The sequence below is a fragment of the Peribacillus sedimenti genome (assembly GCF_046237635.1).
GTDB classification, from domain to species: domain Bacteria; phylum Bacillota; class Bacilli; order Bacillales; family DSM-1321; genus Peribacillus; species Peribacillus sedimenti.
The window spans coordinates 1,392,059-1,449,729 of record NZ_CP143547.1; the positions used below are offsets into that span (position 1 = coordinate 1,392,059).

A 57,671-nucleotide genomic window follows, 5' to 3' on the forward strand; every position below is an offset into this window, starting at 1 on the left:
TGCTGACGGACCACAATGAATTTAAAGAAATGGATTTGGACAGCTTGACGAAGAGCATGAAACACAAGCTGCTGCTAGATACAAGAAACTGCATCAATCAGGAGCGGTATGAACAAGTCAATGTCATTAATATGGGAAATCTCTATCAATATAAATCGAACCAAGTCGCATCGTTTAAATCCAGCAGGGCAATTTAGAGCCGGTGTAATTACCAGTTCTCTGCCACAAAAAAAAGTCTACTATACTCTGACAGTCTGCTTACAGTTCAATAGTGTATAAGATGGGTCTCCTTCTTGATAATTATATGACAAGGCTGACATAGCAAGGTCCTGATCGTCTTGCAAAAACAGAAGGCTCCAATTCAGGAGCCTGTTTCTTGATGCTGCCAACATGGTGAGCGAGGAGCAGAACGAGGCTGCTAAACAGGTCAGACACTGTACAACGCTTTATCGTTCGCAACGGGGTCAGACCCTCTGTGGTTCTTTAACATCCTAAATGGGTCAGACCTCTGTGATTCTTTAACATACTAAACGGGGCAGATACTCTGTGATTTTTTAACATAGTAAACGGGGGCTGACCCCTTGCAATTCTTTTATGTATTAAATGAGATGGGGTGAGGGTTATGGGCGGCATTATTGATATAAATGAGCTGGTTTTTGAAGGTCGGGATAGGATCTTGATCATTACCAATGCGTATCCGCATCCTGACCAGCTGTACCGGAATGGTTTTATTCATCGGCGGGTGCTTTCTTACATGGAGTCTGATATTGCCATCGATGTATTTGTGCTGCATCCGGCTTATAAAAATCCAGGAGGTTATGTGTACGAGGAAGTACAAGTTTATAGGGGAACGGAAGCCCATTTAAGGACATTGCTTAGTTATAAAGCACATAAAAAAGCACTCATCCACTTTGTTAACCCTCAAATGGTCCATGCAATAAAAGAAACATGCCCAGATATGCCGATCATCACCTGGGTCCATGGATTTGAAACAGAAGCCTGGCATAGGCGCTGGTTCAATTTCCTGGATAATGCTGCCAGTTTGCGCCGTGTTCTGAACATGGCCGACACTTATTATGTGGATCAGCTTTCTTTTATGAATTGGTTTTATCGAACGACAGACCTCGACGTAACCTTTGTCCATATTTCCGAATGGTTCAAAACACATATTGCGGAGTGCGATGCAAGGGCAGTATCAAGAAAATCGGTGATTATTCCAAATGTCATTGATGAAACACTGTTTAGCTATCAGGAAAAACCGGCGGAATACCGTAAGAAAATATTAACCATCCGTCCGTACGCTTCAAGGAAATATGCCAACGATTTATCGGTTAATGCAGTATTGGAGCTTTCAAAGAGGCCAATTTTTCAGGAGCTGGATTTTTCGTTTTACGGAGACGGAGTGTTATTTGATGAGATAACCGGGCCTCTGCTTGAATTTAAGAATGTAACAGTTCACAAAGGCTTCCTTCCTCAAAATGAAATTGCCGATTTGCATAAACAGTTTGGAGTTTTTCTATGTCCTACGCGGCTGGACTCACAGGGAGTTTCTATGTGTGAGGCTATGTCCAGCGGACTGGTCCCCATTTCAACAGATACGACAGCAATTCCTGAATTTGTCGAGCATGATGTTTCGGGCCTTCTGACAAAGAAGGACAATCCTGTGGATATTGCAGATGCTATTGAACGCCTATATTTTAATCCAGAGGTGTTCTCCAGGATTTCAAGTGCTGCATCCCGTTCTATTCAGGAGAAATGCGCAACAAATGTAGTAATTAACAAGGAGCTGGAACTTATTAATGGCTAATAGGGAGTCCTTATACGAGGAACTCGAGGCCCAGATGAAGGATATGATGCAAATGACACTGGAATTGGCGGAACGCTATGAGGCAGAAGCAAACGGATATAAAGAGGAACTGGAAGCATGTAAAAAACAAATCGAGGATCTGTTGCCTAAGGCTAAGGAAGCGGAAAGACTGAACAAAAAGGAAGCTTATGTTAAGCGGTCAGGAACCATTACAAACAAATGGCTTGCAGTAAAAGCATTCATAAAAATGCGATAAGAAATTAGGTAATCCAAATTGGAGTGAACAAATTGAAACAAATTGGCAACACATCCGAGACAAAGCTAAGAATACTAGTGTTCGGCTTTATTGATATGAATACGATGGATGGTTCTGCGGTTTTCCTGTCATCCGTTGCTACGGCCCTGGCATTGGACAAAAATATACATGTTGATTTGCTGCTGGCAAGGCCTATCAAACGGGATATCCTCCTTGAACCGCTTGAGGCAGCTGATAACATTACTGTAATCAATCCATATGAAGACGAGGTATTTAAGCAGTCTGGGGAAGAATGGCTAAGGAAGGGATTTTTGTCTTATACCGATGCGGAAAGCTTAATATGCCATTATTGGAGCAGAAATCGGTATGACTGGCTTTTGGTGAGAAGCATGGACACGGTTGAGAGGATCCTTCCACATAGCAGCATCATCGAACAAACGCTGGTTTATGTAACAGGCCTAACACATGCAGATCAAAACCTTAATGACAGCAGCCATGATTCCTTAAAGAACATTTATGAAAAATGTGCATATTTTTTATGCCAGACAAAAGAGATGTGCCAATTTGTCATCGATTTACTGGAACTGCCCGCAGATCATAAAGTTGCTTTGCTTTCACCCATGATACCTGACGTGGAAGTGGAAGAAAATCAGGAATTGACCAGACAGCTGGTATACACTGGGAAATTTGATCCAGACTGGCGGACAATCGAAATTATCACTGCTTTTAAAGAGTTAAAACGGGAGATGGAAGATTTAACCCTTCATATAGCAGGTGATAAATTCAATAGGCGAGAGCAGCAGCCTAATTTCAGGGAAGAGGCGATGTATCTTCTGAGGAATACAGATGGCCTGAATTGGTATGGTGCACTGACCAGGAAAGATGCCCAGCAGCTAATCGTAAATAGCGACATTGGTATAACATGGAGAAGCCCGGAGATGGACAGCAGCCTTGAGTTATCCACTAAACTATTGGAATACGGCATTCTGAAAAAGCCTGTTATCATGAATCCTACTAAGATGCACAAACAGCTTTTTGGAGAGGACTATCCGCTGTTTGCAAATACAGAAAAGGAGTTCCGCGACGCTGTAAAAAACGCGCTGAATGACAGACAAATATATGACAGTGCTGCAGCAAGGATGTACCAGGTGAGCAGCAATTTTGTATTTTCCAAAGCGTTAAAGCGCCTGCAGCCAATGCTTTGGGGAAAGCGAATCAAGCAGTATATGACGGATATGGCTAGGCAGGGAATTTCCATAAAAGCAGATGCAGAAAGCCTGCCATTCCTGACAGCAATCCCGCATTTCAATATAAAAGAAGCATTGCTGAAAAATGAACCCGAAGGACAGACCTGTTTTATAATAGAAAGTCCAGGTAACGAAATGAAAAAGATGGAGCAATTCATCAGATTTTCTAAATCAGGGGTGATACAAGACATTGAAAAAATGGGTCCCCTTGATTTTGTGAAAATTAAGTCTGTTGCTGCTGATTTGGAGACGATCTTAATTGCCAATAAGGCATTCTTTCCGTATATAGGCACCGAGGTTCAGCGTTCTCCTGGAAGGATTAAGAGAAGGAAAGCAGATTCAAAAGAACAAATGGGTGTAGGCACAAATACCAGAGCAATTCAGAGAGAGAACAAGGAGTTGTCCAGGCTGCTGCAAAAGCTGACCAGGCAACAGGCGAATCTTGAACATAAGTATAAGGCGCTATCAAGCTCCAAGATGGGCAGGCTTACGATGAAATATTGGGAAATCAGGAGAAGGTACCAACAGCCCTGAAGATCATGATAGGAAATGTAAAAAACCAGTTCCATATAGGGAGCTGGTTTTTTTATTGATTAGTAAATAACCTTCCGACAGGCTATTATTGTTTCGTTCTTTCCCTTTTTGGTATGTAAAATATAATGAATAAGTAACAGAATATTTCAATAACGATTGTAAAATGTTTTATCTTACCATAACATTCTATTTAAGCACACCGATATTATTGATAATGAAGTGACTTGTGTAAGAGTTTACCATCATACTCTTTGTGTATTTGAGTGGTAGACCCTGCCGTTTCATTTTACAGTTGGACACTAATTGAAATTCGACAAAAAATATACATTAAAAGAGGGGAATGCATGTTAAAGGGGTTAAAGGAACGGAAAAACCTAAAACTGACTTATCAAATCATTATTCTTATAGTGATTATTCTTGTTTTGCCGCTCTTCGCCATAGTGTATTACTTTTATTCATCAACCATGAATAGCATGGAACAGATTGGCGAAGAACAGGCTATTACATCTATCCATATCGCTGAAAGGCTAATAGAAAATCTTGGGGAGGACCTTCTGGCAGTTGTCAGTTCCAATTCACATTGGGAGGATTACCGAACGGCAATCAAGGATAAGGATTTATCCTGGATCGAACAGAATGTGGATGAAAACCTTAAATCCGTACCGATACTGGATTTTGTCGTTACTACTGACAATGAGGGGAAGATTCTTTCTGCTGCAGAGAAGGATGGCCGCATTGTGAAAGATTTGGATTACGCATCTATTCTTCAGCGTTTAACGAAAGAAGAAAAATATTCAGGATTAATAAAGACGACTAAAGGATTAGCGATTATTTCAGCGTCTAAAGTAACGAATGAGGAAGGTAATGCCCCTCCAACGGGCAACCTGATTTTTGGCAGGCTGTTAAATTCGCAGGATATTAGCGATATTCAGGAAACATTACAGGCAAACCTTGTGCTCGCCACGAAGCATGGGCAGGCAATATCTGCTGAAGGAGGGATCACAAAACTGCCAAAGGATATTCCGAACAAACCAGACTATTCTATTTCGTACGAGACTACGTCTCACAATGATACCATCACCGTGCATGTTTACAAACCGATATCTGATATTTCCAATGAGGAAATGGCCACAGTGTACATACAATATCCTTTGAGCACCAGTACGAAAGTGCTTAAAAACATGAATCAAATGAGCTTGTTTAATGGTATCATGATTATCCTTCTCCTGGTGATCCTGACTGCTGTCCTGCAGCGCCGTATCCTGATGCCTCTCAAGCATTTTAAAACCGCGCTCGAGCAAGTAGCGACGGGATCATCCATTAAGGAAATACCCGCAAAGGTGATGGCCCATGCAGAGGACAATATCATAAAATTATTCGAGCAGTTACATAGATTGTCTAATTATGATTATTTAACAGAACTGCCAAATCGCCGTTATTCTTCTAGACATTTAGAACAAACATTGAAAAATGCACGGGACCACAATCAGAAAGTGGCTGTGATGTATTTTGACCTCGACCGTTTTAAATATATTAACGATAGCCTGGGACACAGAACAGGGGATAATTTGCTTAAGCTGGTGGCAGAGAGGGTTGCTAAAGTTGTTCCACAGAACGGGATGGCAGCCAGATTGGGCGGTGACGAATTTATCATTATATTGCCGGAAGTTACGAATCTAAAAGAAGTCGAATCCATAGCAGAAAACATTAAGGATATACACTCCGCACCGTTTCTGGTAGATAGCTATGACCTGTTTGTCACTTCGAGCATTGGAATCAGTATCTTTCCCGATGATGGGGACACTGCAGAAGCATTATTGATGAATGCGGATGTCGCTATGTATCGTGCGAAAGAGCAGGGCAGGAACAAGTTTCAATTTTACAGTTCAAACATGAATTCCCGTCTGATCGATAAAATAAAAATGGAATCGATGCTCAGTAAGGCAGTAGAGGATAATGAGCTATTCTTGGTGTATCAGCCAAAGTACAGGGTTCAGACTAACGAAATTATCGGAATGGAAGCTTTAATTCGGTGGTTACATCCTGAACTTGGCATCATTCCGCCCAATGATTTTATTCCTCTAGCAGAGGAGACAGGGTTAATCGTATCAATTGGCAAATGGGTTCTTAAAACTGCCTGTGCACAGAATAAACAATGGCAAGATGAAGGTCTGCCGCCCCTAAGGGTTGCTGTCAATATTTCCGCAAGGCAATTCCAGCATGAGGACATCGTAAAAACTGTGAAAGAGATATTGAAAGAAACACAGCTGAAGGCGGAATGGCTGGAACTGGAAATCACTGAAAGCACCATTATGAAATATGGAAACGAGACGGTAAAGATCCTGAAAAAATTAAAGTCAATGGGCATATCCGTTTCCATTGATGATTTTGGCACCGGCTATTCCTCCTTAAGCTATCTTAAGCTATTTCCGGTAAATGGCTTAAAGATTGACCAGTCTTTCATAAAAGACATCCACACGGATAGAGGGGATCTGGCCATTGTTAAATCAGCCATTACTCTGGGGCATGCGATGAATTTTGAGGTAGTGGCAGAAGGGGTGGAAACGGAGCAGCATGTGGAGATTTTGAAGAAAGAGAAGTGCGATGTAGCTCAGGGTTACTTTTATAGCCGTCCGGTAACAGCAGAAGCGTTTGAGAAAATGCTCAGAGAAAATTTTAAGGACCAATCGTCCGTAATATAAGTGGTCAAAACTATAAACAGTACCCCGGCTGTAGAACAAAGTACATCAGCAAACCGGTACATAGGGCACTGCTTTACCAGTCTGAGAAAACGAATTGCTTCGTGCAAGTAAAACGATATTTTCGATGAAGGTTTTAATTTCATGTAAGCTTAAGACAGTTTTGTTTTTATTTGTCCTTGATCACGCTGGTTCGCAGCTATTGTAAGGATTTCGTGCTGATCGTTCTTCTGAAGATCACATTTCTTACTATCGACTGGTACTGGAACTTCCTTTCCCCCATGGAGGTCTAATTGTCACCTCTGTCACTGATTTTAGACCTTCATCGCCCTTATGAAGGTCTAATTTTTTTCTCTGTCACTGGTTTAGGTCTTCATTGCCATTATGAAGGTATAATTCTCAGCCAGGTACTGATTTTAACCCTTAAGGTGCTTTTTTATACTTGCTCAACAACCACGTAAACCAGTTACCAAACGGAGCTGTTTTAAGTGTTTAAATCATACCTTCTGCCTTTAACAAGATAATATACGTTCTCCGCTATGTTGGTACAGTGGTCGGCAGCCCGCTCCAGATACCTGCATACAAACGACAGCTGGCTAATTTCTGGCAGCATTTCCACATTTCCCTTATTCAAACCGAGCAGCTCTTTGATTGACTCACCGTAGAGCTCATCTACCTTATCGTCCATATCAGCCACCTTGACTGCTTTATCAATATCATCTTCCATAAAAGCATCCAGGGATTGATTTAACATATCCAGGGTAAATTTATGCATCGACCTGATACTATCAAGAAGTTCGACTTGAGGGTCTTTGCCGATTCTGATGGTGGATTTTGCGATATTTACTGCAAAATCCGCAATTCGCTCCACCTCGTTAGCAATTTTTATGGCAGCAACTATTCTCCGGAGGTCAATGGCCACCGGCTGCTGTTTAGCTATAAGCCAAATCGCAATATCATTTATTTCTTCTTCTAATAAATTCGCTTTTGTATCATCTTCCATTATTTCCAAAGCTAATTCAATATTTTGGGATTCGAGCGCTTCGAGGGAGCGAATCAAGGCTTCATTCGTAAAACTCCCAAGCTCGATCAGTTTGTCCTGAAGCTTTTTTAGATCCTGCTCAAATTTTTCACGGATCGGCATATCGCAGGTGACCTCCTTCTTTCAATGGGAACTCCATTTTTAACCGAATCGGCCGGTAATATATTCTTCTGTCCTTTTATCATCAGGATTGGAAAACATCTTTGTTGTTTTGGCGAATTCAACAACCTCCCCGTTAAGAAAGAAAGCCGTCTTATCGGAAATTCGTGCTGCTTGCTGCATGTTATGGGTGACGATTATGATACTGTAGTCTTTTTTCAGAACCTGGAGCAATTCCTCTACTTTCAGAGTGGAGATGGGGTCCAGTGCAGAGGTTGGTTCATCCATCAAAATGACGTCTGGCTCAATTGCCATGCAGCGGGCTATGCAAAGCCTTTGCTGCTGGCCGCCTGAGAGGCCAAATGCATTTTGGTTCAAGCGGTCCTTTACTTCATCCCAGAGAGCCGCGCCGCGTAAACTCTTTTCTGCAATTTGGTCCAATATTTTTCGATCCCTGATCCCGTGAATTCGGGGTCCATAGACGACATTTTCAAATATTGATTTTGGAAAAGGGTTCGGTTTCTGAAAAACCATTCCAACCTTTGTTCTCAATTCTTCCACTCTATATGATTTATCAAGGATATTCCTGCCGCGGTACAGAATCTCGCCCGAGGTTCGAACCCCGGGAACCAGTTCGATCATTCTGTTCAAAGTTTTAATATATGTAGACTTGCCGCATCCTGAAGGGCCTATGATTGCGGTTACTTCATTTTCTTTTATATCCAGGTTGATTTCTTTTAGTGCCTGGTTGTTTCCATACCATAGATTCAAATTTTTTGTTGAATAAACGATATTTTTCCCATCAGAATTGGCAGTGCCAGACTTTGGTCGATTCTCCTGGTTCGTTGGAGCGGATGTACTCATGGATTACCTCCTAATTTGAGGGTGATCATTCATCAATATCTTTTCTGATATTTGTTTCTTATGATAATTGCGATTGTATTCAATAAAATCAACAGGATCAGCAATACAATGATTCCCGCTGCGGCCAGTGCGTGAAATGCTTCCTGCGGGCGGCTGGTCCAGTTGTAAATCTGCATGGGCAGGACTGTGAAAGTATCGAGCACACCCCTCGGCAAAAATGCAACGAATAATGGAATGCCAAGCACCACCAATGGGGCGGTTTCACCAATGGCCCTCGAAAATGCCAGAATGCCCCCGGTCAATATCCCCGGAATGGCGGCAGGCAGTACAATCCGGACAATGGTGCCCCATTTTGTAGCACCCAATCCATAGGACGCTTCCCTCATCTCTTTTGGAACAGCACGGATCGCTTCCTGTGACGCAACTATGATGACCGGCAGCACAAGAAGGCTCATGGTCAGGCCTGCAGCCAGTACACTTGTACCCAGGCTCAGGGCGCGGACAAAGACAGTTAAGCCCAATAATCCAAAAACAATGGAGGGCACACCTGCCAGGTTTGAGATATTAATCTGGATGAATGTAGTAATCGCATTTTTGGGTGCATACTCTTCCAGATAGACAGCTGTCCCGACTCCAAGAAATAAAGATACCGGCGCCACCACTGCAACCAGCCATATTGAACCGATTAAGGCTGTGTAAACACCCGCCGCTTCAGGCCTCCTGGAGGGTAAGCTTTGCAGGAACTGCAGGTCAAAGTATGGCAATCCCTGAGAAAGGATCCGGTACAGCAAGATCGCTAACACCAGTAAACCAAATAGGGTTGCAATCAGGAAAAGCGTACGAAAAAAGATGTTTGCAGAAAGTCTGGGCCGCATATGGCTGATTACCTTACTATCGTCTACAAATTTCATTAATATTCCTCCCTAAAGCGGCGGGAGACATATTGGGCAATGAAATTCATGATTAATGTAAACACGAAGAGTGTCATCCCGACTGCGTAAATGCTGTAGTAAATGGTGGTTCCATAGCCGACATCTCCCTGGCTTACCTGGACGATGTATGCCGTCATCGTTTGTATGGATTCGGTGACATTCCAGCCAAGATTAGGAGAGGAACCGCCAGCTACAGATACAATCATTGTCTCGCCAATCGCACGGGAAATGGCAAGAACGATGGAGGCTACAACGCCTGATATGGCAGCAGGAAGAACAACCTTGAATGCCACTTCGATTTTTGTGGAGCCGAGTGCAAGTGCACCTTCTCTCATGGCGTTGGGAACTGAGGACATGGCGTCCTCAGACAGGGATGCGATCATCGGGGTAATCATGATCCCAATCACAATACCAGGACTTAAAGCATTAAAAACAGCCAGGCCTGGTATGATCTCCCTTAAAACAGGTGTAACAAAAGTTAAAGCGAAATATCCATACACAATCGTCGGGATGCCGGCCAAAACTTCGAAGATGGGTTTAATGATTCTGCGTGCACGATCGGAGGCATACTCGCTTAGATAAATAGCGGCTGCCAGCCCGATTGGCACCGCTACAATCACTGCGATTGCAGTTACCCTTAAAGTTCCGGATATCAATGGCAATATTCCGTATGATGCGTGCGTTTCCGAAAAGGGGTACCATTTCTCCGCGGTCAGAAATTCCTTGAAGGATACAGACTGGAAAAATAAGATCGTTTCGAAAATGAGTGTAAGGACAATTCCGATTGTGGTCAGTACAGATACAGCGGCAATGATAAATAAAAGGAAGGGAACAGCCTTTTGAAGCGATCCTCCTTTTTTATCCTTAGTCATTTTCTCATCAATCATTTCCCGGACAGAGAGCGTGTTTGCGATCTTTTCCGAAGCCATATTCAACCCCCGTTAAATGCAATAGTTCTCCTTTGGAAATATAGTTTTCCGAAGGCGGCCAGTATGGAAACTTTCTGGCGTTTTGTGCAAAAGATTGCGGTCTGAAAGTTGTCACCGCAGTTTTTATTTGATAGCATCCAGCTTTTGCATGTCTTTTGTATATTCTTCCTTAGGGAGTTTTACATAGCCGACATCCTCTGCAAATTCACCTGCATTCTCAATCGTAAACCTGACAAAGTCCCGGACTTCTTTTTGGTCCGTCACAGCCTTATTGCTGACATAGGTAAACAGCGGCCGTGAAAGTGGGCTGTATTCGCCATTTTGGATCGTTTCATGCGTCGGTTTGACAGGGCCTTTTCCGTTATCGATCGGAACGACTTTCAAGTCATCCTTGTTTTCGTAATAATAGGCAAAGCCGAAATACCCGATGGCATTCTTGTCTCCTCTGACTCCTTGAACCAGAACATTGTCATCCTCTGACAGGGTAGCCGCTTCCACCATTGGCTTGTCCTGTAAAATTATTTCATTAAAATAGTCGAATGTACCGGAGTCTGTTCCCGGAGAGTAAAATTTGATTTCTTCGTTCGGCCATCCCTTTCGGATATCCGACCATTTTTTTGGCTTTCCTGTTTCTAGCCACATATTCCGCAATTCTTCCACTGTCAAATGATCGACCCAGTCATTGTCCTTATTCACCGCTATTGAAAGTCCATCAAAAGCAAGCCGGAGCTCCGTATATGAAATTCCATTCTGCTTCAGTTTTGCTGCTTCCTCTTTCTTTACAGGGCGAGAGGCGTTCGTTATATCGGTTTCTCCGGCTGCAAACGACTTAAAGCCCCCGCCTGTCCCTGATGATCCAACTGATACCTTTACATCAGGCTGTTCCGCACCGTATTCTTCGACTATTGCCTCCATAATTGGATACACGGTTGATGAACCATCAACCCTGATGCTTCCTGAGAGCTGTTGGCCTCCGCCGTCGCCGCCCCCTTGATTGTTATTATCATTATTTCCATTGCCGCCGCATGCTGATAGGAATAAGAGCGGCAATATCAGAGCAATGTTTCTTATGAATTTTGTTATTGTGCCCATCTTGATCCTCCTTGAATTTGAATAAATAAATTACTTCATGTTGAATTTAAGGTTATTATTTACAAAAAAGAATAAGTTTTATGAAAAAAATTTGGCAGATGAAAGAGATTAGCCTCTTTATGAAATCGTGGTTTCAAGTTAAATAAGCCCACCGAAGGCTATTTTGCATAAAGCAGTCTTTAGAACGAGTTAAATGTGAGGGTAAGAATTAGAGGATTTGTAAAAACATGAATTTGTATTACTATATCTGATCTATTTTGAATTTTCTTAAAACTTTGCCGAAATTTAACAAATTTTATTCTGATTCATTTATAATTGTATGGTCGGAGCCGGATTATTTATTAAAAAGTGTATGGGGAAAGCGGTTCTTGGAGGGGAAGGTGTTCCCGGGCACTATTTTGTGCTTCCTATCATGGACAGCCGTACTTAGCAGCAACAAATCAAGATATTCCAAAAGTTATGATCGGGGAGGTCGATGACAAATGAAATTGCTTTCATTCTATGATTCTAATGAGATTAAATTGGGCGTAAAAACAGAAGGCGGTATCGTTGATGTTCAGTCTGCAGCTGAGAAAGCAGGAATTCCTGCACCCAACACCATTCTTGAGGTGATTACCCAGGGACCGGAAGCGCTGGCATCATTAAAAGAAATCGTGGCGGCTTCCAAAGATCCAGTTCCAGAAGAACAGGTCAAGTATGCACCTCCTATACATAATCCCGGCAAGATTATATGTGTGGGAGCGAATTACCGCAAACACGCCGAAGAATCCGGACTGCCGATACCAGAATATCCTGTCTACTTTTCGAAGTTTATTAATAGTCTCGCAGGAAATCGGCAGAATGTGGAAGTACCGTCTTTTGCACAGCAAGTCGATTACGAGGTCGAGCTGGTCGTTGTAATCGGAAAACCGGCCAAAAGAGTATCTCCTGAACAAGCTCTGGATTTTGTGTTTGGTTATGCTGCCGGAAATGATCTCTCAGTACGAGAACTCCAGTTCCGCAGCAATCAATGGCTTTACGGGAAATCGCTAGACGGCTTTGCGCCGCTAGGCCCATATATAGTCACTTCTGATGAAGTGTCAAACCCTCAAAACTTACAATTAAAATGCTGGGTTAATGGTGAACTGCGCCAGGATTCAAATACGGCAGATATGATATTCCCAGTTGCAAGGTTGATTAGTGACTTATCCCAGATCATGACGCTTGAGCCAGGCGATATCATTTATACAGGCACACCTGAAGGAGTGATCCTGGGCATGCAGGAGAAGAACTGGCTGAAGCCGGGGGATGAAGTGGTTTGTGAAGTAGAGGGCCTTGGACGCCTGATTACCAACCTTACCCAATAAGCGTACGTACGACAGAATGAATCAACAACAATGGTTCCCTGCATTTTTGCCGGGAACCTATTTGATTTGTATTTTTTACATGCAGCAAACCAGAAGACAGCAGTAGGTGGTTCCACGAAATACGAAGGTGTCTGCCTATCTTTGACAGGTATTGCCGAGCCGGACCGTAAATTGGATTGGTGCGACAATGGAAACGGCCGACAGGTAAGGAGCCGCAGGTGGAGAGGATCAATGACCCCCTGGAATTTCACATTTGTACAGCGGTGACACAGAAGGATGGAGACGAAGCCAGCCAAAGTCAGATTATATGGTTTTGTGTCCTTGGCTATACATATAGACCCAGAATAATAAATAGTCTCTTTGCATGGGGAGGCTTTTTAATGTGTTGGACGCAAAAACTATTTTTCAAAAGGACCGTAAGTTGTATATTGACATTGATATTGTCAATTTAATTGGGAAACGGGAATTGATATATTATTTTTAAAATGAAAATTGCAGAATTTATGGACAGGGTGGCAGCCGGTAAAAGACAGCGATTACATCAGTGAATTACGTGATTTTACCAAGTAGTGGTAAAAAAACAATCCCGATGAAATGTCTGCCAAGTATTATCAATAACTTACATTTTCCGATAATATTATTGGTTATTACATATTTATACAAAACAAAAGACTTCAAAAATCGACGGCAAAATGATAAAATTAAAAAATATGAAGTAAGGGAGTTTTGGTAAATGAGTACTATTACTGTATACACAAAAAATGGTTGCCCTAAGTGCGATATGACCAAGAATGTCTTGAATGCTGAAGGCATTGAATTTGAAACGTTCAATGTAGAAGAGGATGAAAAAGCTTATGACTTTGTCGTAAATACTCTGGGGTTGCGAGAAATGCCTGTCGTTGTCGCAGAGGGGCAGGAACCATTCACTGGATTCCAGCCAGATAAGTTACAAGCGTTAAAGAAATAATGCTGTTAGTCTACCTTTCTTTGACAGGCAATGTCAGGAGCTTCGTAAAGCAGGTTGGGGTGGATTCAATAGAACTGAACTATTCCAACCCTCTTACAGAGGTTGATCGAGAATATATTCTTATAACCCCTACCTATGATGATGATATTACAGACGTGATAAGCAATTTCATCGAATATGACAATAATATCCACTTTTTGAAAGGCTTTGTTGGAAGTGGCAATAAAAACTTTGACAATAGCTACTGTTTCAATGCAGTGAATCTGTCGAAGAAATACAAAAAGCCACTGCTATTTACATTCGAATTTAGCGGTACCGATAAAGATATCAGGCAATTTAAGAAGGATGTGTTAGCAATTGAAGAGTCCAGAACTTATCAGCAAAGTTAAAGAAGATACCTATTTCAAATTGAATAACTTAGTCAATATACCAAAGGACGGCAAGATTCAATTAGATAAAGATAAACAGGCTGCCAGAGCTTACTTCTTAGAGTATGTAAACCCGAATACAGTTTTCTTTCACTCCTTGAATGAAAAATTGGATTATTTGATAGAAAATAATTTCCTGAAAGAAGACTTTTTGAATCTATATAGCAGGAAATTTGTTAAAGAACTATTCAAGAAAGTTTATAAACATAAATTCCGTTTTCGCTCATTCATGGGTGCCTATAAATTTTATCAGCAATATGCTTTAAAGACAGATGATAAGCAGCGCTTCCTCGAGCGATTTGAAGACAGGCTTGCTTTCAATGCACTTGCACTGGCAAATGGCAACGAGGAATTGGCCCTGGATTTGGCAGAAGAATTGATCAACCAGCGCTATCAGCCTGCGACTCCTACATTCCTTAACATTGGAAAGAAACGGGCAGGAGAAATGGTGTCTTGCTTCTTACTGACTGTATCAGATGATATGAATTCGATTGGCCGTTCCATTAACTCTGCATTGCAATTGTCCAAACTGGGCGGGGGCGTTGGCATCAACCTTACCAATCTTCGTGCAAACAATGACCCGATTAAGGGAGTATATGGACTTGCTGATGGTGTGGTCCCTGTAATGAAAATGTTTGAAGATGCTTTCTCCTATGCCAACCAGGGCGGAGCGAGAGATGGCGCGGGTGTAGTGTATTTAAACATCTTTCACCCGGATGTAGTAGACTTCCTCTCAGTAAGAAAAGAAAATGCAGATGAAAAAGTCCGTATCAAAACCCTGTCACTGGGCTTGGTAGTGCCTGATAAATTCTATGAATTAATCAAGGCTAACGCCAATATGTATCTGTTTTCTCCTCATGATGTTGAAAAGGAATATGGTATTCCATTCTCTTATGTAGATATTACAAAAGAATATGACAACATGGTTAACAATCCTAATATCCGCAAGTCGAAAATTAAGGCACGCGAGCTTGAAACAGAGATTAGCAATTTGCAAAACGAAAGTGGCTATCCATATATCATCAATATCGATACCGCTAATAATGCAAATCCGATCAACGGAAGAATCGTAATGAGCAATCTGTGCACGGAAATCTTCCAGGTCATGAAAGACTCAATGATTTCGAACGACCAGACGTTTGAGTTTTTGGGCAACGATATTAGCTGTAATCTGGGCTCGACCAATGTTGTGAACCTGATGGCTTCACCGGACTTCGGAAAATCTGTGAGAGTCATGCTCCGTGCACTGACACATGTATCAGATGAATCCAAAATCGATGTAGTGCCTACAGTGAAAAATGGAAACGATATGTATCATTCTGTTGGGCTCGGAGCAATGAACTTACACGGTTACTTTGCTAAAAACGAAATCCTGTATGGATCGCCTGAATCCATTGAGATTACAGATTTGTATTTCCTGCTATTAAACTATTGGACTCTAGTGGAAAGCAATAATATCTCAATTGAAACAGGAAAAACGTTCTACGAGTTTGAAAAGTCCAAGTATGCTACAGGCGAATACTTTGATCACTATATAGAAACGGATTATACGCCAAAGCATCCTAGGGTGGCAGAGCTGTTTTCCCATATCCAGATCCCGACCAGGGAAGACTGGGCAAAACTGAAAGAATCAGTACAGAAACATGGCATATACAATGCTTACCGGCTTGCTGTAGCGCCTACAGGGTCCATATCTTATGTAAATGAAGCTACGGCATCCATCCACCCTATCACCCAGCGCATTGAAGAAAGAACGGAAGGCAAGCGCGGCAAGGTATATTATCCGGCTCCATATTTGTCTGACGAGACTATTAAATATTATCAATCGGCGTATGATATCGATCAGAGAAGAATCATCGATATTTATGCTACAGCCCAAAAACACGTCGACCAAGGATTGAGCATGACGCTATTCATGAGGTCTGAACTTCCAGAAGGCATGTATGAATGGAAAGCAAACAGTGACCACCCAACAAAGAAGACAACCAGGGATTTAAGTATCCTGCGAAATTATGCCTGGAAGCAGGGGATTAAATCAGTGTATTATATCAGAACCTTCACTGATGATGGGGATGAAGTTGGGGCTAACTATTGCGAATCGTGCTCAATCTAAGGAGGAAGCTATCAAAATATGACAAAATATAAAGCAATAAATTGGAATGCATTAGAAGATATTATGGATAAAAAGACATATGAGAAGCTAACCGAGCAATTTTGGTTAGCGACTCGTATGCCTGTATCTAAGGATAAAGCGGATTGGACGAATCTGCCTGATAACGAAAAGCGGCTGGTGGAACGCGTTTTCGTGGGCTTGACAATGCTGGATACTCTTCAATCAGAAATTGGGATCGATGCATTGAAGCCGGACGCCAGGACGAAGCACGAAATTGCCGTTTTAAATAACATTGCTTTCATGGAATCTGAGCATGCCCGCAGCTACTCCTCCATTTTTAGTACTTTGAATACCAACAAAGAAATCCGCGAGATATTTGAATGGTCAGAAACACATGAAACATTGCAGATTAAAGCGAGTATTATAGATGAAATCTATCGAAACGGGACAGCACTGGAGAGGAAGGTAGCCAGTGTATTCCTGGAATCTTTCCTTTTCTACTCCGGTTTTTACACACCTTTGTATTATTTAGGAAAGTCTAAACTTATGAACGTGGCAGAAGTGATCAAACTTATCATCCGCGATGAGTCACAGCATGGCGGATATATCGGCTATAAGTTTAAACTGGGCTTTAATGAACTGTCTCCAGAGGAGCAAGAAAAGCTGAAATCATGGACTTACACGCTGCTGTACCAGCTGTACCAAAACGAAGTGAAGTACACTGAGTATCTATACGATGAAGTCGGCTGGACAGAGGATGTAAAAGTGTTCCTTCGCTATAATGCGAATAAAGCATTAATGAATCTTGGATTGTCACCTCTATTCAATGACACAGCAGATGATGTTAATCCTATTGTCATTAATGGCTTGTCAACCGGAACAACGAACCATGATTTCTTCTCGGCTGTGGGAAATGGATACCTTATGTCGGTTGTAGAGCAAATGAATGACGACGATTATGATTACTGATAATGTGAGGTATGCATCGTGCTGAAAATAGATCAAAAACTGAAAATCAGGATTAAATATTTCAATGAAGAATTACCTAAAATCACCAAAATTGAAAAGGGAGATTGGATCGATTTGCGGGCAGCAAAAACGATCGAGCTTAAAAAGGATGAGTTCACCTTGATTCCTTTGGGTGTAGGTATGGAGCTGCCTAATAATTATGAAGCGCATGTTGTACCGCGATCAAGCACATTTAAAAACTTCGGGATCATCCAAACAAACTCCATGGGAGTAGTGGATGAATCATACAAAGGCGATAATGACCAGTGGTTCTTTCCTGCGTATGCATTGCGTGATACAAAGATTGAGTTCGGCGAACGTATTTGCCAATTCAGGATTATGGAGAAAATGCCTGAAATTGAGTTCGAGGAAGTCCAGCAGCTGGGAAATGAAGACCGCGGCGGACATGGGTCAACTGGAACTAAATAATAAATGGTTGTGGACAAGTTGAACTAGCTTTGGTGGGTCGCATAGTTCTTTACGATATAAATATTAGGAGAGCATGGATGATTACTTTCATCCATGCTTTTTGTCTTTACAGGTCCTCTTCATGGTCCGGAGGTTCGATTTCCGATCAGCCCCCTATAACGATAAAAAAACTTGGTATAACCCACTTATCTGATCGTAAGGATTTATTAAAGGAATTATTAAGCAAAGATGGGTATGACATAAGCGTGCAGTTGTCGAATGCCGTATATCAAAGAAGGGTGATAAACGAGCACAGCACAGTACCGGCTGTATGAGGAACTGGTTCTTATCGCAGAATAGAGTGTTACAAAAAGCATATGATTGAATATGCGATGCTTTGAACAAACAGGCGGGTGTTTTGATCATAAACGAGAGTTTGAATCATTAAATGCCGGTTTGCGGTTCATACGATTTCGGTTGGCTTATACTGTTGGGACAGTCGTTGGCCACAGATTATGAGGACATAGCAAATAGGGAACAGTTAATCTTTAAAAATTTAAGAAAAATTATATGGAAATTGAACTGCACCCCAATTGTTAGTGACAGATACAATTGGAGGTGTACTTTTATGTGTAGTTTTATCTTGTACAGAAAAGTATTGTTCGTTAATAACGTTATTTTATAAAAATTTATGAGAGTTAGGATTTTTAAATCCCATACGATTGGGAAGGGATAGCGGCTGTAAATGTGGAAATTGTTATATCAGCCAATTAAGGAGTGAGGCAATATTACATAAGTAGAGGATGGTTAAGTATGACTAAACTTAATCCAAAGGTACGAGTAGCGGTCATCCAGGCTGCATCTGTTATCATGGACCGGGAAGCAAGCACGGACAAGGCAGTTTCCTTGACGCTAGAGGCTGGAGAAAAAGGGGCCAATATCGTCGTTTTTCCAGAAGCGTTCATTCCTGCATATCCCAGGGGTCTTAGTTTTGGGGCAACGGTTGGCAGCCGGTCTCCGGAAGGCAGGAAGGACTGGTTCCGTTATTGGGATAATTCAATTGTTGTACCCAGCGACACTACTGATAAGCTGGGCGAAGCTGCATGCAGGGCGGGTGTTTATCTCGTAGTCGGCGTCATAGAACGGGATAATGAATATAGTGGTGGTACTTTATATTGCACTGTATTATTTTTTGGCCCTGATGGTGCTCTGCTTGGCAAGCATCGAAAATTAAAGCCTACCGGTTCCGAGCGATTAATTTGGGGAGAAGGCGATGGCAGTACTCTCTCAGTTTTCGATACTCCATATGGAAAAATCGGGGCACTGATTTGCTGGGAAAATTATATGCCGTTAGCCAGGGCCGCCATGTATGCGAAAGGGGTACAAATTTATATCGCTCCAACCGCAGACGCACGGGATCTATGGCAGTCCACCATCCGCCATATAGCAGCGGAAGGGAGATGCTTTGTTTTATCCTGCAATCAATATGTAAATAAAAGCATGTATCCAATTGATTTAGCCGGTTATCACGAGCTGGCATCGTCTCCCGAGGAGATGTGCCGGGGAGGAAGCGCTATCGTTGGCCCTTTAGGGGACTACATTACCGAACCGGTTTTTGGAAAAGAAGATATTCTGATAGCCGATCTTGATCTGCGGGATATAGCCTTCAGTCAATTTGATTTCGACGCATCAGGCCACTATTCAAGGCCGGATATATTTCAGCTTCATGTAAATGAACAGAAAAAGGAGAATGTAAAGTGGGGGACCGATATACCGGCTCCTGTATAAAACATATAGGGACCCGGGTTTTTCAGGGTCCCTTTCTAAGTACGCTGCAGGTTCTGTAAGTAGTTGTAACACCTAATAATCCATGCGGCGCTTATAAGAAATCTTATACGCCTCATGCCGAAACTGAAGGATGGGATCTTCGGTGCATTCAATCCCTTCTGGCATGATGGTCGGGTCAAATAGGGTTTGGTCTGCAGAGCTGTCCAGCGCATCGGTTATCGTTAAATGGCCTATGGTCAGCTTCTGCCTGGAATAAGGCCACAAAATAGTTGGGTCATCAACTGGGTCGTCCTCTTGCCCGATTTGAATGTTCAGCTTAAAGCCAATTGGTTCATTAATGACTCGTTTAGCCAGCTCCTCATCCAGATAATTTGGCAGCAATAAAGCCGACTCCTTTTTTGTGAACATGCTTATGCCTGCATCTGGTTCCCATTGATATTTAATTGCCTGGCGATGCCCTTCCTTATTAATGAAGTAAAAAGCATGTATGGAATAATACTGGGCCATTGCATAGCTGGCAGGCAACCGGGTTTCTCTTATCACCTTAAGGAAGGACCTTGTTTCCGGGTATTTTCTGATTATGTTTATTGCTGACCTAATACGTGGCAGCCCAGTCCTGACGGATGCAAGGAATTGCATGATTTCCCCGAAAGCTTCAGGCGTGCGGGCGAAAAATACAGGAATGGTCGTACAAACCAGACTTGTCACTTTATCATTTGGAAGCGAAAATTGAACTGCCATACCCTTTGGCGGAGTCAGGCCATCGCTGTGATTTGGGTTGGAAGAGACGTTCGAAAAACGTACGATGACAGGCACTTTCTCCATTTGCAGATGGGGTGCTGATGTAAAGGGTGCTGCATTTCCATTCGGAGTAAAAACTCCGGCGTAGCATCTGCCCCTGGCATGTGCACGCCTATACGATGGAAACCTGCCAGCAAACTTTTCTATGTCATCTAGCATTCGCACAGCAAGTCCTGTATTTGCTCCTATAGAATCCACTTCTTTCCCCCCTTTATCCATTACAATTAATTCTTAACTATCTTTTGTCTACCCTCTTTTTAGTTTTATATACTTTGAAATGTGGATAACAAGATTCTTTCTTTGAAACATTCGATGACGCATTACCCCAGGCTTCAAATGGGGTAAATGAAATGGAATGGTACGGATTGTTCTATATTCCTGGGTCCCAATCAAATTTAAATTTCGACGCATAAAAACTGGAGTTCGATCATAAGTTTGGAATCTCGCTCATAAAAATGGAGTTCGAACATAAATTTGGAATTTCGCTCATAAAAACTGGAGTTCGATCATAAATTTGGAATCTCGCTCATAAAACTGGAGTTCGGTCATAAATTTGAAATCTCGCTCATAAAAACTTGGAGCTCGATCATAAAGCCGACGATATAGATGATAAGGCCACTTTGTCTTATATCTGCTTGCCTGTTGTTATCACTTGGCAGAGGTGTGAGAAGAAATTAGGAAAGATTTGAAAGATTTAATATAGGAAATGTAGATTTTTTTCTATCAAGCCGCTAGCTTCCTTATTTTAATAAAAATGGACAAGGCCAATAACATATGAACAATAAAGTTTCCTGACAGCACGTTATGTACGTAATCTTTAAAATTAGAAATCGCTTTTTAGCAGTGAAATAAAAGGTTTTATCTGTTCAGCACTGAATCTCTTACACTTGGAAACACGCCCAATCAATTCTTCCCTGATATCGCTATATTTCTTTAAAACAATGGGAATGTTACATCTCCATTATGTCTTGAGGGCTCTTTACTTCTACATATAAACATTGTAAAATTCTATATAAAGAACAAATTGTTCTCTTTTTTTGTTGCGGAAACCGGGATTTTAATTAAAGGGGACAAACAGATAAAAAACACATCAGGAAGGGAAGTCCCTTCAAGCGTTGCAATAAAAGAGTATGCACTAACTATATTAATAGGAGTGGTGGCAATGAAAAAGACGACCCGCAAAATCATGGATCAATTTCCGTACATGGAGCAAATGATCAACGAGTTCGGACAGTCAAATGAATTGACATCCTTGTCGGATACTGAAAAAACCTTTTTAAAGCTTGCACAGTTCTTCGAGCGTCCGGAGGAAAAAACATTCGATCTGCAGGATATGTATGGAAACCTTGATAATGACTGGCTGGAGCTCGCTTTAAAATTAATCGTTGAATTTTTCCGGGAGGATACTTCTCTAATTGATACTTCTTCGTTCATGTTTATGCGCCAGGGAGAGGACTATCTAAATGAACAGCAGTTCGTCCAATACCTAGTAAAGCAAGGCTTAAAGCGACATCAAGCTGCTACCTTTACTAAAAATGCAAAGGTGCCTGCAGCCGATTTACAAATGAACGGCATACCTTATTGGAAGAAGGAAACTGTACTGCGTTATTGCGACCAAGAGCTGCTGAGGGTCAATCTATAGCAGCTGCTTAATACCCTTGAAAAGCCGATGACACAATTCCTAAGCAAATATGTCTCCCGGTTTTCTCGGAGGGGCGACATACTAGCAATTACACGGCCTAAAATAACGAAAAATGCATAAGCGAACAATGTCCTGTCTGACTCGGCTCGGCATAACAAAAGAGCAGCCCATTGGCTGCTCTTTGTCATGCTACATTAAGAATATGGCTTAATGAGGATACTCCATCTATTTGATGTTTCTTTCGATAACCTTTGGTTCAATCCATATTTTCTTCGTGGAGCCGTCCTTGTATTTGATTGTACGCCAATGGCCTTTGCGAGTATATGTATTGGAAGGCTCGGCTTTTTTCTGTTTTGCTGTACTTTGCTGTACGGCTTCCTTTAAAACAACTGTATCAGTTACGTAATATGTTGTTCTGGATTTTCTCACAACGCTCTTGTGTTTCTTCCGATGCTTAACCTTTGTGAGCTGATTCTTAAGTATATCTATATTGCTGCTATCTTGAAATCTAGTAACAAATGACAACATAGGATGGAAAATATCCAATAATTCGGTGAGATAGGCTGTTGCCTGTCCTTTATTTATGTCTTTCGGGTAAATTAGCTGAATCTTTTGCTGCGCCCCGTCGTCTGGATTATTTTCCAGCTTGTATTGGGCAATTAATTCTTCGGCAGTAGTGCCTATCTTGACATTATATACTTCATAGAACTGGTGTGTCCCGTGCGACAGGTCAAAGCATAAACGTGTGTTATACGAAATTTGGCCTTCTTGCTGAAAAAGAAGGGAGCCCTTACTGATTACATAGGGCTGGGCCAGCAGCTTCTGCTTATTTTCTCTGAACCAATCAGAAATTTCCTTCATATTTACTTTTTCACTTATAGATACGACATCCCGCTCTGTCGCATAGCTTTGTAACTTACCTTTGATACTCATTAAACTTTACCATTCCTATCATTATTCTAATAAAAAGTTTTTCTTTCCATATGCTATTTAGCTATGAATAAACTTATAATTAATATAATAACAAGTTATATTGAAATAACAAAGGGGTTAGTTTCATTAAAACGGCTGAGTGGGTGTTTTTTGCGTGTGCCTTGAGAGAATCTAAAAATAGTAAGTGAGAGCAAAGAGCGAAGACACGGTATATCAGGTGAGGTAAAGGAATGAATTGAAGTGTAAGAAGACAATAGAACTCAATACAAAAAATACATGACTATACATATATTACTATTTTAAAATTTAAACGGAACGCTATCTTGCTATGAAAATGGATCGATTTGCAATAAATGTGTTTTCAATTGTCATATAAGGATCATCGGCTAACTTCGTCCCGTGTGGAAGGTCAGCTAGTCCCGTCAAATCCTGTGACCACGCTGATTTACCTCACGTCCTGTAAGGCTTGACAACGCCCAACATCCGTGTGAGTCACAGAAACAGCCCGGCTTGTAGCCAGGCTGCCATTGTTTACCTTATACATCGTTTAGTATTACTCTAAACCTTTTTCCACTTCTTTAATCATTTCAGTAAGGGAAACTAGCCCGCCACCAGAAAGATACCAATAGTTAGGATCTAAATAGACAATCTTTTCGTTTTTATAAGCGTTCGTCTTCTTTACCAGTGCATTTTCCATGACTTTCTTTGCATTCTCACCTTCACCAACCGCTGCATCTCTATCAATCACATACATCATGTCAGGGTTACGCTCGGCAATGTACTCAAAGGAAATATTCTGGCCATGGATTGGGTCGGCGTCCAGGTTCTCTTCTACTGGCTTTATTCCAAATACATCATGGATCAGACCGAAGCGCGAAGCAGGTCCATAAGCAGTCACCTTGCCGCCTGATGTAAGTGTAATAAGGGCTTTTTCATTTTTGCCGGATGTCTTTTCTTTCAAGCCGTTTATCGAATCATCAATCTTGGCGAGTTCTTCTTTGGCCTGTGTTTCTTTTCCAAAAATATTCCCCAATGTCGTTACATTTTCCTTAAAAGACTCTATGTATCTCTTATTATCGATACCCATGAAAAGAGTTGGTGCTATTTCGCTAAATTTATCGTAGGAGTCTTGCTGCCTGCCTGAAATGATGATTAAATCAGGTTTTAGCTCATTAATTTTTTCGAAATCCGGTTCCATTAACCCGCCGACACTTTCAGCTGTTTTGTATTTTTCAAGATACTTTGGTAGATTTTGCACTGGTACGCCTGTTACCTTTACACCAAGCGTATCCAGTGTATCCAGGGAACCAAAGTCGAACACAACTACTTTTTCTGGATTTTTCTTTACTTTTGTCTCACCCAGCTGATGTTTCACAGTGATTTCTTGTGATTCCTTATTGCTTGAAGAAGAGGAGGATTTTTGAGAAGCCTCCTGTTGTCCACATGCTGAGAGAATAACCAAAATAGCAATAAAGAGGAAAGCTAACTTTCTTTTCATATGTAACACCCCGTTAAGAATTTTTAGTTTCAAATATATGAAACTGAATATCATTATCAATCAAAATGAAAAAATAAACACCTGCATGATGAAAATGATATTCATTATCATTTAGGTATATTGTAAAAAGGTAATCTGCAGATGTCAACAAATTTTTTAAAAATTATTTATATTTACTTGTTTACTCATGGATATGTGTTAAGCCTTCATAAGGATGCAGGAAGAGCCCCAAGTTGGTTGAGGGAGCAGTCAAAAAGGCGTTCATAAGGGGGGATGAAGGACCAAATCGGTCGGGGGTAGCAGTCAAAAAGGCGTTCACAAAGGGATGAAGGCCCAAGCCGGTCGGGGGAGCAGTCAAAAGGGTGTTCACAAAGGGATGAAAGCCCAAGCCGGTCGGGGGAACAGGCAAAAAGGGTGTTCATAAGTCATATGAAGGCCCGAGCCGGTCGGGGGAGCAGTCAAAAGGGTGTTCATAAGTCAGATGAAAGCCCAAGCCGGTCGGGGGAGCAGTCAAAAAGGGTGTTCATAATTCAGATGAAGGCCGAAGCCGGTCGGGGGAGCAGTCAAAAAGGGTGTTCATAAGTAAGATGAAGGCCCGAGCCGGTCGGGGGAGCAGTCAAAAGGGTGTTCATAAGTCAGATGAAGGCCCGAGCCGGTCGGGGGAGCAGTCAAAAGGGCGTTCATAAGTCAGATGAAGGCCGAAGCCGGTCGGGGGAGCAGTCAAAAGGGCGTTCATAAATCAGATGAAGGCCCGAGCCGGTCGGGGGAGCAGTCAAAAAGGGTGTTCATAAGTCAGATGAAGGCCCAAACTGGTCGGGGGTGCTGGAAAAAAGACCTTCATAAATCTGATGAAGCGCCAAACTGGTTGATGGATTTTGCAAAAAAGGTTTTTTTAAGGGGAGGAAGGTCTTATTCAGGTAAGGTAGTCCGGTAAGAGGTCTTGATTTATGTGAAAAGGGAAAACCAGGCAGGAGTTGAAGAAATAGTTAAGTGCTTATCAATGCTTTATGACTTGGAAAATATACACTCTATTATTTTTTGAAAGTAGCGGTACAGAGCCTCACAGCAGGTAAGGAATGTAAAGGAGAATGAAGCATATGTAGAATTTTTAATGGAGGAAATGATGTGAAATGAGTCTTCGAGGTATTCTCACTGGTTGACACTCAGTATCATTGGCATTAGCTTTTGTACTTCGTCTGTTGATTTTATAGCTGATCGACCTGGCATTCTAGCTGTCACCTTAGACGGCATTGCACTGTTTTAACTTGGATACCTTGCAATAACAGTAGAAAAAAAGATAAGAGAGCAGAGAAACGAAAAATAGCTTATTGTTACTGCATTTTTTTCTTTTGCAAGTAGCTCCGGGTAATTATGATTTTGGCAAAGTAACTTGACTAGTTGTCGGCCCATCCTGCTACATTGGCATAATGTCGATTTTTATTTACAAGGTAATGGAAGGGGATGGTCCTCAGGGTGAAGAATTGGTTCATGTAGGACTCGATAAGGCAGGAGGGAATGTATGGCTGAAAACCAGGAAACAAGGATTAAATGGACCGTTGATGGCAGAAATCTTGTTTTGGAGAGGGTGTTTGTTGCGCCAAGGGAACTTGTTTTTAGAGCATTTTCGAATCCTGAACTTTTGCAGGCCTGGTGGGGACCAAAGGGGTGGCAAACGGAGATTCACAAATTTGAGTTCAAGCCTGACGGCATATGGTTCTACACCATGACATGCATGGATAAGAAACAGGGTGATTTTTACGGCCAGGAATCCAGGGGGAAAGCGGTGTACCATAAGATTACTCCGCCTGAAACCATCATTTACACAGATACGTTTGCAGATGAAGAAGGCAATAGTGTCGATGGTATGCCGGGAATGCTGATCACGATGAATTTCATTGAGCAGGAAGGAAAAACGAACGTTATTTCAAATTCTCAATTTGCTTCAGTCGAGCAGCTGCAGCAGGTTATCGAAATGGGCGTCATAGAAAGATATTCCTCGCAAATGGATCGGCTGGAAATACTGCTAAAAGAGCTTCAATAGATTTGGGGAATAGTCACTTAATTTATTTGGGGAGGATATGCATCGCGGGCAATGAGCCCACAGATACTGCCTATAAGGTTTATTCTATATAAAAACCATCTGCTTTTGCATACTGCTAAGGGCCTGAAGGATTGACGCTGGGGATATTCCAGCCTGATGAAAAATGAAGGATGCGGCCGGCAGGAATCCTGTTGGCTTTTTTCATGAGCCGATTATGAAATGAATAAAATTTTTGGAGGAGGAATGGTTATTGAGAAGTCCTATCTTGAATCAAATCGGAACCGTATTTATTCCGGTAAGCCATATAGAAAAAGCGCGGGATTGGTATTGTGATATGTTAGGGCTGCAGGGGGAAGGGGACATACAGTTTGGCCATATTTATGTCATTCCCATGAATGGTACAAACATTGTTTTAGACAGCAAAATCTATTCGGAAGACAATGTTTTTAAAGCTCCCGCCTTTCATTTCAATACAGAAAATATTGAGGCAGCCTACGAGCATATGATGGAAAAGAAGGTAAATATCATATCAGGAATTCAACATAATCACTATTTTAATTTTACTGACCCAGATGGAAACCATCTTATGGTATGCAAGTGTTGATGAGAAAAATTGATACAAGGCTTAATACATATTTTCATATTTGGAGGAGCTATCATGGAATGTAAAAGGGTAAGAAAACATTTTAGAATGGCAGGAATAAGAAATAGCGGTGCTTTTACAAGTTTTGCAAGTGAAGTGCCAGCTGCAGCACAGCAATTCATGAAGCGGTCAGATGAAATACAAGGCGGCATGAGTGTCGAAGCTGCCCTTTATGAACCTAAAAGGGACGAAAAGCACCTCGAAGGCGAATACATAGTAGGCTTACTGGTTAAAGAACCATTAGATGACATCCCTGCTGGAATGGAATATATCGAATTGAAACAGGATTATATTATGACTAGAGGCAAAATGAATGAGATTGCCAGCCTGCATAACGATTTAGTAAAATGGGGCGAGGAACAGGGCTATCAAAGAAACCTGAATTCGTATATAGCAGAGACCTATCACCCTGCTGAAAAGGGCGGGGAAGAGGTAGAAATTTACCTGCCTATTCTTTCGGAATAATAGACAGGAATTTGGATTGCCTGACCTCTGAAACGAGCTGCAAACAAGCAGCCATTTGATAATGACAGCAAGAGTTTAGACTGCGAGAAGAATTATCTAAAGAAGACAGACGGAAACAAAAAAGCTGATGATTGCAGAAATCAACATTACAATACGGACCACTCGTATTTTCCACTAAACGGATCTGTACCAAAAATGTTGTTATGCAATTAAAAACAGGGACCCATTTAGAGGTCCCTCAAAATTTTGTTCAACTGTGAACCGCTGTTAGCAACTAATTTTTGACTATAGCGTAAAGGCTCTTTCCAGTGTCCTTAAATCGGTAGACTTTTTTCTCCAGAGATTAAAAAAATTCATTTTAGGCGGCATGCTTCTACCTGATTAGCCTGGTGAGGATGGCATCGCCGTTTGAGCCTACTTTAAGCTCCGCGAATTTCCTGCCTTCGTATTCGCTCCCTTTTCCTTCCGGTATGAAGAAGTTCTCTATCCCGTAGGTTACACTGTTGTATGCATCATACCTGCCGTCAATGATGACGTCGCCTTCTTGCTTCTCGTAAGGATCCATCCATTTTCCGTCATGCGCGAAGTTGCCCCCGTACTGGTAGATGCCATTGCCATTTTCTCGGAGCAGCACAGAGACCACATCGCCGTCCGGGATTTCTTGACTGTACTCACCGTTTTCCGACAGTTCCGGTATCGTGCTGAAGCTGTACCGGAGTATCACATAGTCCCCCTGCAACATGCTCCTTGGGTCAACAGGTACGAGAGAAACGGTGATTTCCTTCCCGTTTTTCAGGATGCTCTCGCTTTTGAAAACCTGCACGGAAAGGAAGGCCATCTGAAGAAGGACAACTCCGATCAGCAGCGATGCCTTCCGGGACACGAATGACAGCTTTCTTTCCTGACCTTTGTCTGATGCTCTGTCCAGATAAGTAGCAATCGTGAGAAACAGAATTCCGATTATGGTAAACGTAACGCTTTTGTGAATGAGTGACCAGAGCATGTCATAATATTTGTACCCTATATACAAGGTCAGAAAAATACCCGACCCCCAGCGTTCGAAATGGTCATCCTTTTGGTTGGCACGGTAAAGTGCGGCCAGTGCGATGACAATAAACGCAGCATTGTATAAGTAGTAGAAAATCTGGTGCGAGCTGTCAACGAAGCTTAGCGAGAACGCGAGTGCCAGGGCTACTATATACGAACTCCTTTTTAGGAGTATATTCTTTGTGAACAGGTAGCAGATGATGTTCAGGACGGCGAAAATGATGAGCGCTTCTTCCACGGCATCAGTAACTTTTACAAATTCGGTTAACAGCAGTAAGTTCAGTAAAATGTACATAAATACACGAATGATGGTGGATGATACCGTCAAATACACATACAGACTAACGGCAGCAAGAATCAAGACGTGCCACCATTCACCTGATACGATAGCGGTTCCGCCGCTGATCATAAACCCAATCACAAGGAGCGTGTATTTCACGGTATATATACGTTCCTTAACGAAGAGAGCAATGATGATGTACACCATCCCGAACATGTAAATTCCATTTTCCAAAAGGCCGGTTGCAAGGAACACAACACCAAGCGTCGAACTCATTCCGATCAGGCTTGCTACGATGGTGATTGTGACTGTTACAATCTTTTTAATGAATGGGATGAATTTGTTGTCCGGGCTTTCGTACTTGGAAATCCAGCGGACGAAAAACACGCTTCCCGCAAGGAGTGCGACGGTAATCGCGAAGCCGAGCAGGTAGAATAGCTCCGGCATGTAGGTGAAGCTGAAATCAATAAACTCCGCAAATAAAAAAGCTGCCCCAATCAGGCACGTGAATACAAGCAGGACTTTCTCTTCCTTCTTCTTGAAGTAAACAAAACCAGCCGCTAAGAACCCCAGGTAGAGTAAAAACGACAGGATTTTGAATCCTGGAAAGAACTCCAGGAACGTGGCGGTGAATAGAAATCCTTGTGCTGCAAGGAACGACAGGTATTCAAGAAGCTTAGATGCGACCCAGTGTTTCTGTGTCACAAGGAACACGAGAAGGTTTAGGATAGCAAACCCAAGGAACAGCAATGCCATTTCACCTTCTGTCCGGTAAATGGTGTGGCTTGATGGGTTGAGATAAAACCAGATGGAAAGGTTCAGCAAAATTAAGCTCATCACATAAAAGGGCTGATATCCGGTAATAAGGCTAAAGAGAAATACAGGGATCAGCCATATAATGAAAAGCATGTAGCTGTCAGCGTGTGAGTTATAGACCTGGCCAAGGAGTGCGATAGAAATTCCGAACGAGGTGGCTCCCGAGAGGAAGGTCCAGTGAGACAAAAACACATGGCGGCTTATGCTTTTTGAGACGATGAAACTTGTTAGATAGAACAGCAGCATAAGGCCGACAGAGAGAAGAATTTTTTCTGAACGCTCCATTCCCTGCCAGTTGGAGGCAAAGAAGTAGAGGATGCCAGATAATAGGAAGACAAGACCGATGAGGTAGCTCGTCTTGGTGGATACGTTGTTCATAATATCACCTCTTAAGGTTACTTTAGCAAATATTCTGAAAAAAACAAGAAAACATTGAAAGTCCTTACATCGCTTTGTGACTGGGTTTCCTTCGTGCTTGCGGTTACCCGATACTGTTAATCACTACTTTTTTGGACTATACCTTGTCTTCGGTCTTAGGTGAAAGGGACCGTCTGGCTTCGTGATTACCTACATGGTCTCCATTCACGAAACGACGATGATACTAATTCCGATTTGGTGCGGGCGGTTACCGAATTACTATAAAATATGCAGAGATTTTTCAAAAAATAAATGACAACTGATGGGATTTTTTTAAAATCAATGCAGCATTCAATTTTCACATTAGTGACAAATCACCATGCTATCTTTTTGATCTTATTGTGGTAATCTGGAAATATGAAAGGATGCTAGAGGTGTTGAAGGTGAAAACAGTATTAGTGATCGGCGGCGGAGTAACTGGGCTTGCCGCTTTATATGAACTGAATAGATGGAAAAAAGAAAACCATTCAGATGTCAGGCTTGTCCTGGCTGAGGCCTCCGCCCGTCTGGGAGGGAAAATCAATACCGTCAAGGCAGGCGGTTTTGTCATGGAGGCAGGGGCCGATTCAATCGTCGCCCGTAAAGCCAATGCCATGGATTTCATCCAGGAGCTGGGACTGGAAGAAGAAGTGGTATATAATGCTGCCGGCAGGTCATTCATTTACAGCGAGGGAGAACTGAAGCTCATTCCGGCAGATTCTGTATTTGGGATCCCGGCAAGCGTTGAATCACTGGCCAAAAGCAATCTTGTATCGGCAGAGGGCAAGGTGGAGGCGCTGAAGGATTTTTACACCAGGAACGAGGGCTTTACAAAGGAAGATTCCATCGGTAAATTTCTGGAGCATTTTTTCGGGAAAGAATTGGTCCAAAAACAAATTGCACCGGTTCTGTCAGGAGTCTATTCCGGGGATTTGAATGATCTGACGATAGCGTCTACCCTTCCGCAGGTATTCGATTATAAAGAAAGCTATGGCAGTATAATCAAAGGATTTGAAGAAAACAAGAAGAAGTGGCAAAGCGGCAGCGGCAAGAAATTTATCTCGTTCAAGGGTGGCCTCAGTGCACTGGTCGAAGCCTATCGACAAAAACTTGATCAGACTGAAATATTGCTAAATAAAAAGGCAGATAAAATTGATAAAGCGAATGGATGTTATCGCATTACTTTTTCTAATGGAGAAACCATGGAAGCAGACCATGTCGTCCTGGGCATTCCGCATCCTGCAGCTGAAAAATTATTTGCAGACCAGGCGTTGGAAAAGGAATTTGGGGGTCTGAAAAACAGCTCGCTCATCTCCATTTATGTAGGCTTCGATGTGCCGGACAGCATGCTGCCAGAAGATGGAACGGGATTTATCACCGCGAATACAGAAGAATTAGGCTGTAACGCGTGTACATGGACAAGCCGGAAATGGGAGCACACTTCTGAAAGCGGCAATCTGCTTGTCAGGTTATTTTATAAAAGCAGCCATCCGGGCTTCTCGTCGCTAAAAGAAATGAATCAGGAAGAATTGCTGAAGATGGCTTTAAGGGATATAGAAAAAGGCCTTGGCATTACGGCTCAGCCCGCTGCAAGCGAGGTAACCAGCTGGACAGACAGTATGCCTAATTATTTGATCACCCATCCGCAAACAGTAGCTGCACTTGAACGCAAGCTGAACGAGAATTATCCTGGGATATGGATTGGGGGCAGCTCCTATTATGGAGTAGGCATACCGGATTGCATTGAAAATGGGGCGAATATCGGCAAGGGAATTATTGAGAATTTATAAGAAGAAATCTCCTCCATGTGATGGGGGATTTTTTTTGCCTTATCATTAGTACACTTTTTCATCGATAATTGAGGCAGAGAAGGTATCTTCATAATTGTGATAAAGATTGGAAATCAGTGATCAAGGTGGAGAAGGTACCTTGATAAGTGTGGAGGGCAGACATCACTAATGAAGCAGCACACGGAGTTAAAAAGGTTCTGAGAAACAAAGTGGAGTAAGAAAGTTGGGACACATAACAGACTGGATTGGTTGTGTTTTGCCATAATGTATAGACTATATCTTATTTAACCGCAAACATGAATTATTAATTACGCTAGTCATATGATTTGCTTTCAAGATGAAACAGGCATAATATAGGCCTATCGCAAATTCTCGATATTCTATTTTGTTCTCGAATCAGTTTGTCCACCGTTATTCTAAATAGCATGTGAAAGGACGATTGCACTATGAATCAGGAATTGAATCCACTTAATGACGAACAGGCGGTTGAAATTTTCAAGGCGTTATCCAATCAAACCAGAGTAAGCATTCTTCAAATGTTAAAAGACCCTGAGCCTCATTTTTCCCCGGAAGCCCATGTCATTAAAGATGAAGGATTTGAAAAGGGGGTTTGTGTAAGTGATATTCGCAGCAAAATAGGGATGTCACAGTCGACCACTTCCCAATATTTATCGATTCTGCAGCAAAGTGGGCTATTGGAAATGAAACGGATTGGACAATGGACATATTATCGCCGCAATGAAGAAACAATCAAACTGTTTGAAAAATATATCGGCTCAAAAATATAAGACTTTTATTAAGGAGGATTATCATGATTAATCTAAATCACCGTGCCTATAACAGCTTGTATAAAAAAGACAAAATGACGCTCGGATTTGTTCTCCCGACTGCTAGAATGTCCAAATATCCGATAATGGAAAATCAGCTGGAGCTTGCCGTAAAAATTGAGCAATTTGGGTTTGCCTCGCTATGGCTCCGTGACATTACGATGCAGAACCTGAATATCGATGATAACGGCCAAATGTATGATTTATGGATCTATCTGACATATCTTGCAGCACACACAAAGAAAATTGCTTTGGTAACCGGAAGCGTAGTCCTGCCTCTGCGCCACCCAGTGCGAGTAGCGAAGGAGGCAGCATCGATTGACAAGTTGTTTCCTGAACGGCTGATTATGGGCGTAGGATCCGGTGACAGGGAAAAGGACTTTATCGCTTTGGGAATATCTAAACAAGAAAGCGGCCCCTTATTTAAAGAACATTATGAAGTTCTGGATCGCCTGTTAAAGGAGGATCATCCGATGATAGACAATCCTTCAGGAGTTGTAGATGGCACAGATATGAGACTGATTCCAAAGCCTGTCTCTTCCATTCCGACCATGGTTACTGGTTTTAGCAATCAGTCGCTGGGATGGATTGCCGAGCATGGGGATGGATGGATTCAATATCCGAGAAGCATAGAACAGCAGGCAAGGCTGATACATGATTACCGAGCCCTATCTGACACCCTCGCTCCGGAAGTGTTCAAACCGTTCTCTCAGAGCTTATTCATCGACTTATCGGAAAATCCCGATGCATTACCTGTGCCTATCCCACTTGGTTTCTCTGTTGGACGCAACCATTTAGTGGACTTGCTTTACCAATTCCAGTCTATCGGCATCAATCATTTGGCCTTTGTGCTTTATTTTTCAAGCCGCCCTCCAGAGGAAGTAATCCAGGAACTTGGAGAATTTGTATTGCCTCACTTTTCTACACATGAAGGTACGCTGCAATCTTCATAAATAAAAAATGAAAGGCCGGTTGACTAATGACAAATAATATAAAACTTTCTGTGCTCGATCCTTCGCCAATCATAGAAGGCGGATCAGCCGAACTTTCCCTTCAAAATACACTTGATTTGGCTAAGAAAGCTGAAGAGTGGGGCTATAACCGTTTTTGGCTTGCTGAACATCATAATTGGGTAGGGATGGCCAGCTCCGCATCGCCTATCGTGATTGGCAGGGTCGCTTCAGTGACAGAGAAAATACGTGTCAGCTCAGGTGCGCTGCTGCTGTCCCATTACTCACCACTCTCGGTGGCTGAGCAATTCGGGACGCTGGAAGCCTTCTTTCCTGGACGAATCGATCTCGGCTTAGGGCGTGCGCCTGGCACGGATCAATATACCGCAAATGTATTGCGGCAGCGAGTGGCTGGTGAACCGGAATTCGACCAGCGACTGCAGGAGCTTCTTGCTTATTTATACGGTTCAGGAACAACCACGAGAGATGGTTCGCACGGCTTTCATGCAATCCCTGGAGAAAAGACAAACGTGCCAATCTGGCTGTTAGGTTCCGGACTATATAGTGCACAACTGGCTGGAATGCTAGGGTTACCGTTTTCTTTCGCTGGACATTTTGCCCCAGGCAACATGATGAAGGCATTGGAAGTCTATCGCAACCATTTCCGTCCGTCGCAATTCCTGGAAAAACCTTATGTTCTTTTAGCGGTTCAGGTGGTGGCAGCTGGTACTCATGAGGAGGCACAGAGGCTTGCAACCTCCATGTATCAAAAATTTCTCTTATTAACACGGGGGCAGCCTTCACCGATTTTAGCTCCGGTTGATGATATGGATGAGCTTTGGAATGACATTGAACGCACGTCAGTGGAAGAGCAGCTGTTCACTTCCATCATTGGGAATCCTGAAGGGGTGAGACAACAGTTACACAAGTTGGCAGAAGACACTGGTGCTGATGAAATCATGGCGCATACGGAAATTTTTGATCACAAGGCCCGATTGCATTCTTATGAAATTCTGGCAGAAGCAGCAAACATACTATGATTAATATTTAATGAATGTCAGCGCTTTTGCAAATAGTAGGGTTATCTCGCCGAAAATATAACTGCTATTGCAACTATTAATATAAAAAAATAAGAAAGAAGTTGAAAATATGTCCCAAAATGAACATACAAAAAAGCTGAGTGATATTCCTTTTTCGGTACTGGACCTCTCTCCTATTACAGTTGGCAGTAATCCCTCTGAGTCCTTTCGCCGTACTCTGGAGCTGGCACAGCTTGCAGAAAAATTAGGATATAACCGTTATTGGCTGGCTGAACATCATAATATGCCATTTATCGCCAGCTCCGCGACTTCTGTGGTGATCGGCCATGTTGCAGCAGGTACATCAAAAATCAGGGTTGGTTCAGGCGGAATCATGCTGCCGAATCATGCACCCCTAGTCATCGCTGAACAGTTTGGGACTTTGGAATCTTTATATCCCGGCCGCATTGACCTTGGACTTGGGCGTGCCCCAGGAACTGACCAGCGTACAGCCTACGCATTGAGACGTGATCTTGGAAGTACAGGAGATGATTTTCCTGAAGAATTAGCTGAGCTTCGTGCGTATTTTGACCCATCTTTGGCAGAAGGCCCTAGACATGTTAAAGCTGTACCAGGTGAGGGACTGAATGTTCCCATCTGGCTGTTGGGGTCAAGCGGATTCAGTGCTCAACTGGCAGGCGAGCTTGGTTTGCCATTCGCATTTGCGAGCCATTTCTCTCCACGCAGTACACTGCCAGCCATTGACCTGTATCGCCGTTCTTTTAAGCCGTCTAAAGTTTTGGACAAGCCGCATGCGATGGTTGCCTTAAACATCATTGCAGCAGACACGGACGAAGAAGCACAGCGTCTTGCCACGACGCTTCAGCAGCAGTTTTTGAATCTGATGCGTGGAAACGAGGTACCTCTGCAGCCGCCAGTCGATAATATCCTTGATATAGCGGGCGATTATGAAATAGCTGCACTTCAGAATCAATTGGGTACATCTATTGTCGGCAGTCCCGAAACGGTAAAAGGAAAGCTGGAGAAGTTTTTACATGAAAGCCATGCCGATGAAATCATGGCAATTGCACAGGTCTTTGATCATAATGACCGCCTTCATTCTTTTGAAATTTTGGCGGATATTGTCCAGGGGAAATAAGGCTGGTGTGACCAGCCTGCTTTCCACTCATTATGGTTTTAGTTACACAGTGATGGATGTATATCAATAGGCATTTTACTAATCCTATTGAAAGGTGCTCGAAAGCAGTGCATCAATGCAAGGCTTTTTACAAAAAATCCATGGCTAACTGATAAAGAAAACGCGCCTTAAACATGGCGCTTTGCAAAAGGAGCGAGTTATATTGAATTCAAAATATGAATCTGCATTCAAACCATTTACATTCCGTTCCGGCGTTGAAATAAAGAACAGAATATTGATGGCCCCCATGACTAACACTGCAGCACATGAAAATGGGGAAGTATCCGACGAAGAAATTGCCTACTATCAAGAACGTGCTGGCGGTGTAGGCGCCGTAATTACCGCGTGTACGTACGTCACCCGGAACGGAAAAGGATTTCCCGGTGAATTTGGAGCAGATTCCGATTCATTGATTCCGAGTCTGAAAAGGGTAGCTGCAGCCATCCAAGAAAAGGGCTCGAAGGCTATTTTACAAATTTTTCACGGTGGAAGAATGTGCCCGCCAGAGGAGTTGCTGGATCGCCAGCCCATTGGCCCAAGTGCCGTAGCAGCGGAACGGGACGATGCGGTGGTTCCGCGTGAAATGGAGCCGGATGAAATAGAAGAAATTATTACAGCATTTGGGGAAGCGACCCGCAGAGCCATAGAAGCAGGGTATGACGGAGTGGAAATCCATGGAGCCAATACGTATTTATTACAGCAATTCTTTTCTCCGCATTCCAATCGAAGAACAGACAAATGGGGAGGCACGCTTGAAAAACGGATGGCATTCCCGCTTGCTGTGGTAGATACTGTTAAGAAAACTGTTAAAGAACATACTTCAAAACCTTTCATTATAGGCTACCGTTTATCGCCTGAAGAAAGAGAGAATCCAGGGATCACTATGGAAGATACCTTGCAATTAGTAGACACGCTGGCTAATCAGGAACTCGATTATCTTCACATTTCAGTAGGCGGCTTTTTTAACGGTTCAATTCGTGATGAAAACGACAAAAAGTCACGTGTGGTCATGATCCATGAACGTGTTGGAGACCGTATACCGGTAATAGGAGTGGGTATGCTGCGGACACCCGATGAAGTAATGGATGCATTCGGAACGGAAGTACCTTTAATCGCGTTAGGGCGGGAATTAATAGTAGAGCCGCATTGGATACAAAAAGTACAAGCAGGTGAAGAAGAAAAAATTCGCACTACCTTATCTAAACAGGATCAAACAGAGCTGGCGATTTCAGATCGTATGTGGGAATACTACACAAGCATACCGGGCTGGCTTCCTATTGTCGAGAACAACAAATAACAAAGAAATCTGCCAACAACATATTTAGCAGGACATCCCCTTCAAGTTGCTAGAATACCAATGATGAATTGGTTGATATCATTACTTGGAGGGGATTTTTATTGTGGATTTAAGCATATCATATCATGCCGAATGCATGGAGAGATATGCGGATATGGAATATAATGTAATAAAAAGGGGTGTGCTTATGCTAGGGCTTGTTGTTTTCATAGCTGGTCTTGTTTTGTTGGCTCAATTGATTGACCGGAGGAATAATAAAATCAATAACAACCTTACTAAATCCATCCACCCAAATGCAAAAGCAGGTGAAAGCACGAATTATACGATGGGAGACAATAAATACTCGAGCGGGGGCGAATGAGCCTTTCCTTGTCGTTTAAGAAATTTGGTATGATAGCTATTGCATTAGGCATCATATTGATTTGGCCTGGTTCTATGTCACTGGATGCCTTTTTAATATTAAATTTTTATAGTTATAATTTATGGGATAGAGAACAGTTCAAGTTCTCTATCCTTTTTTACGCTGTTCTTTCTCTGACAGATAATTCGAATATTGAAAGATTTTTTTCTTGCAAGATATCAAGGAAATAAAGGATAGCAATTCACATGAGATGACTGGTTGAAGGCTTTTTCGTAAGTTACTACTATAGAAATAATTTTGTTATTTAAACGTGTAAATAAACAATTAGGTGTTCAGTATGAATAATAGAATTTGTAACAAGAAAGTCTGTAGGTTCTGCAATGGATTTTGATATGGGTTTGTTCAAGTCTCTTTTGTCCGTCTTATTTAGAATATTCGGTAAAGTGTGTTTCTTAATTACGCTCAATATGATATTTTTGATGAAGTAAAATTTTTTAATGCTTATGATGTCTGATAAATGCTTCATGATTAAATTAATACAAAGGGATGATGAGAATGTTAACAAGCGTCGATGCTTCGGAAATAAATTCGGTGATTAGCAAATGGTTTGAGTCTTTTCCTGTTCACGCTGAATTTTTCATTGACGAAGATCATAAAGCATTCCATCCAAAGTGCCCAGTCATAAATAAAATGAAGAAGACAGGAATGGATTTTTTGGTGCGAGGCAATGTGCAGCCTGTCGCGTGTGACGGCTGTTCTGTGTCTGTATGCCCTGCTGCAAATTCAGTGCTCAAACCTGTTACTAAGAATAATAGGGTAGTAGGAATACTGCAGCTCACTCCATTTGATAACAAGGATGGATGGCTGAGCCAGAACCTAAGCGTTATCGAACTGCAAATGGAGCTTTGCTGCGAGTGGATTGGCAATAAAATGGAGATCGCAGATTTGAGAAAGGAAAACAGCCTCGTACTGGAAGAAATGGTTGGGTTGTTTTCCTTTATCCAGGAGCCAATCCTGCTGGTAGGGCATGATGGTACAATTCATAGTATCAGCAATCAAGTAAGCTTAGACTTTGACATAGACAGGACAACTATTTCAGGTGAACACATAGAGGAACTCATTTCCCCCGCCGATTGGCTGAAAATAAAGACTGTCAAAACCCAGCAGGAGCTAAAAATCAAAATTTCATCTGTCAAACATGCCCACGCTATTGCTAAAGTCAAGCCGCTGCTGGTAAATAAAGACCTTGTTTCATTCATTATCCAGTTGAAGCCCGCCAAAGATGTAAAAAAAGGTGCCATGGAGCAAAGAATGCTATACACCTTCGATGATGTCAAAGGGATTAGCGAACATATCCTGACCGTTATAGATATGGCTAAAAGAGTAGCTCCCAGCAATTCTTCCATCTTACTTAGAGGGGAAAGCGGGACGGGGAAAGAAGTATTCGCCCAATCGATCCATCATGATAGTAATCGCAGCAAGGGACCATTTGTCGCATTAAATTGTGCCGCCATTCCAGAGTCTTTGTTAGAAAGCGAACTTTTCGGGCATGTAAAAGGAGCATTTACGGGGTCAAACGCAGACAAGCCGGGCAGATTCGAGCTCGCAAATGGAGGAACGATTTTTCTGGATGAGATTGGAGATCTCTCCCTCTCTCTGCAGGCAAAGCTGCTCAGGGTGGTGCAGGAAAGGAAGATTGAGAGAGTCGGAGATACGAAAAGTACGCCTGTAGATGTCCGAATCATAACGGCTACCCATCGCAATCTTGAGGAACTTGTAGCAAGGGGAGAATTCCGGGAGGATCTTTATTACCGGCTGAATGTCATCCCGATTACGATTCCGCCATTAAGAGAGAGAAAAGAGGATATCCCGCTGCTTGTAGAGTATTTTTTGAAAAAATTCTCCGGCGAGCTATTTTCTTCTCCGAAAAGTCTTTCCACCCAGGTATATGACATACTTCTTCATTATCATTGGCCGGGCAATATAAGAGAATTACAGAATGTAGTCTATCATTTTGTGCAATTGCAGATTGGTAATCTGGTCACGGTGGAGAGTTTGCCAGGCTATTTGAGAGATTTATATATGAGTGAATCCGGTTTGAAAAAGGAAAATAACTTTGCTGTGACACCCAATACGATTATACATACGACGGAAAAAGACATGATTATAGAGCTATTGGACCTGTATGGCAGGGACACTCAAGGCAAGAAGAAGGTTGCAAAACATTTGAAGATCAGTCTGCCGACTCTGTACAGAAGGATCAGCAAATTACAAATTAAGTGATAATCTATATTTTAAACAAATGATAAAACTGAGAAAAGTTGAGAAAAAATGAGAAAACAAGAGAATAGATATGATAAACAATAAATGTTAGTGTTTTCATGGCTTTCTCATTATCTTAATTTTCTTATAATTTATAAAAATATAGAGTCGAGTTCTTCCCGTCATAAAAGGTTTGACGGGAATCTCTATTTTGGCACGCTTCTTGCATTATGTATTAGGAAGGGGAAACAATCATGGCTTGGCATATTAAAAAGCAGGATATACCTTTGTTGGCAATTGGAGCAAAAATTTTATCATGTGGCGGGGGTGGTGATACAAGGACTGTCCAAACTTTATTAATGTCAATCATGGACAATAACGATTCGATCACTGTTAAAACCATTTCAGATCTTGAGGAGGAATGGATTGCTCCGGTGGGAATTATGGGTTCGACAATTTTATATGGAGAAAATATCCCTACAGGACAGGAAGGTATTGAAGCTCTTAAAGTGTATGAATCAGTCAGCGGTAAAAATGCAGAAGCGCTGATTGCACTTGAGATTGGCGGAGTGAACGCACTTACTCCATTGGTGACTGCGTTCATGGCCGGCCTGCCAGTTGTCGATGGAGATGCCATGGGAAGAGCCTTTCCGGAGTTAACTATGACGACCTTTTACCATGCTGATATTCCCCTCACACCTTTCGTGATGCAAACCCATCAGGAAAACATGTACATACAAGGTAATCACGATATACATGAGACCGTGGAGATGGCAAAAGAATTCATGTTTAGAAACGGTGGATTTGCGCATTTGTTATGCTTGTGTGCCGACGCAAAAACAATAAAGACTTCTATGATTCCTGGTTCATTGAAGCTTTGTTATCGATTAGGCGCCGTTATTACTGGTGAGCAGCAAAACAGAAAGAAAATTGCTCAAATGAAGAATGTTTTTGAGAATTCGGTTTATGGAAGGCCTTTACAGATAATCGCTGGTGAGGTTTCAAAAGTAACCCGTTGGTTTGAAGATGGTTCACTGATTGGTAAGCTGCATGTTGATGGGCGGGGCCCCTATTCATCCAGAAGCATTGAATTGGAATTCAGGAATGAATTCATTGCGATTAAAGAAGATGGTTATATTTGTACGACCCCTGATTTGATCTTGGTTTTGGACGAAGACAGCCTCCATCCGTATAATGTGTCAGAAATTCAGTCGGAACATTCAGTGATTGTTTTTGCGGTCCCGGCTCCGAGTATTCTTCGGACACAAGCCATGCTTGAATATGTTGGTCCCGGCCCTTTTAAATTACCAGACTCCTATCATCCTGTATCAGGGGGAATAGACCATGAAGCTGGGAATTGACGTCGGGGGAACCAATACAGATGCAGTTATTGTCAGGAATAATGGAAAGCTTCTTTCATGGTCCAAGCATTTAACAACTGCGGACATCACTTCCGGAATCGGTGCAGCTGCAAAGGAAGTGCTACAGGACGCAAATATCAGCCCGGAACAAATTGAAGGAGTATTTGTCGGGACCACTCATGTGCTTAATGCGCTTTATCAGCCTGTTAATCTTTCGAAGACGGCATTAATCCGTATTACAAACAGGCCATCGTTGATTAAGCCGGCAGTGGATTGGCCGGAAGATTTAAAAAAATATCTTTCCAGTATCTATCATTTTCAAAGTTCCTACGATTATACAGGCAGAAAAAATGGCCCTTTGATAATGGATTCCCATGACTTTAACAATCTATTATATGGGATTAAAGAAGGTAATATAGAATCTATTTGTATTGTCGGGGCCTACTCGCCTCTATATGATGCTGAGGAGCAAGAAGTGAAAAAACAGATAGAAGCATATTTCCCCGCTATTCCAATCACCATGTCGCATCATATTGGCAGTACTGGTTTTATAGAAAGGGAAAATGCAGCTCTTTTAAATGCCATTCTTTCGAAGGTGATGCGGCAGGCAATGATAGATTTGTCGTCCGTTTTTGAGCGGCTTTCTTTAAATTGTCCCTGCTGGATCACACAGAATGACGGTTCTTTGATGGAAATCCAGGAAGCGATAGATTACCCGGTGTTAACGATTGGCTCCGGGATCACTAACAGTTTCAGGGGAGCCAGTATTTTGAGCGATATTGCCCGCTGCATTGTGGTGGATGTCGGAGGCAGTACGGTTGATATCGGCAAGGTGGTGGACGGGCAGCCTGAAGTATCCGTCAGTTCTACTTCTTTTTTAGATATTGCTGTGAACATGAGGGTGCCTAAATTGTCTTCCCTGCCTTTCGGGGGAGGAAGCCTCATATCGGTAGAACAAGAACTTGTCCATATCAAGGAGACCATCGCAAATGATATTGAACGATACGGTATTTCCTGGGGCGGCAGCACCTGGACATTGACGGATTCCTTCCTTAAGGTTTATCCCGAATCATTCTCGGATGACAAGATTAACTTAAAGGGTTTGGAAAATCTGTCAGAAGCCGACTGCAGAAAAGTGATAAAAAAAGTAATGATGGAAATTAAAACGAAAATAGCCAGGTTTCAGCCTAATAATGAAATGCTTCCAATCGTTTTGGTAGGCGGTGGCAGCCCCTTAATTCTCAATAGACTGTTCGGCAAATACCAGAAGATTATACATCCTGCGGGCTACCTTATTTGCAATGCAGTCGGTGCCTGTTTTGCACCGCTGAGCGCCCAGGTTGATAAAGTATTTTGGCTTAAGGATAAAACAAAGCAGCAAATAATTGATGAACAAACAGAACAGTTGATTCAGCAGCTCATACAAAAGGGTGCAAACCGGGAAAGTATACGGCTTGCATCCATTGAGGAATATCCCTTTGATTATATGAAGGGCGAGGTTTTGAGAATACGTTTGAAGGTTTTGGGAGACTTGGAAATTAGTCCGGCTGCAGCATGCCGCAACAAATAATGAATGTATGAAATCCCAATAAATTAAGAGGAGTGAGAGGAAATGAAAATTAAAGTAATTATGCCAATCACATCGGATATTTTTAATGAGGAGATTCTGCAGGAAGTTAACTATTATGCATCTGAATCGACTGAAGTAGGAGTAACCAGCTTGGATTACGGCCCGGCCTCCATAGAAAGTGAATACGATGAAGCGCTTTGCGTGCCTAATTTCCTTGAAAAAGCGATAGAGGCTGAAGCTGAAGGATACGATGGGATCATTAGTGATTGTTTTGGCGATCCGGGAGTTAAGCCAGCCAGGGAAATCCTTAATATTCCGGTTGCTGGTGCGTGTGAATCGTCGATGCTTTTCGCAAGTTCTCTGGCAAAATCATTCTCTGTCGTGACCGTACTTCCGAATGTTGTGCCGATGATTGAAAACATTAGTAAAACATTAGGGGTGAACGGCAATCTTAAATCTGTTCGTTACGTGAATATTCCTGTCCTGGAAGTTCACGATAAGGACCGTTTGAAAAAAGAACTATATGTGGAAATGACCAAAGCAATCGAGCATGATGGAGCTCATGCTTTGATACTGGGCTGCACTGGATTCATGGGAGTTGCGGCCGAGCTTCAGGAACAGCTGAAGCAAGCAGGATATGATGTTCCCGTTATCGATCCGATTTTTGCCGCAACAAAAATGCTGGAAAGCGTGATTTCAATGGGTCTGAAACAAAGTAAGCTGACTTACATGACGCCGCCGTCAAAAGAAAGAATAAAAGCTTAACCTAAGCCAACGGCATGATTTAACTGATTAAGGCGGGACTTTGCCACAAACCACAAGGAATGCCGGCAAAGTCCCAATTAGAAAAAAAGAAACGGGTACTTGATGCAAAATATTTAGCAGGGGGTTGAAAGCAATGGAAGATACGAAGAAATTAGGCGACGATTACTCGCTGTCCAGGGTTCCCAAATCGGCTCGGTTGCCACTCTGGGATATCACGCTGGTAAGGGTTGGCGCATTGGCGACATTGTCGCAATTTTTGCTGGGCGCTGCCTTAGGTTACGGTATGACGTTTTGGCAGGCATTTTGGGCTATGTTTTTTGGAAGTGTCATCTTACAGGTCGTAAGCTTTCTGATTGGATATGCAGGCGCCAGGGAAGGTCTTTCTACCAGCCTGCTGTCCCGCTGGACTGGGTTTGGCCGGTATGGTTCCACCATTATCGGGGCTGTCATTTCTATTTGCTGTATCGGCTGGTTCGGTGTACAAAACTCGGTATTCGCCAATGGATTGGTCCAGGCAACGGATGGTAAATTGATTCTTCCCGTTGCAGCCGCAATCACTGGACTTGGCGTTACCGTGCTTGTTATTTTTGGATTCAAGCTATTAAGTGCAACGGCAAAAGTGGCTGTTCCCGCCTTTTTGTTAGTTGTGGCGTTCGGGATTTATGATGTCTTAAGTAATCAATCCATCATAAGCTTGATGAGTACACCTCCTCCTGGAGAGGCTCTTTCAATCGGTGTAGGGGCAACGATGGTTGCAGGAGGTTTTATGATCGGCGCTGTCATTACCCCGGATTTTACCCGGTTTGCGCGCAGTGGAAAAGACGTATTCTGGATGACAACGATCGGTACAATCGTAGGCGAAATGGGAGTAGGGATGATTGCTGTTCTGATGGCACATGCTGCAAAAACAAGCGATGTTGTCAGCATCATGCTGCAGACATCAGGCTGGATTGGTGCTGCTGTTGTTGTGTTTTCGACTGTGAAAATCAATAACTTGAATTTATATTCTTCTTCCTTAGGCTTTACTAATATTATCGACTCCGTATTCAAAATCAAAGTCAGTCGGGGAATGGTTACCCTGATTATCGGTGTAATCGGAACAGTGCTTTCGATTCTCGGAATATTAGATCGCTTTGTAGACTTTCTTGTCTTACTGGGAGTCATGATTCCGCCGATCGCCGGCATTATTGTGGTAGACTACTTTGTATTGAAGACAAACCGCAAAGCATTGGATGAGAGCAGGGCAGAAGACACACTTCCTGCCGAGCCTGAAAAACTAAATCCAGTGACCATCGTTGCCTGGGCTGTCGGGTTTGCAGCAGGTTATTTCATCAAGGCGGGAATCCCATCCATCAACTCCCTGATCGTCAGTGCAGTGGTGTATTATGTGTGTATGTTAATCATAAATGCAGCTAAAAGCCGAAGTGAGTTAAAGGGCAAAATCGCATCATAAATATTCTGAATATTGGAGGATTTTAGAAAATGAGAAAATTAGGAAAACAGGAAATAGAAGATATAGCTGTTGGCGCAGCATTGCTTGGAACTGGCGGTGGCGGAGACCCGTACATCGGCAAGCTTATGACCTTGCAGGCAATCGAAGAATTTGGAGAAATCACACTGCTCGATGTGGATGAAGTTCCAGATGATGCAGTAATTGTTCCTTCTGCCATGATGGGTGCACCGACAGTCATGCTGGAAAAGGCGCCAAGCGGAGAAGAAGCTACTGCTGCTTTCAAAAACCTTGAATCCTATTTAGGTAAAGAAATCTTTGCAACCATGCCGATTGAGGCAGGGGGCTTGAATTCCATGCTTCCTTTGGCTCTTGCAGCAAAATTGGGGCTTCCTGTTGTCGATGTGGATGGCATGGGCAGGGCGTTCCCTGAATTACAAATGGTAACGTTCTATCTGGACGGGGTTTCCGCTACGCCGATGGTCCTTGCAGATGAGAAAGGCAATACCTCGCTTCTTTCAACCATCAATAATGTTTGGACCGAAAGAATTGCACGTGCTGCAACCATTGAAATGGGCGGTTCAGCCATGATTGCCATTTACCCGATGACCGGGAAAAACATTAAGGAAAGCGGAATTAGCGGCATCCTGACTCTTGAAGAACAAATAGGAAGGTCAATAAGGCTGGCTAAACAAAACAATGTGGACCCGATTAAAGAAGTATTAAGCCAGGCAAATGGCTTTGAATTATTCCGTGGCAAGGTCAGTGATATTAACCGTAAAACGGAAACCGGATTTGCAAGAGGAGTGGCAACCTTCGAGGGAATCAATGAATATAAGGGTGAAACGCTTGAAGTTCGCTTTCAAAACGAACATTTGCTTGCCCAAACAACCGACCAGCGCCTTCTTTGCGTAACACCGGATCTAATTGCTGTCCTGGATATGGAAACGGGCCTTCCAATCACTACTGAAGGAATCCGATATGGCGCAAGATGTGTCATTATCGGTATGCCATGCCATCCAAAATGGAGAACGGAAAAGGGGATAGAGACCGTAGGGCCGAAGTATTTTGGCTACGATGTCGAATATGTTCCAGTTGAAGAACTTGCAAAAAAAGGAGTGAACGTCTAATGGGTGTTTATCGAATTGGAATTGACGTAGGGGGAACCCATACAGATGCGGTACTTTTAGATCAGCAAAATAATGTAATTTCTGAAACAAAGTCACCAACAACCGAGGATGTGGCTACAGGCATTTACACAGCAATGAAAAAAATCATCTCAGATGCAAATGTGCCGCGTGAGCATATCAAGTATGCAATGCTTGGGACAACCCATTGTACAAACGCAATTGTGGAACGGAAAAGATTAAATAAAATTGCTGCCATCCGCATCGGCGCTCCGGCCACACTGGCTGTGAAGCCGCTTGTCGGTGTGCCGGACGACCTTCGCTCGGCTCTCGGACAGCATGTGTACCTCATTCGCGGGGGACATGAATTTGATGGGCGGGAAATCGTCGAATTGGATGAAGCCCATTTATATCAAATTGCACAACAAATCAAAGGGGAGGTAGATTCGGTTGCCATCACATCTGTGTTTTCCCCTGTATCGCAAGCGCATGAACAAAGAGCAAGTGAAATATTGAAGGAAGTTTTGGGTGATGATGTAGCTGTTTCTCTATCTTCTGAAATTGGCTCAGTTGGACTTCTAGAACGCGAAAATGCGACCATTCTGAATGCGGCTGTTGTAAATGTTGCTAAAACTGCGGCGGATGGATTTATCAACGCGCTCAAGAACGAAGGTATCGAAGCAAGAGTTTTCTTCGGTCAAAACGATGGAACATTGATGTCAGTCGAATATGCAGTAAAATACCCAATCTTTACGATTGCATGTGGACCAACGAACTCGCTGCGCGGTGCCTCATATCTGAGTGATCTCTCCGATGCAATTGTTGTCGATGTCGGCGGAACAACTTCTGATATCGGTGTTCTTGTCCAGTCATTCCCGAGGGAATCTTCATTGGCGGTAGAAATTGGTGGAGCGCGGACAAACTTCCGGATGCCAGACCTGATTTCCATCGGACTTGGCGGCGGAACGATTGTAAGGATTCAGGAAGACGGTGAATTCACAATTGGACCGGACAGTGTAGGATACCGCCTGCCGGAAAAGGCGCTTATATTTGGAGGAGACACCTTAACGACTACAGATGTTGCGGTAGCACTTGGAAAAGTGGAGCTTGGCGATGCTTCTAAAGTCGCTCATCTAGACAAGGAATTTTTGAACAGGGTATACGACAGAATTGTCGAAATGGTGGAAGAAGCGATTGATAAGATGAAGACCAGCGCAGCACCAGTGCCGGTTATCCTCGTTGGAGGAGGAAGCATATTGCTGCCTGAATCCTTACAAGGCGCTTCAGAGGTATTGCGGCCAGAGCATTCTGGTGTGGCCAATGCCATCGGTGCTGCGATAGCCCAGGTTAGCGGGCAAATCGAAAAGGTTTATGCGCTGGCAGAAATCGGCCGTGAAAAGGCGCTGGAAATGGCAAAGGAAATCGCTATGTCCGAAGCGGTGAAAGCAGGGGCTGACCGTGAAAGTCTAGTGATTGTAGATATTGAAGATGTGCCACTTGCATACATGCCTGGCAATGCGACCCGTATACGTGTAAAAGCAGCAGGCGAATTGGCTCAGGCTGAAGTAAGCGAATTGGTTTAAGAAATGGGGAAAAGGCTCCGGTTCATTCTGGAGCTTTTTTAAATGATGGAGGAATAGACGATGAGTTCAAAGGAATACATAGATGAAATTAAAAACAAAACGTTAATCATCGATGGCCATTTTGATATATTGATGGACGTGGCCATACAGAGGGAGAAGGGCAGGAACAGAGTGATTGAATGTGATTATTATCCTCGATTTGTAGAGGGCGGTGTCAATGTCATCATTGCTGCCATTTTTATTGATAGCGGGTATCTGCCTGAAATGGGGTTGAGGAAGGCGCTGGCCCAGGTGAGTGCTTTATATGAGGAAATAGCAGAGTCTCCGGATAAATTGATGCTATGTAAAAATGCCGATGATATGCTAAAGGCGCAAAACTCAGGGAAAATAGGTTTTCTGCTGTCACTTGAAGGTGCAGAACCACTTGGGACAGATCTTAGCCTGGTTAGAGTGTTCTATGAATTGGGAGTAAGAAACTTTGGGTTGGTTTGGAGCAGACGGAACGCTGTAGGTGATGGAAGCCAGTTCAGTCCCGTAAAAGAAGGGATGAAAGGCGGAATAACTGAATTCGGGGTACAGGTGATAGAGGAGTCAGAACGGCTCGGAATGACCATCGATGTTTCCCATTTGAATGATGAAGGATTTTGGGATGTCATCAAATTTGCAAACAAGCCGATTATTGCCTCCCACTCCAATTCCAGAGTACTTTGCGATACAATGCGTAACCTGACTGACGAACAAATGAAAGCCATTGCTTCAACAGGCGGTGTAATAGGAGTGAACGCCGTAAGCATCATCGTTGCTGCTGAAGATGAAAATAGCAGCCTGGAGCAATATATAAAGCATATTGACCATATTGTCAAATTGGTTGGGATTGATCATGTAGCCATTGGCCTAGATTTGTGCGACGATTTCTTTAAATATGTATCACCTGATGATCTGGCCAGTATGCCGCGTAAACCGTTTGATGTAATCTCTGGCCACCAGAGCCTGGGCAGCTTGATAGAAGGGCTGGTTAATAGGGGTTATAAGGAAGAAGAGCTGGCAAAAATACTTGGCGGAAACCTTTTGAGAATCTTCTAATCTTGCAAATTTCATAGTCCGCTTTACAATACTCAACCTGCGGCGAAGTGGCCGAACATACCTCAGCCTGATCCTTTCCCTATTACTGGCTGATAGATTTGGTGGTATCAGTGTACCATTGAATATCCTCGCAAGGAATTGCCGCATTTGTGTGGATGTAACACAAAAATAAAGAATACGTGAAAAATATGAGCTGCCTATTGGCAGCTTTTATTGTTTAAGGAGCAGCATTTTCGGATTGAAAGGATTATGCATGAGATTTGGAGAATTACATAAATTGGCACTGTGGAAAAATGAGATTGGAGGGTTCATATGTCAAAACCATTATTGCAAGGACTGGAAGGTATTTTTATTCCTGTGAAAGACCCTAAAGCTTCAGCAGAATGGTATGGAAGCGTTTTGGGATTTAGTCTTGTATACATAGAGGAGGAAGCAGCTGTGTTAAAAATAGCTGCAGACTCCAAAACTGTAGTTTGCCTGGTAAGAACTCCGGATCATGAGCCGATGAACTTCCCGGAAAACAGCTTTGGTGTCGGCAAATACTATAACTTTATTCCTAACGACATCGAAGAAACTTATAGGGAGCTTAAACTCAAAGGTGTAAAAGTGAACCCTATAGGGGGAGAAGGGGATACCAGGTTCTTTACATTTTTTGACCCAGACGGAAATCCGCTGGGGGTTTGCCAGTAAAAGCTGCAAGCTCATGCACAGGATACATAAGATTGCGACTCACTAAATACATAAGAATTACAGGAAATACACGGAGGGATACTTATGAACATAAGGCTTGCCGAAGAAAAAGATATTCAGCAGTTAATCAGGATGAGATGGGATTTTACCTTGGAACACGATGAAAGTAAAAAAGCCGCTTCCTATGATGACTTTGCAAAGGAATGCCAGGTTTTTTTCCAAAAAGCACTTACAAGCGGACGATGGTTTATCTGGGTGGCTGAGCAGGACAATGAGGTTCTTTCTCACATATACATTGAATTAATTGAAAAAGTGCCGAGGCCTGGCAGGAAGACCAATCCATTTGCCTATATGACCAATATGTTTACAAAGAAAGAATATAGAAATGAGGGAATCGGGAGTCAGCTGCTCTCCCGGATCAACCAGTGGGCAAAAGATCATGATTATGAATTTATCATCGTTTGGCCAAGTGATGAGAGTATTAACTATTATAAGAAGAACGGGTATGTACATTGCACAGAACCCATGGAATACTTTCCTTCATAAATGATATGCTTCTGCTTCTGCTCCTGCTGGAAATCCTGGAGCTACTTATCTTCAAATGATGGGATAGTACTGTACATACCTGGGATTACAGTAATATGGCGGCCTGGGGCCAATCTTGGGTATTTGCCAGCTTTGCGGATTTGAATTATACAGCACCACATTTTTTTCATTGGAATATGGCAGCAGTAACAATTTTATCTCGGGATTTAATTGGAATGAATTATTCATAAAATAGCCCCCTATAGACAGATGTTACTGCCATTATATTCATTAGGCAACGGTTTGGAGTCCGTCTACATTTCGTCACATGCTGCAATAAAGGTACATGTAGACTCATGGTTTGGAGTTTTCATACATAGAGTAACCTATGGATTCTTTTTTTAGGAGGTTATTCTAATGTCGAAGGATCATAAAAATCCAAACGAGCAGCGGTATCCTATGCACCCGAATTTCGGAAAAATTACTGAATACAAGGACATCCCGGTTACTGTGCCGGAACAGCGCCAATATCGCCAGCCAGGGCTAGAAAGATTGATGGTTCCAAGGCCGATCATTGAAAATCCTAATTATAAAGGAAGCGGAAAGCTGCAGGGCAAGATTGCACTTATTACAGGCGGTGACAGCGGGATTGGTGCAGCCGTCTCGATAGCATTTGCCAAGGAAGGGGCGGACATTGCAATCTCTTATCTGGATGAGCATGAGGATGCAGAACGGACCAGGAGCAGAATCGAAGAGCTTGGACAACAGTGTGTATTGCTGCCTGGAGATTTAAGGAACAAGCAGCAGTGCATTGACATTGTGAAAAAAACCATTCAAACATTCGGGCATCTCCATATTCTTTGCAACCATGTGGGGATACAGTTTCAGCAATTAAGTTTGCTTGATATCACCGATGAGCAATTCGACGACACTTTTAAGGTGAATGTTTACTCCCATTTCTACACAACCAGGGCTGCACTTCCTTATTTAAAAGCAGGAAGCTCCATCATTAATACTGCATCTGTCGTTACATATGTCGGCAATAAACAATTGATCGATTATACAGCAACCAAAGGAGCCAACGTTGGGTTCACCCGTGCATTGGCAAACAACCTTATAGACAAAGGAATCCGGGTAAATGCCGTGGCACCGGGACGAGTATGGACTCCGCTGATTCCATCAAGCTTTTCTGCAGACCAGGTTCCGCTTGTTGATAATCCTATGAAGCGTCAAGGGCAGCCTTTCGAGCTTGCTCCTACGTATGTCTATCTGGCCTCAGACGATTCCAGATATGTAACTGGACAAACGCTTCATGTGAATGGCGGGGAATTTACTTCTTCCTAATGTTACCCGTACACCCTAAACTTAGACACACTTCACTAGAAGCAGCTGATGAAAAAATTCCCCCGTTGCGGCATTATAAACGGAAGTCCATACGCGGTCAAAAAGAAATCCTTATATAAAATTGATATACTTTCATTCAAGATATAAACTCTAATATGTGAAAGGACATATAATTATCCGCGAAATCAATCGATAGAGGAGTGTATATCATGAAGGTTTTGGCTTTTTTAGGAAGCACGAGAAAGAATGGCAATTCTGAATATCTTGCAAAAAAAATTGTAGAAGGAACCGATCACACCATTGTTTATCTTTCAGATAAACATATCCAGCCCATCGTTGATATGAGGCATACCGAAGAAGGTTTTTCCCCTGTTAATGATGATTACGAGGAACTTGTTAAATTGATGGAGGAACACGACGTTCTGCTGTTTGCCACGCCTCTATATTGGTACGGAATGAGCGGCCCTATGAAGAATTACTTCGACCGCTGGAGTCAATATCTGCGTGATCAACGGTTTAATTTCAAAGAAGAGCTTGCCAAGAAAAAAGCTTATGTTGTGATAACAGGCGGAAGCAGTGCCAAGATCACAGGCTTGCCCCTTGTCCAGCAGTTTCAATTTATCTTTGAATTCGTGAATATGGAATTTGCAGACTACATAATTGGTGCCGGAGTAAAGCCGGGGGAAATAGTCAACGATAAAGCGGCTTTGGATAAGGCTGAGAGCTGGAATAAGCAGTTTAGATAATTACTTCGCTGTCGAGCGAAAGAGCTCCTTTCCGACTAAGAAAAGGTGACGAACAGAAACATTAAGGATTTTTTTCATTTCGAAATGCTGGTAGTTGTTATAACTTCTACTGGCTTTTTATTACAAGTTAACCATCCCATGGTTTTTATGCGTGTTTTTTTTATTGGCACAGTCATCCTTTATCATTACTTAAGAGAAGATTTCAAATGAAATCCCTCAAGCCTGAGCAGGAATGAGGCATAAAATGCGCTTATACAAGACATAAGTATGGATAGTAATTTCCGCATAAAAGAGATTATTATTTATTGTAAGAAAAAAGCAAAGTAAATGTGATGGACAACTTGTAATGAACCAAAAAAGGACCTGATTGGTCCTTTTTTGGTTTGCGGCAATTTTAATTTTTGTTCAACCGATCCAGCTTATCTGATATATTTCTTAAAATATTGTTTTTTTCCTTTTGAATTTGAAGGAGTTTGAATGAAAACCAAATGATAAAAATAAAAGGGGCTGCTGTGAAAAGCAAGGATACTATAGGAAATAAAGCTAATACAGATTCGTCCATTCATAAACCTCCAACACCGTTTGGATAATTATACCATATTATAGAGTTTAAGCTCCTGATTGTCGAGTGATGTCCACGATCAAGATAGCATGCTAGTTTTTGTTAAAAGGCTGTCATTGCTACTCGAACATTGTAAAATTTCTCTGGATGTAATACGTGTATTTCTAGTATAATTGGAATATGTATTTACCAATATTATGCAATTAATCGTAAGGGATTTTCCGGTAAGGGGATGTTTATGGAAGAGTTGAGAAGGATTTTAATGAGTCACCCATTGATTGAGAAGATTGGCACAAAATATTCGGATGAACCGTTTGTAGATCTTAATGGCTATGACCCGGAAATATCAGTTGATCCAGCTCTGGCAGGCAGGACTCCATTTTTTTCATTTGTCCGGCTGTCAGTGGCAGAAAAACTTTTTTTAGCGAAACAATTCCTGCCTAAAGATATTAGATTTTTAGTAAAAGAAGGCTACCGGCCGTTACATATCCAGGAACAGGCCTTTGAACGCTCACTGCAAAGGGTCAAACAACATAATTCAAATCAGGGCATGGACTTTTTAGTTGCTGAGTCATCCAAATATGTAGCTCCGCCACAGGTAGCTCCCCACCCGACCGGAGGTGCCATCGATGTGACCCTTATGGGCGCGGATGGCAAGGAATTGGACCTTGGGACAGATTTTGATGCCTTGCCGCATGAAGTGGATTACGCCACTTTCTTTGATGCTGCTAATATATCGGAAGAAGCCAGATATAACCGGTATATCCTTCGTGACGCTCTTCAAGCTGTGGGCTTTACCAATTACTTCACAGAATGGTGGCACTGGTCCTATGGAGACAGGTACTGGGCTGTTATGAATGGTCATCCTGAAGCTCTATACAATCCTGTATCCGAAGAAGAGCTGCAAGGTTTGGTAAAAGTTAAATTAATCGAACAAAAATCTCATCAACCTATCTATATGGGTCAAAACCAAGGCTGAAAACATATAAGGTTTATAATTAAGCAAGAAAACCAGCATCTTAATGCTAGAAAATATAAAAAGGATGAAGTGCATCGAGCTGCCAGCCAATTTGGAAACCCTGGGCACGTTAACCGATCAAGGTGTTTGCATTATTATGGTAAGTAATTGAGTTGTTATTTTGTAAGGAAAATTCGTTCCTTTCTATAAAATACACAGAAAAAGGGAGCAAGATTGTTTATCAAAGTAATCATCTTGTTCCCAAAAGGTTTCTAAATAAGTATTGAGTATATCGCGCTATTTCTTAGTTCTCCACATATTTTACGGTGATCCACGTTGCAAAAGTCATATATCTTGTCATTGGTTTGACCCATTTGCAGTATGTAGATAATCAGCGTAATCACAAAAGCCACTGTCATACATGTCTAGAGTCCAGCCTATCCGTTCCATTAATGGAATTATGTCACCTCTTTCGGAAATTCCATTAATTCATCTATAACCCGAGCCGCTGTTTCCAGATCAGCCACTAGTTCAGCATCCTCATCTTCCATAAAAGTAATTACAAAACGATGCGAATTTTCTCCCTTTTTTAATGTCACTGAAAAAGGAACTTCATATCTGGAATAGATATGAGTGATTTCCGTATCTTTATAATGGATTAAATCATGTAACATGTTCTTGATTTGATTTATAGCCATCTATGCTTCTCCTTATATCATTAGATGCAACCAATAAAAGGTTAAGGAAATAAAATTACCTTGTGTGAAATTCAAATAAGAACAAGTTTAAGAAATGTGAAAAAGAAAAAGATATTAGGCCCACCTCCGCCTAATATCATGATAGTCGATACCCAACCTTGGCTGTAGCATGAGTACTTTACCCAATAGTTTATTAAATTCAAACTAAGAATAATTAGCTGCTTAAAAACGTGAGCACCTCTGGAGTTCTACTCAATACCCGTTTCATTCTTATTTAGCTGCAGGGCAGGTCAGTAGAACAACATTACGGTTTTCTTTAATTTTCAGGTTTCAAAACCAAACATTTGTTCTATAATATAAAAAGAGCAAAAAGGGGCTGAAACTATGTCAATTAGAGACCGTGGGAAAATCAAATGGAATGGTGCATTCTTTATGCCAGAACACATAAAAATGCTAAACGAATTAAAAAGTGATTATTATAAAACCATGAAACCCGTCCTGGACGAATACCAAATCCAGGAATTTGAAAACAAAATGCTTGAAGCAATGGAATTTGCAATGAAGGCCAACATAACCACATGGGAAGACGGATATGAATGGGAATACCTGGGGTTGATTCACAGGCTTGATGAATGGAATAGGATCATTTATTTAGAATTGGAAAAGGAAGATGGGTATATCATGAAGATTCTTTTTGACGACATTATTAATGTAGACTTGCGATAAAAGAGAACATACAGTCATTATGATTGTTACTGGAGCTGTATTCACAGCAGATTTTCTCCGGATGTTTGAATTAAGATTCAGAGCCGCTTTTGGCAACTCTTTTTGTTCCTTCCCATGATTCTTCGTGATGCAGTGATTGTATTTCGCTGCATGCTGCTAATGGATAAATAAGTTAGGATCGGGAGTTGCTGCGGCAGTTTTTTGCTTTTAAAACTGGCGCATGTAAAGAATGTTGCTGATTTTCACCTGTTCTGTATAAATGCAGCGATTATAAACATCAGGCCGAACGTCTCAGATTTAAACATTGAGTTGCAATACATAACAATAGAAAGAGCCGAACCGCTTTTAAAATTAAAACCCCAGGAATCTGTTCTTGGGGTTTTAATTTGCTGGCATTATACTCTTGGGGATTTTGTAAACAGCGCCGTTTAATATTGAAATGTCATATACTTGCGACGGAGCCGCCATCAACCCGAAGGTTCACACCATTAATAAAAGAAGCTTTGTTTGAGGCAAGGTAAACTACAGAAGCTGCAACTTCTTCAACTGTACCAGGCCGTTTGACTTCGACATGAGGGCGATTTTCCTTAAGGAACTGCTGAATGGCTTCCTCGTAACTTATATTCAGCTTTTTTGCGTTGTCTTTTAACAATTCCTCCAGCATTGGTGTCATGATAAATGCTGGCGATACAGTATTAACTAGTATACCTTGTGATGCATAGGCTTTTGACAAACTTTTGGTGAAATTTATCAGGGCGGCCTTTGTAGCGTTATAATGCGGCATGAATGCATCTGGCTGAATACCTGATTCTGATGAAATATTAATAATACGACCGAATCCTGCTTTTTTCATATAAGGAATAACTGCTTTTGTTACCCTTACGGTTCCAAATACATTTACATCAAATATATTCTTCCATGCGTCTATGTCCAGTGTTTCAAAATCATCAAACCCGCTGGCTATTCCTGCATTATTCACAAGAACATCAATCGTTTTGTAGCGGTCGATGGCAGAAGAGACCAGATGTTCTACGTCGGATTGGACGGTTAAATCAGCTCGAATCGCCAGCACTTCCCCACCCAGTTGTTCAATTTCGACAGCCGATTCTTGTAATTCTTGTTCCCCGCGTGCACAAATGATAATGTTGCATCCTTCTTCTGCAAAAGCTAAAGCAATGGCTTTTCCAATACCTTTACTACCGCCTGTCACGAGTACGGTTTTATTCTGTAATCCTAAATCCACTTTCTATCAATTCCTTTCTATGGGCAGCTTAATTTAATTATTTATAAAAAATTTATTTTTATCAATAATTTAACCTTGTACTTCAAGCTCATTAAAGTGTGTGACGCGTTAGGAATAGCCATATGTGCTAGACAATTAAATAGGAATATGAGCGGTTGAAATCATCTTGATAAAATTCCTTTGCTTTAACTACAAGAAGAGGGTTTTCTGATACTCCTTTTTTGAATGAAATGGCGATAAGGCGGAAATATAAGAAGAAATGAGCAAGAGGGAATAATAGTAATGGACTTTGACAAAATGGCACCCACCCACTTATCAGATTGTGAAGAATAGTTTTGAATGTTAGCCAGAAGCGGGGAAGGGGGCGCTCCCTTGTTCCTAACAACGGCCCCTTTAAACCGGGTGCATTGCAGGTAGTCTGGGTATGATAAACTCATATTGTTTATCCATCTGTTTGGATAGGAAGAGGCAGGGCAGCCAATGAAAACAGTTAAAATCATATTTCAGATTGCATTTCTTGTAATCCTTTTTCAGATTGGGACACGGATCACGGATGTTTGGAATCTCCCTATTCCAGGGAGTATGGTGGGATTGGCCATTTTATTTGTACTGCTGACATTCAATCTGGTTAAACTTGAATGGATTGAATCAGGGGCGTCATGGCTTCTTGCAGAATTGATGTTATTCTTTATTCCTGCGGCAGTGGGGGTAGTCAACTATCAGCAGGCATTAGGTTCACAATGGGCCAAGCTGTTGATCGTGATTGTGTTAAGCTCCCTCACTGTCATGGCTTTTACAGGACTTACAGCACAATATATAGCAACACGCGGAAAGGGTTTTTTTAGTGGCTCTCGTCATCGTCATCGGTAGTATTCTCATTACGTATTTTGTATATTGGGGCAGCAAGAAGGCTTATTCCAAGTGGAAAATTTTTATATTCTCCCCGCTTCTGCTCAGTCCTATTGTTCTAATCTTGTTATTATCTTTGTCTGAAGTACCCTACAGCACCTATTACACGGGAGCGAAATGGCTCAGTTATTTGCTAGGGCCAGCCACGGTAGCCTTTGCAGTGCCTATGTATAAACAGGTCCATTTATTAAAGAAGCATCTTTTTGAAGTGGCAGCCAGCATAGTGGTCGGCTCTGCAGTTGCCATTGTCTCTTCTTTTCTTTACGCTGTTTGGATCCGTCTCAGTCCATCTCTGATAACCAGTCTAGTCCCACGTTCCATCACGACGCCAGTCGCGATGGACGTATCGAAAACCATCGGTGGAGTTCCTACTTTGACAGCTGTGTTTGTAATCATAACCGGTATAACAGGCTCCATTATGGGACCGGCAATGATACGACTATTTAAAATAGAAAAAGCGACAGCTAAAGGACTCATGCTTGGGATGAGCTCGCATGGTGCGGGTA

At 42.2% G+C, this 57,671-nt stretch carries 51 protein-coding genes (2 of these 51 running past the window's edge); 39 read left to right on the top strand and 12 right to left on the bottom strand.

All coding sequences use genetic code 11. The annotated features are described in order from the left end of the window. The 5 genes from V1500_RS06930 to V1500_RS06950 form a co-directional block, all read left to right on the top strand. Positions 1–197, top strand: the 3' portion of a protein-coding gene (locus tag V1500_RS06930) for a nucleotide sugar dehydrogenase (RefSeq protein ID WP_409304847.1). 1,108 nt of this gene lie to the left of the window's left edge; only the last 197 of its 1,305 coding nucleotides appear in the window; its start codon lies beyond the left edge, outside the window; it ends in the stop codon at positions 195–197. A 425-nt stretch (positions 198–622) separates the two neighbouring features. Further along, a complete protein-coding gene (locus V1500_RS06935; RefSeq protein WP_409304848.1) occupies positions 623–1,807 on the top strand; it encodes a glycosyltransferase family 4 protein in 1,185 nt (394 codons plus the stop codon). Then, entirely contained in the window at positions 1,800–2,063 is a 264-nt protein-coding gene (locus tag V1500_RS06940; RefSeq protein WP_409304849.1) for a hypothetical protein, read from the top strand. The genes V1500_RS06935 and V1500_RS06940 overlap by 8 nt, the downstream gene beginning before the upstream one ends. A 32-nt stretch (positions 2,064–2,095) precedes the next feature. After that, positions 2,096–3,844, top strand: a complete 1,749-nt coding sequence (locus tag V1500_RS06945) for a glycosyltransferase (protein WP_409304850.1) — start codon at positions 2,096–2,098, stop codon at positions 3,842–3,844. 344 nt (positions 3,845–4,188) lie between these two features. Beyond that, on the top strand, positions 4,189–6,546 hold the full coding sequence (locus V1500_RS06950) for an EAL domain-containing protein (protein ID WP_409304851.1): 2,358 nt from the start codon (positions 4,189–4,191) through the stop codon (positions 6,544–6,546). 481 nt (positions 6,547–7,027) lie between these two features. On the opposite strand, the gene phoU is transcribed toward V1500_RS06950, so the two are convergent. From phoU to V1500_RS06975, 5 genes are all read right to left on the bottom strand, one after another. Further along, positions 7,028–7,687, bottom strand: coding sequence for a phosphate signaling complex protein PhoU (phoU, locus tag V1500_RS06955; RefSeq protein ID WP_409304852.1), 660 nt, complete (start codon positions 7,685–7,687; stop codon positions 7,028–7,030). 39 nt (positions 7,688–7,726) lie between these two features. Continuing rightward, the gene (gene pstB, locus V1500_RS06960) at positions 7,727–8,548 is read right to left on the bottom strand and encodes a phosphate ABC transporter ATP-binding protein PstB (RefSeq protein ID WP_409304853.1); all 822 of its coding nucleotides are present in this window, start codon (positions 8,546–8,548) and stop codon (positions 7,727–7,729) included. 32 nt (positions 8,549–8,580) lie between these two features. Then, positions 8,581–9,459, bottom strand: a complete 879-nt coding sequence (gene pstA / locus V1500_RS06965; RefSeq protein WP_409304854.1) for a phosphate ABC transporter permease PstA — start codon at positions 9,457–9,459, stop codon at positions 8,581–8,583. Next, on the bottom strand, positions 9,459–10,409 hold the full coding sequence (gene pstC / locus V1500_RS06970) for a phosphate ABC transporter permease subunit PstC (protein WP_409304855.1): 951 nt from the start codon (positions 10,407–10,409) through the stop codon (positions 9,459–9,461). The genes pstA and pstC overlap by 1 nt, the downstream gene beginning before the upstream one ends. Positions 10,410–10,532: 123 nt before the next feature. Next, positions 10,533–11,501, bottom strand: a complete 969-nt coding sequence (locus V1500_RS06975; RefSeq protein WP_409304856.1) for a PstS family phosphate ABC transporter substrate-binding protein — start codon at positions 11,499–11,501, stop codon at positions 10,533–10,535. 482 nt (positions 11,502–11,983) lie between these two features. On the opposite strand from V1500_RS06975, the gene V1500_RS06980 reads away from it, so the two are divergent. From V1500_RS06980 to V1500_RS07010, 7 genes are all read left to right on the top strand, one after another. After that, positions 11,984–12,847 (top strand): fumarylacetoacetate hydrolase family protein, encoded by an 864-nt coding sequence (locus V1500_RS06980; RefSeq protein WP_409304857.1) that lies wholly within the window; start codon positions 11,984–11,986, stop codon positions 12,845–12,847. A gap of 733 nt (positions 12,848–13,580) precedes the next feature. After that, positions 13,581–13,814: a glutaredoxin domain-containing protein gene (locus V1500_RS06985; protein WP_409304858.1), complete on the top strand. Its 234-nt coding sequence runs from the start codon at positions 13,581–13,583 to the stop codon at positions 13,812–13,814. Between the two features lie 59 nt (positions 13,815–13,873). Then, a complete protein-coding gene (locus tag V1500_RS06990; RefSeq protein WP_409304859.1) occupies positions 13,874–14,203 on the top strand; it encodes a class Ib ribonucleoside-diphosphate reductase assembly flavoprotein NrdI in 330 nt (109 codons plus the stop codon). Then, positions 14,172–16,355, top strand: a complete 2,184-nt coding sequence (gene nrdE, locus V1500_RS06995; protein WP_409304860.1) for a class 1b ribonucleoside-diphosphate reductase subunit alpha — start codon at positions 14,172–14,174, stop codon at positions 16,353–16,355. Before V1500_RS06990 ends, nrdE begins: the two co-directional genes overlap by 32 nt. A gap of 18 nt (positions 16,356–16,373) precedes the next feature. Continuing rightward, the gene (gene nrdF, locus V1500_RS07000; RefSeq protein ID WP_409304861.1) at positions 16,374–17,324 is read left to right on the top strand and encodes a class 1b ribonucleoside-diphosphate reductase subunit beta; all 951 of its coding nucleotides are present in this window, start codon (positions 16,374–16,376) and stop codon (positions 17,322–17,324) included. Positions 17,325–17,363: 39 nt separating this feature from the next. Further along, positions 17,364–17,792, top strand: coding sequence for a dUTP diphosphatase (locus V1500_RS07005; protein WP_409305938.1), 429 nt, complete (start codon positions 17,364–17,366; stop codon positions 17,790–17,792). A gap of 792 nt (positions 17,793–18,584) precedes the next feature. Beyond that, positions 18,585–19,559, top strand: coding sequence for a carbon-nitrogen hydrolase family protein (locus tag V1500_RS07010; RefSeq protein ID WP_409304862.1), 975 nt, complete (start codon positions 18,585–18,587; stop codon positions 19,557–19,559). Positions 19,560–19,631: 72 nt separating this feature from the next. On the opposite strand, the gene V1500_RS07015 is transcribed toward V1500_RS07010, so the two are convergent. Beyond that, complete coding sequence (locus V1500_RS07015; protein WP_409304863.1) at positions 19,632–20,558, bottom strand: catalase family peroxidase; 927 nt, start codon at positions 20,556–20,558, stop codon at positions 19,632–19,634. A gap of 964 nt (positions 20,559–21,522) precedes the next feature. Here V1500_RS07015 and V1500_RS07020 point away from each other — a divergent pair. Continuing rightward, positions 21,523–22,002, top strand: coding sequence for a hypothetical protein (locus V1500_RS07020; protein WP_409304864.1), 480 nt, complete (start codon positions 21,523–21,525; stop codon positions 22,000–22,002). Between the two features lie 225 nt (positions 22,003–22,227). Here V1500_RS07020 and V1500_RS07025 read toward each other — a convergent pair whose 3' ends face one another. Together V1500_RS07025 and V1500_RS07030 are read right to left on the bottom strand one after the other, a co-directional pair. Continuing rightward, positions 22,228–22,935: a hypothetical protein gene (locus V1500_RS07025; RefSeq protein WP_409304865.1), complete on the bottom strand. Its 708-nt coding sequence runs from the start codon at positions 22,933–22,935 to the stop codon at positions 22,228–22,230. Positions 22,936–23,488: 553 nt separating this feature from the next. Continuing rightward, the gene (locus tag V1500_RS07030; RefSeq protein ID WP_409304866.1) at positions 23,489–24,433 is read right to left on the bottom strand and encodes a siderophore ABC transporter substrate-binding protein; all 945 of its coding nucleotides are present in this window, start codon (positions 24,431–24,433) and stop codon (positions 23,489–23,491) included. Between the two features lie 1,519 nt (positions 24,434–25,952). Between V1500_RS07030 and V1500_RS07035 the strand changes: the two genes are divergently transcribed. The 3 genes from V1500_RS07035 to V1500_RS07045 all read left to right on the top strand — a co-directional run bounded on the left by V1500_RS07035 (position 25,953) and on the right by V1500_RS07045 (position 27,582). After that, the gene (locus V1500_RS07035; RefSeq protein ID WP_409304867.1) at positions 25,953–26,474 is read left to right on the top strand and encodes an SRPBCC domain-containing protein; all 522 of its coding nucleotides are present in this window, start codon (positions 25,953–25,955) and stop codon (positions 26,472–26,474) included. A gap of 250 nt (positions 26,475–26,724) precedes the next feature. Further along, entirely contained in the window at positions 26,725–27,078 is a 354-nt protein-coding gene (locus V1500_RS07040; RefSeq protein ID WP_409304868.1) for a VOC family protein, read from the top strand. A 54-nt stretch (positions 27,079–27,132) separates the two neighbouring features. Continuing rightward, entirely contained in the window at positions 27,133–27,582 is a 450-nt protein-coding gene (locus tag V1500_RS07045; protein ID WP_409304869.1) for a GyrI-like domain-containing protein, read from the top strand. A gap of 373 nt (positions 27,583–27,955) precedes the next feature. Here V1500_RS07045 and V1500_RS07050 read toward each other — a convergent pair whose 3' ends face one another. Then, positions 27,956–30,103 (bottom strand): GDYXXLXY domain-containing protein, encoded by a 2,148-nt coding sequence (locus V1500_RS07050; protein WP_409304870.1) that lies wholly within the window; start codon positions 30,101–30,103, stop codon positions 27,956–27,958. A 422-nt stretch (positions 30,104–30,525) separates the two neighbouring features. Here V1500_RS07050 and hemG point away from each other — a divergent pair, with 422 nt between their 5' ends. From hemG to V1500_RS07135, 17 genes are all read left to right on the top strand, one after another. Next, entirely contained in the window at positions 30,526–31,911 is a 1,386-nt protein-coding gene (gene hemG / locus V1500_RS07055) for a protoporphyrinogen oxidase (protein WP_409305939.1), read from the top strand. 446 nt (positions 31,912–32,357) lie between these two features. Next, complete coding sequence (locus tag V1500_RS07060; RefSeq protein ID WP_409304871.1) at positions 32,358–32,699, top strand: ArsR/SmtB family transcription factor; 342 nt, start codon at positions 32,358–32,360, stop codon at positions 32,697–32,699. A 23-nt stretch (positions 32,700–32,722) separates the two neighbouring features. Next, positions 32,723–33,691: a TIGR03571 family LLM class oxidoreductase gene (locus V1500_RS07065; protein ID WP_409304872.1), complete on the top strand. Its 969-nt coding sequence runs from the start codon at positions 32,723–32,725 to the stop codon at positions 33,689–33,691. Positions 33,692–33,717: 26 nt separating this feature from the next. Next, entirely contained in the window at positions 33,718–34,728 is a 1,011-nt protein-coding gene (locus tag V1500_RS07070; RefSeq protein WP_409304873.1) for an LLM class flavin-dependent oxidoreductase, read from the top strand. A gap of 109 nt (positions 34,729–34,837) precedes the next feature. Beyond that, complete coding sequence (locus V1500_RS07075; protein ID WP_409304874.1) at positions 34,838–35,866, top strand: LLM class flavin-dependent oxidoreductase; 1,029 nt, start codon at positions 34,838–34,840, stop codon at positions 35,864–35,866. A gap of 202 nt (positions 35,867–36,068) precedes the next feature. After that, positions 36,069–37,202: an NADH-dependent flavin oxidoreductase gene (locus V1500_RS07080; RefSeq protein WP_409304875.1), complete on the top strand. Its 1,134-nt coding sequence runs from the start codon at positions 36,069–36,071 to the stop codon at positions 37,200–37,202. 103 nt (positions 37,203–37,305) lie between these two features. Next, positions 37,306–37,563, top strand: a complete 258-nt coding sequence (locus tag V1500_RS07085) for a hypothetical protein (protein ID WP_409304876.1) — start codon at positions 37,306–37,308, stop codon at positions 37,561–37,563. A 555-nt stretch (positions 37,564–38,118) separates the two neighbouring features. Then, positions 38,119–39,846, top strand: coding sequence for a sigma-54 interaction domain-containing protein (locus V1500_RS07090; RefSeq protein ID WP_409304877.1), 1,728 nt, complete (start codon positions 38,119–38,121; stop codon positions 39,844–39,846). A gap of 233 nt (positions 39,847–40,079) precedes the next feature. Continuing rightward, entirely contained in the window at positions 40,080–41,186 is a 1,107-nt protein-coding gene (locus V1500_RS07095; protein ID WP_409304878.1) for a DUF917 domain-containing protein, read from the top strand. Further along, positions 41,170–42,756 (top strand): hydantoinase/oxoprolinase N-terminal domain-containing protein, encoded by a 1,587-nt coding sequence (locus V1500_RS07100; RefSeq protein WP_409304879.1) that lies wholly within the window; start codon positions 41,170–41,172, stop codon positions 42,754–42,756. Before V1500_RS07095 ends, V1500_RS07100 begins: the two co-directional genes overlap by 17 nt. Positions 42,757–42,798: 42 nt before the next feature. Further along, complete coding sequence (locus V1500_RS07105) at positions 42,799–43,521, top strand: aspartate/glutamate racemase family protein (protein ID WP_409304880.1); 723 nt, start codon at positions 42,799–42,801, stop codon at positions 43,519–43,521. A gap of 133 nt (positions 43,522–43,654) precedes the next feature. After that, positions 43,655–44,974, top strand: a complete 1,320-nt coding sequence (locus V1500_RS07110) for a purine-cytosine permease family protein (RefSeq protein ID WP_409304881.1) — start codon at positions 43,655–43,657, stop codon at positions 44,972–44,974. Between the two features lie 29 nt (positions 44,975–45,003). Then, positions 45,004–46,101 carry a DUF917 domain-containing protein gene (locus tag V1500_RS07115; RefSeq protein WP_409304882.1) on the top strand — a complete coding sequence of 366 codons (1,098 nt, stop codon included), beginning with the start codon at positions 45,004–45,006 and terminating at the stop codon, positions 46,099–46,101. Further along, the gene (locus V1500_RS07120; protein ID WP_409304883.1) at positions 46,101–47,681 is read left to right on the top strand and encodes a hydantoinase/oxoprolinase N-terminal domain-containing protein; all 1,581 of its coding nucleotides are present in this window, start codon (positions 46,101–46,103) and stop codon (positions 47,679–47,681) included. Before V1500_RS07115 ends, V1500_RS07120 begins: the two co-directional genes overlap by 1 nt. A gap of 60 nt (positions 47,682–47,741) precedes the next feature. After that, positions 47,742–48,764: a dipeptidase gene (locus V1500_RS07125; protein ID WP_409304884.1), complete on the top strand. Its 1,023-nt coding sequence runs from the start codon at positions 47,742–47,744 to the stop codon at positions 48,762–48,764. A 312-nt stretch (positions 48,765–49,076) separates the two neighbouring features. Next, positions 49,077–49,454 (top strand): VOC family protein, encoded by a 378-nt coding sequence (locus V1500_RS07130; protein ID WP_409304885.1) that lies wholly within the window; start codon positions 49,077–49,079, stop codon positions 49,452–49,454. Between the two features lie 84 nt (positions 49,455–49,538). Continuing rightward, complete coding sequence (locus V1500_RS07135; protein WP_409304886.1) at positions 49,539–50,000, top strand: GNAT family N-acetyltransferase; 462 nt, start codon at positions 49,539–49,541, stop codon at positions 49,998–50,000. A 51-nt stretch (positions 50,001–50,051) separates the two neighbouring features. On the opposite strand, the gene V1500_RS07140 is transcribed toward V1500_RS07135, so the two are convergent. Then, positions 50,052–50,228 carry a hypothetical protein gene (locus V1500_RS07140; protein WP_409304887.1) on the bottom strand — a complete coding sequence of 59 codons (177 nt, stop codon included), beginning with the start codon at positions 50,226–50,228 and terminating at the stop codon, positions 50,052–50,054. A gap of 168 nt (positions 50,229–50,396) precedes the next feature. On the opposite strand from V1500_RS07140, the gene V1500_RS07145 reads away from it, so the two are divergent. From V1500_RS07145 to V1500_RS07155, 3 genes are all read left to right on the top strand, one after another. Then, positions 50,397–51,323, top strand: coding sequence for an SDR family oxidoreductase (locus V1500_RS07145; protein WP_409304888.1), 927 nt, complete (start codon positions 50,397–50,399; stop codon positions 51,321–51,323). 209 nt (positions 51,324–51,532) lie between these two features. Continuing rightward, positions 51,533–52,069, top strand: coding sequence for a flavodoxin family protein (locus V1500_RS07150; protein ID WP_409304889.1), 537 nt, complete (start codon positions 51,533–51,535; stop codon positions 52,067–52,069). Positions 52,070–52,869: 800 nt separating this feature from the next. Continuing rightward, positions 52,870–53,610, top strand: coding sequence for a M15 family metallopeptidase (locus V1500_RS07155; RefSeq protein ID WP_409304890.1), 741 nt, complete (start codon positions 52,870–52,872; stop codon positions 53,608–53,610). 437 nt (positions 53,611–54,047) lie between these two features. On the opposite strand, the gene V1500_RS07160 is transcribed toward V1500_RS07155, so the two are convergent. Next, a complete protein-coding gene (locus tag V1500_RS07160) occupies positions 54,048–54,287 on the bottom strand; it encodes a hypothetical protein (protein ID WP_409304891.1) in 240 nt (79 codons plus the stop codon). Between the two features lie 384 nt (positions 54,288–54,671). Between V1500_RS07160 and V1500_RS07165 the strand changes: the two genes are divergently transcribed. Then, on the top strand, positions 54,672–55,013 hold the full coding sequence (locus tag V1500_RS07165; RefSeq protein ID WP_409304892.1) for a YolD-like family protein: 342 nt from the start codon (positions 54,672–54,674) through the stop codon (positions 55,011–55,013). Between the two features lie 442 nt (positions 55,014–55,455). Here V1500_RS07165 and V1500_RS07170 read toward each other — a convergent pair whose 3' ends face one another. Beyond that, a complete protein-coding gene (locus V1500_RS07170) occupies positions 55,456–56,256 on the bottom strand; it encodes an SDR family NAD(P)-dependent oxidoreductase (RefSeq protein ID WP_409304893.1) in 801 nt (266 codons plus the stop codon). 480 nt (positions 56,257–56,736) lie between these two features. Between V1500_RS07170 and V1500_RS07175 the strand changes: the two genes are divergently transcribed. Further along, positions 56,737–57,126, top strand: a complete 390-nt coding sequence (locus tag V1500_RS07175) for a CidA/LrgA family protein (protein WP_409304894.1) — start codon at positions 56,737–56,739, stop codon at positions 57,124–57,126. After that, positions 57,101–57,671 carry the 5' portion of an LrgB family protein gene (locus V1500_RS07180; RefSeq protein ID WP_409304895.1) on the top strand. It continues 131 nt past the right edge of the window, so the window shows 571 of its 702 coding nt (coding positions 1–571); it begins with the start codon at positions 57,101–57,103; its stop codon lies off the right edge, out of view. The genes V1500_RS07175 and V1500_RS07180 overlap by 26 nt, the downstream gene beginning before the upstream one ends.

Excerpts from the sequence above, each read along its gene's own strand:
- V1500_RS06985 (WP_409304858.1), top strand. The coding sequence starts at position 13,581 with ATGAGTACTATTACTGTATACACAAAAAATGGTTGCCCTAAGTGCGAT.
- pstB (WP_409304853.1), bottom strand. The coding sequence starts at position 8,548 with ATGAGTACATCCGCTCCAACGAACCAGGAGAATCGACCAAAGTCTGGC.
- V1500_RS07175 (WP_409304894.1), top strand. The coding sequence starts at position 56,737 with ATGAAAACAGTTAAAATCATATTTCAGATTGCATTTCTTGTAATCCTT.
- V1500_RS07020 (WP_409304864.1), top strand. The coding sequence starts at position 21,523 with ATGAAAAAGACGACCCGCAAAATCATGGATCAATTTCCGTACATGGAG.
- V1500_RS07125 (WP_409304884.1), top strand. The coding sequence starts at position 47,742 with ATGAGTTCAAAGGAATACATAGATGAAATTAAAAACAAAACGTTAATC.
- pstA (WP_409304854.1), bottom strand. The coding sequence starts at position 9,459 with ATGAAATTTGTAGACGATAGTAAGGTAATCAGCCATATGCGGCCCAGA.
- V1500_RS06975 (WP_409304856.1), bottom strand. The coding sequence starts at position 11,501 with ATGGGCACAATAACAAAATTCATAAGAAACATTGCTCTGATATTGCCG.
- V1500_RS07090 (WP_409304877.1), top strand. The coding sequence starts at position 38,119 with ATGTTAACAAGCGTCGATGCTTCGGAAATAAATTCGGTGATTAGCAAA.
- V1500_RS07095 (WP_409304878.1), top strand. The coding sequence starts at position 40,080 with ATGGCTTGGCATATTAAAAAGCAGGATATACCTTTGTTGGCAATTGGA.
- V1500_RS06950 (WP_409304851.1), top strand. The coding sequence starts at position 4,189 with ATGTTAAAGGGGTTAAAGGAACGGAAAAACCTAAAACTGACTTATCAA.
- V1500_RS07150 (WP_409304889.1), top strand. The coding sequence starts at position 51,533 with ATGAAGGTTTTGGCTTTTTTAGGAAGCACGAGAAAGAATGGCAATTCT.
- V1500_RS07115 (WP_409304882.1), top strand. The coding sequence starts at position 45,004 with ATGAGAAAATTAGGAAAACAGGAAATAGAAGATATAGCTGTTGGCGCA.
- V1500_RS06935 (WP_409304848.1), top strand. The coding sequence starts at position 623 with ATGGGCGGCATTATTGATATAAATGAGCTGGTTTTTGAAGGTCGGGAT.
- V1500_RS07030 (WP_409304866.1), bottom strand. The coding sequence starts at position 24,433 with ATGAAAAGAAAGTTAGCTTTCCTCTTTATTGCTATTTTGGTTATTCTC.
- V1500_RS07035 (WP_409304867.1), top strand. The coding sequence starts at position 25,953 with ATGGCTGAAAACCAGGAAACAAGGATTAAATGGACCGTTGATGGCAGA.
- V1500_RS07155 (WP_409304890.1), top strand. The coding sequence starts at position 52,870 with ATGGAAGAGTTGAGAAGGATTTTAATGAGTCACCCATTGATTGAGAAG.
- V1500_RS07070 (WP_409304873.1), top strand. The coding sequence starts at position 33,718 with ATGACAAATAATATAAAACTTTCTGTGCTCGATCCTTCGCCAATCATA.
- pstC (WP_409304855.1), bottom strand. The coding sequence starts at position 10,409 with ATGGCTTCGGAAAAGATCGCAAACACGCTCTCTGTCCGGGAAATGATT.
- V1500_RS07130 (WP_409304885.1), top strand. The coding sequence starts at position 49,077 with ATGTCAAAACCATTATTGCAAGGACTGGAAGGTATTTTTATTCCTGTG.
- V1500_RS07145 (WP_409304888.1), top strand. The coding sequence starts at position 50,397 with ATGTCGAAGGATCATAAAAATCCAAACGAGCAGCGGTATCCTATGCAC.
- phoU (WP_409304852.1), bottom strand. The coding sequence starts at position 7,687 with ATGCCGATCCGTGAAAAATTTGAGCAGGATCTAAAAAAGCTTCAGGAC.
- V1500_RS07105 (WP_409304880.1), top strand. The coding sequence starts at position 42,799 with ATGAAAATTAAAGTAATTATGCCAATCACATCGGATATTTTTAATGAG.
- nrdF (WP_409304861.1), top strand. The coding sequence starts at position 16,374 with ATGACAAAATATAAAGCAATAAATTGGAATGCATTAGAAGATATTATG.
- V1500_RS06940 (WP_409304849.1), top strand. The coding sequence starts at position 1,800 with ATGGCTAATAGGGAGTCCTTATACGAGGAACTCGAGGCCCAGATGAAG.
- V1500_RS07025 (WP_409304865.1), bottom strand. The coding sequence starts at position 22,935 with ATGAGTATCAAAGGTAAGTTACAAAGCTATGCGACAGAGCGGGATGTC.
- V1500_RS07060 (WP_409304871.1), top strand. The coding sequence starts at position 32,358 with ATGAATCAGGAATTGAATCCACTTAATGACGAACAGGCGGTTGAAATT.
- V1500_RS06980 (WP_409304857.1), top strand. The coding sequence starts at position 11,984 with ATGAAATTGCTTTCATTCTATGATTCTAATGAGATTAAATTGGGCGTA.
- V1500_RS07010 (WP_409304862.1), top strand. The coding sequence starts at position 18,585 with ATGACTAAACTTAATCCAAAGGTACGAGTAGCGGTCATCCAGGCTGCA.
- V1500_RS07045 (WP_409304869.1), top strand. The coding sequence starts at position 27,133 with ATGGAATGTAAAAGGGTAAGAAAACATTTTAGAATGGCAGGAATAAGA.
- V1500_RS07135 (WP_409304886.1), top strand. The coding sequence starts at position 49,539 with ATGAACATAAGGCTTGCCGAAGAAAAAGATATTCAGCAGTTAATCAGG.
- V1500_RS07160 (WP_409304891.1), bottom strand. The coding sequence starts at position 54,287 with ATGGCTATAAATCAAATCAAGAACATGTTACATGATTTAATCCATTAT.
- V1500_RS07100 (WP_409304879.1), top strand. The coding sequence starts at position 41,170 with ATGAAGCTGGGAATTGACGTCGGGGGAACCAATACAGATGCAGTTATT.
- V1500_RS07140 (WP_409304887.1), bottom strand. The coding sequence starts at position 50,228 with ATGAATAATTCATTCCAATTAAATCCCGAGATAAAATTGTTACTGCTG.
- V1500_RS07075 (WP_409304874.1), top strand. The coding sequence starts at position 34,838 with ATGTCCCAAAATGAACATACAAAAAAGCTGAGTGATATTCCTTTTTCG.
- V1500_RS07110 (WP_409304881.1), top strand. The coding sequence starts at position 43,655 with ATGGAAGATACGAAGAAATTAGGCGACGATTACTCGCTGTCCAGGGTT.
- V1500_RS07065 (WP_409304872.1), top strand. The coding sequence starts at position 32,723 with ATGATTAATCTAAATCACCGTGCCTATAACAGCTTGTATAAAAAAGAC.
- V1500_RS07050 (WP_409304870.1), bottom strand. The coding sequence starts at position 30,103 with ATGAACAACGTATCCACCAAGACGAGCTACCTCATCGGTCTTGTCTTC.
- V1500_RS07165 (WP_409304892.1), top strand. The coding sequence starts at position 54,672 with ATGTCAATTAGAGACCGTGGGAAAATCAAATGGAATGGTGCATTCTTT.
- V1500_RS07120 (WP_409304883.1), top strand. The coding sequence starts at position 46,101 with ATGGGTGTTTATCGAATTGGAATTGACGTAGGGGGAACCCATACAGAT.